The sequence below is a fragment of the Cupriavidus sp. 30B13 genome, assembly GCF_049059565.2.
Taxonomy (GTDB): Bacteria; Pseudomonadota; Gammaproteobacteria; order Burkholderiales; family Burkholderiaceae; genus Cupriavidus.
In genome coordinates this window covers 2,492,293-2,547,947 of record NZ_CP188224.1, presented here as the reverse complement: position 1 = coordinate 2,547,947, position 55,655 = coordinate 2,492,293, and the positions used below count along the sequence as shown (strand labels likewise).

Genomic DNA, 55,655 nt, shown 5'->3' with positions numbered 1-55,655 from the left:
CGCGCGCGCGGCGCTTACGGGCCCGATGCGGCCCGGCGGCGCGGCGTCTTGCGCCGCACCTCGCCGCGCAGCCAGCCCAGCCACGCTTCGATGGCTTTTTCCTTCGGATGGCCGGGCCGCCACACCACATAGTGCGCGTAGACGTCGGCGATGCTCACCCGGGATACGCGCACGAGTTCGCCCGCCGCGAGTTCCGGCGCGATCAGCGAGCGGCGCGCGAGCGCGACCCCGCGGCCTTGCAGCACCGCGTCGATCAGCGCCTGCGCATCGGTGAACTGCGGCGCGCGGCGCGGCTCGACGAGATCGAGCCGCGCTGCCTGCAGCCACGGTTCCCACGGCTGCGCGGGATGGCGCAGCAGGACCGAGCGCGCGAGGTCGGCGGCTTCGCGCGGCGCCACGCCGTCCCGGTTCCGGTAAGACGGGCTGACGACCGGAAACACGGTTTCGTTCATCAGCTTTTCCGCGCTTACGCCCGGCCACGTGCCGGGGCCGTAGCGCAGCGCGACGTCGATGCGGTCGCGCTTGCCGAGCGGCGCCAGTTGCACGCTCGGGTGGAGCTCGATCCGGATGTGCGGGTGCGCCGCGTGGAAGCGCGCCAGGCGGGGCGCCAGCCAGCGCTCGGCAAAGCTCGGCAGCACGCTGACGGCCAGCGTCACGGCGCGCTTGCCGCCGCCATCGGCGAGATGCCGTGCACTCGCCTTCTGCATGGGCTCGAAGGCGCGCTCGAGCACGCTCAGGCCTTGCCTGACCTGCAGCGCGAGCGCATGCGCCGCGGGGGTGGGCGTCGCGCCATTGCGCTCCCGCGTGAAAAGCGCCTGGCCGAGCCGGGCTTCGAGCGCGCGCACCTGCTGGCTTACCGCGCCTTGCGTGAGCGCCAGCTCGTCGGCGGCGCGGGTGAAGCTCTGCAGCCGCACCGCGGTTTCGAAGGCGCGCAGCGTCTGCAACGGAGGGATGCGGGAGCGGGTCATGGCGGTATTAGCCCGGCTAATGTCCGGGCACCAGAATTCGTCATTTGTCACGCAGGAGGCCGATTTCTACACTGAGCGCTTTCTCACCCGACGACCCCGACCATGCAGGCCTATCGTCTCTACTACTCTCCCGGCGCGTGTTCGCTGGCAGTCCATATCGCGCTGGAAGAAACCGGCGCGCCTTTCGAGCTGGAGCAGATTTCCGTGCGGCGCCAGGACAACCATGGCGCGCATTATCTCGCGATCAACCCGAAGGCGCGCGTGCCCGCGCTGGCCATTCCCGGCGAAGCGCGGGTGCTGACCGAAACGCCGGCGATCCTGACCTATCTCGCCCGGCGCCATCCGCAGGCCGGGCTGCTGCCGCCCGACGATCCGCTGCGCGAGGCGCGCTGCCAGGAATGGCTGGCGTGGCTGGTCGGCTGGGTGCATGGCGTCGGCTACGGCGAGTTCTGGCGGCCGGGGCGGTTTCTCGGCGATGCGTCGGTGCATGGCGCGATCACAGCGCACGGGCGCACCATCATCGAAGCCGCCAACGCCATCATCGAAGCCGCATTGGGCGACGGCAGGGCGTGGGCGGAGCCGCACGGCTATTCCGTGGTCGATCCTTTCCTGCTGGTGCTGTACCGCTGGGGGCATGCCATCGGGCTCGACATGGACCGGCATGCCGCCTGGGGCGCCCATGCCTCGCGCGTGCTGGCGCGGCAGGCGACCCGGCGGGCGCTGGAGAGCGAAAGCCGATAGGCGGCAGGCCGCGTGGCCGGCGGTGCCGGCGCTCTCGTGCTCTTCTCTCTTTTTTCTCTCCGCCAGCCCTTGGCCGGCCCGCGTCCGGCCCGCGGCGCCGGTCCGCATCGGCATCCCGCATTGCCTGCCATACCCCTCGTCAGACGCATTGTGCAAAGGCCGGATTCGTGCCGGCGGCGCGTTTTCCTGCCGATATCGCACCGACATTAAAGAACGGCGGCGGCCGGCCGATAACGGGGACTTGCAAGGCGCCCTGCAAGAGAAGGCGCCGGTTGAAAAACCGCCGCCGGCCCACCGGGCAGACGGTGCTCTGCGCACCGGCGCGCAGAGCGGATCCTTGATACGAGACCGACGACCATGAACCGAACCAACAGGCTGCTGCCTCCCACGATGCTGGCGGCGGCGCTGCTCGCTGCCGCCTGCAATTTCCCGGGACTCGACGGTGGCGGCGCCGCGCCGACGGTGGCGCAGGTGCAGGCCACCCTCGCCGAGAAGAACTTCGGCCAGGCCGCGGCGCTGGCGGACCAGCTGACGGCGGCGGATCCCAAGAACGCGGATGCGTGGATGGCGGCGGCCGAAGCCAAGGCGGCCGTCGGCAGCCGGCTGGGCGCGCTGGCCGCGCTGGAGACCGCGCTGAACAACGGCATGCGCGACTGGGCACGCATCGATGCCAGCACCTATCTCGCGCCGCTGCGCTCGTCCAGCGAGTACCAGCCGCTGCTGCAGCGCTTCAACGTGACCCGGCAGGCAGCGCAGGCCGGCGACACCGCCGTCGAACAGACCGTGTCCGGCATCGAGGCACGCGCGGGCGACGTGTCGGTCAAGCTTTCCAACTGATTTCAATCCCAGCGGCCCGCGGCCCGGATGCCTTGCGCATGCCGGGCCGTTTTTCTTCCGGGCGCATCAGCCGGCCGGCTTGCCGCCCAGGATGCCGATCAGTTCCGGCACCGTCGCCTGCGGCCGTTGCGCGTCGAGCGCCTGCTCGTAGGTGCCGAGCACCGCCTCGGCCGTGGCGCGCGCGGCGCCGAGTTCGCGCGCCATGGTGGTGTAGTAGCCCATGTCCTTGCGCGCGTTGGCCAGCGTGAAGCGGAAGCCCGAGCCGTCGCGCGATTCGATATAGGGGCGCAGGCGGTTAAGCACCACGCCGTCGCCGCCGCCCTTGGACAGCACTTCGAGCAGCACGGCCGGGTCCACGTCGGCGCGCTCGGCGCAGGCGGCGGCTTCGGCCAGCACCGCGGAGAAGCCCAGCGAGACGTAGTTGTGCAGCAGCTTGAGCCGGTGGCCGGAGCCGGCGGGCCCGGCGTAGACGATGTTCTCGGCGAAGCAGGCCAGCAGCGGGCGGTATTGCTCGAACAGTTCGCGCTCGCCGCCGACGATCAGGTTGAGGCGGCCTTCGGCGGCTTCCTTGGGCGTGCGCGTCATGGGCGCGTCGAGGAAGCGGCCGCCGGCGCGGGCCACGGCGTCGGCGATGCGCACGGTGGACGACGGGATGGCGGTCGAGCAGTCGATCACCACCGTGCCGGGGCGCAGGCCGGCCAGCACGCCGTCGGCGCGCAGCAGCGCGTCTTCCACTTCCGGGGTGCCGGTGACGCACAGGATCACCGCGTCGGCGGCGCGCGCGACCTCGGCCGGGGTGGCGGCGGTGGTGGCGCCCGCGGCCAGCAGGCGGTCCAGCGGCTGGTTGCCGGGATGGTCCAGCAGCACCAGCCGGTGGCCGTGCTTGGCGATATTGGTGGCGATGCCGTGGCCCATCATGCCGATGCCGATCATGCCGATTGTCTTCATGTTGTCTCCGTGGGGATGCCGGTTTGCGATGTCGGGTTGCCGTTGCGCGCGGCTCAGGCGCGCTTGCCGCCGAGGCCGCCGGCGCAGATGTACTTGATTTCCACGTAGTCCTCGATGCCGTACTTCGAGCCTTCGCGGCCCACGCCGGATTCCTTCACGCCGCCGAACGGCGCCACCTCGGTGGAGATGATGCCCTCGTTCAGGCCGACGATGCCGACGTCGAGCGCCTCGGCCACGCGCCAGGAACGCTCGTAGCTGCCGGTGTAGAAGTAGGCGGCCAGGCCGAACGGAGTGTCGTTGGCCATGGCGATGGCTTCTTCGTCGGTGGTGAAGCGGATCAGCGGTGCCACCGGGCCGAAGGTTTCCTCGTTCATCAGCCGGGCCTGGGGCGAGACTTCGGTGAGGATGGTCGGCGTGAAGAAGTGCCCGCCCAGCGGATGCGGCTGGCCGCCGGTCAGCACCTTGGCGCCCAGGCCGACGGCGTCCGCGATATGTTCCTTGACCTTGCGCACCGCGGCGTCGTCGATCAGCGGGCCGAGGTCCACGCCCTCGGCCAGGCCGTCGCCCACCACCTGCGCTTCCACCGTGGCGCGGAGCCTGGCGGCGAAGGCATCGTAGATGCGGTCCTGCACGAAGATGCGGTTGGCGCAGACGCAGGTCTGCCCGGCATTGCGGAACTTCGATGCCATCACGCCCTGCACCGCGGCGTCGAGGTCGGCGTCGTCGAAGACGATGAAGGGCGCATTGCCGCCGAGTTCCATCGAGACCTTCTTGACCGTGCCCGCGCACTGCGCCATCAGTTCCTTGCCCACCTCGGTGGAGCCGGTAAACGACAGCTTGCGCACCACCGGGCTGCCGGTCAGCTCGCGCCCGACCACGCTGGCCGAGCCGGTCACCACGTTGAACACGCCGTCCGGGATGCCGGCCTCGCTGGCCAGCTCGGCCAGCGCCAGCGCAGAGTAGGGCGTGGCCGAGGCGGGCTTGACCACGATGGTGCAGCCGGCCGCCAGCGCGGCGCCGGCCTTGCGCGTGATCATGGCGTTGGGGAAGTTCCACGGCGTGATGGCCGCCACCACGCCGATGGGCTGCTTGATCACCACGATGCGGCGGTCGCTGGCCGGCGCCGGGATGACGTCGCCGTAGATGCGCTTGGCCTCTTCGGAGAACCATTCGATGAAGCCCGCGCCGTAGGCGATCTCGCCGCGCGACTCGCGCATCGGCTTGCCCTGCTCGGTGGTGAGGATGATGGCGAGGTCTTCCTGGTGCTGCATGCACAGCTCGTACCAGCGGCGCAGCAGCCGGGCGCGCTCCTTGGCGCTGGTGGCGCGCCAGGCCGGCAAGGCCTGCCCGGCCGCGGCGATGGCGGCCTGCACGTCGGCGCCGGTCATGCGCGGCACGGTGCCGATCAGGGCGCCGGTGGCGGGGTTGGTGACCGGCAGGGTCTCGCCGCCGGTGGCGTCTGTCCAATGTCCGCCGACGCGGCATTGCTGGCGGAACAGCGAGGTACGGGTAAGGTTCATGGTCAAGGGCTCCGGGCGGACGTTGGCCGCATCGATGGGGAAGGGGATCAGCAGGGAGATCAGCAGGGAGATCAGCGGAGAGATCGGCGAGACAGGCCGGCGGCGCGCGGTGTCATGCCAGCAGGTTGCCCGGTGTCTCGCCGCGGCGCAGCGCGGCCAGGCCGTCGATCAGCAGCCAGCCCATCGCGTCGCGCGTCTCGTGCGTGGCGCTGCCGATGTGCGGGCTGAGGAAGACGTTGTCGAGCGCGCGATAGCGCGGGTCCACGCGCGGCTCGTTGGCGAACACGTCGAGCCCGGCGGCGAACACCTGGCCGCTTTGCAGGGCTTCGACCAGCGCGCCGTCGTCCACCAGGTCGCCGCGCGAGATGTTGACCACCACGGCGCCTTGCGGCAGCAAGGCGAGGCGGCGGCGGTCCAGCACGCCCTTGAGCTGCGGCGCGCCCGGCGCGGCGATCATCAGCATGTCGGCGCTGCCGAGCAGGCTTTCCAGGCTGTCGTGGTAGGTGGCGCCGGCCTCGTGCTCCGGCGCCAGGCGGCTGCGGTTGTGATAGTGGATGCGCAGGCCGAACGCGCGCGCCCGCGTGGCGATGGCGCGCCCGATGCGGCCCATGCCGAAGATGCCCAGGCGGCGGTCCACCAGCCCCTTGCCGAGCAGCTGCGTGGGCGCCCAGCCCGCCCACTGGCCGCCGCGCACCATGCGGTCGGCCTCGAAGCCGCGCCGGCAGGCGTTGAGCAGCAGCATCAGCGCGATTTCCGCGCAGGCATCGCTGAGCACGTCGGGCGTGTGCAGCACGCGGATGCCGAGCTCGCGCGCGCTGGCCAGGTCGATATGGTCATGGCCGACCGACAGCGTGGCGATGGTATGCAGCGCGGGCCGCAGCGCGCGCATCACGTCGGCGCCGATGGCTTCGGTCGCGGTGACGAACAGCACGCCGGCGCCCTGCGCGAGCCGGGCGATCTCGCCGGGCGGCAGGATCGTGTCGCCGGTGTTCAGGCGCAGGGCGTACCGCCTGCCCAGTTCGTCCTCCACCGCGGGCGTGAAGCGCCGGCACAGGAAGGCCTGTTCCCGGGGCGGCGTGATATCGCCGGCATTCTGGTCGGCATTCTTTTCGATAAGGGTCTGGCTGGTACTCGATGCGGCTGACAGCATGGCGTGGGCGTCTCCTTTGCCGTGGCTGGCCTTGGCCTCTGCGGGCGCTTGCCGGTGCTTGCGGGGTGCTTGCGGGTGCGAATGGCGCTGCCTTGCGGACCTGTTCGCATTGGCCGGTAATTTGTATTACAAATTTATACTATGAGTTTGTCAACCATTTTGTTCCCGGTGCTATCATCGGCAGACCCCCACCGACGACGATGCCTTGGGCAACAAAGACCAGAATGCCACCCGGAATGCAATCCCATCGCCGCACCCCGCCAGACCGAGACGGAGAGCCCGCATGCCCAGTGAAACCCTGACTGTCCCGGCCGCGCCGCGCCGGCCCGGCGGCGAGATGACCCTGGCCGACCGCATCACCGAACTGCTGGCCAGCCAGATCCGCAAGGGCACCTACCCGGTCAACGCGCGCCTGCCCACCGAGAAGTTCATGACCGAGGAATACGGCGTGAGCCGCACCGTGGTGCGCGAAGCCATTTCCCGGCTCAAGTCCGAAGGCCTGGTCGAGACCCGCCAGGGCAGCGGCACCGTGGTGCTGGACCCCAAGACCAGCGAAGCCTTCCGGCTCGGCCGCAACGACGAGAATCCCGCGCTCGGCGTGGTGCGCATCCTCGAGCTGCGCCGCGGCATCGAGGCCGAGATGGCGGCGCTGGCCGCCGAGCGCCGCAGCGAGGCCGAGATGACGCAGATCCGCCGCGCGCTCAAGGCCATCGACCGCGCGGTCGCGGACGGTGGCGACGGCGTGGAGGAAGACCTCGCCTTCCACATGGCCGTGTCGCGCGCCACCGGCAATCCGCACTACACGGAACTGCTCGGCCTGCTGACGCGCGCCTTGCAGGATGCCATCCGCCTCACGCGCGGCAACGAGGCGCAGCGCACCGATTTCGCCGCGCAGGTGCGGGCCGAGCACGAAGCCATGTGCGCCGCCATCCAGGCCCGCGATGCCGACGCCGCGCGCCGCGCCGCCTTCCAGCACATGAAGAACACCGCCGACCGCATTGCCCACGCCGACCAGAGCTACTGGACCGGCAACAGCCGCGAGGCCGCCCAGCGCCTGGCGCGCGCGGACCTGGGCGAGGTCTTGCGGCGGCCCTCGGCGCGGCGCTAGGCCGATGCCGGATCCATGCCAGGTCTAGTGGTCCGCACACGTCTGGAAGACTTGAATGTATTGAGCGATAACCCTAGCCGCATCAACAATTCCTTGCCTGTCTCCTTCAAAGTTGTATGATCTATTCATCAGACAACTATCAAGGTAGCGCAGCGTTGCACAGCGGCCGGAAGGCTTTCCGGCAGGGCGCGTAGCACAAGCATCCCGCCTTGCCGGTCCCGCTGTCTCGCAGGCTGCAGTTGCCGCAAGGAGACAGCATGCAGCCGGGTTGCCGTGCACGGGCCGTTGATCGCGGCCTCTTTCTTTCGCGCTTCCTTCCGCTTCTTTTTCCCCTCCGGTTGGCCGCTTGCCCCACGGCGCGGGTGCGCGCATGAGCGGCGCCGCGCCGGCGCGTGCGCGCGTCGTGCTGACCGATCCGCTGCATCCCGACGCGGACGCCGCGCTGCGCGCCGGTGCCGAGGTCCTCGAACTGCCGCGCGACCTCGCCGGCGCCGACGGCGACGCGGCGCTGCGCGAGCTGGTGCGCGAGGCCGACGGCCTGATCGTGCGGCGGCAGTTGCCCGCCGACCTGTTCGATGCGCCCGGGCGCCTGCGCGCCGTGGTGCGCCACGGCGTGGGCCTGGACTTCATCCCGGTCGAGCGCGCCACCGCGCGCGGGCTGCCGGTCGCCAACACGCCCGAAGTCAATGCCAATGCCGTGGCCGAATACGCCATCGCCGCCATGCTGGCCATGAGCCGCAAGCTGGCCGAATTCGATGCGCAGGTGCGCGCCGGCAACTGGCAGGCGCGCCGCCATGCCGGCGCCCGCACCTTCGACCTGCGGGGCCGCGTGCTCGGCATCGTCGGCTACGGCGCCATCGGCCGCCGCCTGGCCGGCATTGCCGCGCAGGGCTTCGGCATGCGCCTGATGGCCCATACCGCCACGCCGTCCCGCCTGCCCGCGCACGTGACGCCGGCCACGCTGGAAACGCTGTTCGCCGAGTGCGACTTCGTCGTGGTGGCGTGCCCGCTGACCCCGCACACGCGCGGCATGATCCACGCCGGCGTGCTGGCGCACGCGAACGCGCGCACCGTGCTGGTCAACGTGGGGCGCGGCCCGGTGCTGCGCGAGGCCGACGTGGCCGATGCGCTGGCGCAGGGCCGGCTCGGCGGCGCGGTGCTGGATGTCTTCGACGTGCAGCCGCTGCCGGCCGACAGCCCGCTGCGCACCCATCCGAACGTGCTGCTGACCCCGCACCTGGCCGGCATGACGCAGGACGCGGAGCGCGCCATGGGCCTGATGGCGGCGGATACCGTGCTGGCCCTGATCCGCGGCGAGCGCCCGGCCAATATCGTCAATCCGGAGTTCGCCGCGTTCGCCGGCCCCGGCTGATTCTCGGACGAACCCCGGCGGAACCCTGGCCGCGCCGCGCCCGCGGCTCGCCGGGCGCGGCTTCCCATCCATGTCGTACCGGCGCTGGCCGGCCCCCCTGTCCATCCCAAGGAGAAGCAGAAGTGCAAATCACCCGCATCACCGCAATCCCGCTGTCCTACCGCCTGCCCGAAGGCAAGACCGTCACCATGGGCGTGGGCAGCACGCTCAAGCGCGACGCCATCGTCATCCGCGTGGAAACCTCGGAAGGCATCACCGGCTATGGCGAGTCGCACCCGGGCCGCAGCCCCGGCGCCATCGCCAGCCTGATCCACAACACGCTGGCGCCGCTGCTGGTCGGCATGGACGCCACCGACGTGGTCGGCGCCTGGCAGCGCGTGCACCGCATGCAGTTCTCCAGCCACGGGCTGGGCGCCGGCGCGGCGCTGGCGCTGTCGGGCATCGACATGGCGTTGTGGGACATCCGCGGCAAGGCGGCCAACATGCCGCTGTACAAGCTGCTGGGCGGCTCGCGCCGGCGCATCCCGGCTTATGCCGGCGGCATCGCGCTGGGCTACCAGCCGGCCGCGTCGCTGGCCGAGGAAGCGCAGGGCTACGTGGAGCAGGGCTACAAGGCCGTGAAGCTGCGCATCGGCGACAGCGTGAAGGCCGACGTGGAGCGCGTGCGCCACGTACGCAAGGTGCTGGGCGGCGACATCGACATCCTCACCGACGCCAACACCGCCTACACCATCGCCGACGCGCGCCGCGTGCTGCCGGTGCTGGCCGAGATCCAGGCCGGCTGGCTGGAAGAGCCCTTCGCCTGCAACGACTTCGCCTCGTACCGCGAGGCCGCGCGCATCACGCCGCTGGTGCCGATCGCCGCCGGCGAGAACCACTTCATGCGCTTCGAATTCGCGCAGATGCTGGAAGCGCGCGCGGTGCAGGTGTGGCAGCCGGACCTGTCCAAGACCGGCGGCATCACCGAAGGCATCCGCATCGCCGCGATGGCCTCGGCGTTCCGCATCCCGGTCAACGCGCACAGCTCGGCCACCGGGCTCAACCACGCCGCCACCCTGCATTTCCTTGCCGCGACCGAGAACGCGGGCTACTTCGAAGCCTGCGTGTCGCAGTTCAACCCGTTCCGCGACATGTTCGGCAAGACCTTCGAGATCGGCAAGGACGGCTGCGTGCAGCCCGGCGACGCGCCTGGCCTGGGCGTGGAAGTGGACGAGGCCATCTTCAAGGACTTCCCGGTGATCGACGGGCCGGGCTATGTCGTGAAGTTCTGAAGGCGCCGGCAACGGCGCAGGTGGAAGGAGACAAAGACATGCAAGACATAAACAGATCGATCGACGTACCTGAAGCACGCGGCACGGCCAGGAAATGGGCCGCCGCGCTGTGCCTGGGCCTGGCGTGGGCCGCGGCGGCGCTGCCCGCCGGCGCCGCGGACACGGCCGACGACTATCCGGCCAAGCCGATCCGCCTGGTGGTGCCGTACACCCCGGGCGGGTTCAACGACACGCTGGCGCGCACCGTGGGCGAGCGCCTCACCCGGCGCTGGAAGCAGGCCGTGGTGGTGGACAACCGGCCCGGCGGCAATACCGTGATCGGCAACACCATGGTGGCCAAGTCGCCGGCCGACGGCTACACGCTGCTGATCACGCCGCTGCCGTTCGCGGCCCTGCCGGCGCTGTACGGCAGCAAGCTGCCCTACAACGCCACCAAGGATTTCGAGCCGATCGTGTGGGCGGCCAGCACGCAGAACGTGCTGGCCGTGCGCAACGACCTGGGCATCAACAACGTCAAGGAGCTGCTGGACTACGCCAGGAAGAACCCGGGCAAGCTGAACTACGGCTCGACCGGCTCGGGCTCGTCCAACCATCTCTCGATGGAGCTGTTCGAGAAGATGACCGGCACCCGGCTCACGCACGTGCCCTACAAAGGCAGCGCGCCGGCGGTGATGGCGCTGCTGGGCGGCGAGATCGACCTGCTGTTCGACAACGTGCCCAACGTGATGCAGCAGATCAAGGCCGGCAAGCTCAAGCCGATCGCGGTGACCGGCACCAGCCGCGCGCGCCTGCTGCCCGACGTGCCCACCGTCGCCGAATCCGGCGTGCCGGGCTACGAGGTCAACGTGTGGTTCGGCATCCAGGCGCCGGCCGGCACGCCGCCGGCCATCGTGCAGAAACTGAACCAGGAAGTGGTCCGGATACTGGGCGACCCGGACGTGGTGAAGCTGTTCCGCGAGCAGGGCGTCGAAGTGGTGGCCAGTTCGCCGGCGCGCTTCGCGCAACTGGTCGACGGCGAGATCGGCAAGTGGGGCACCGTGGTGAAGGACGCCAACGTGCAGATCGAGTAGCGCGCCGGCGGCGCGAAGGACCCGCGGCCTGCCTATGCCTTGGTGGCGACCATCATCGACTCCGCGCCGGCCAGCGGCTCCACGCGCGCCTGCGCGAAACCCGCCTGCCTGGCCCAGGCACAGCACTGCGCGCCGGTGTAGTCGAAGCCGCCGTGCGTCTCGATCAGCATGTTCAGGCTCATCATCAGGCCGAACGCGTGCTCGCGGCGCGCGTCGTCGATCATGGTGTCGTAGACGATCAGGCGCCCGCCCGCGGGCAGCGCCGCATGGCACTTTTCCAGCAGGAGCCGCTTCTGTTCCAGGTTCCAGTCGTGCAGGATGTGGCCCATCACCAGCACGTCCGCCTGCGGGCACGGGTCGCGGAAGAAGTCGCCGGGGTAGAAGCGCAGGCGGTCCTGCAGCCCGTGCTCGGCCACATAGGCCTCGAATACCGGGCCCACCACGGGCAGGTCGAAGCCGCCGCCACGCAGGTGCGGGTGGGCCAGCGCGAGCTGCACCGGCAGCACGCCCTGCGCGGTGCCGATGTCGATCACGCTCTCGCAGGTATGCCACGGGAAGCGCTGCGCCATCGCCTGCGCCGGACCCAGGCTCACGCCGGTCATCGCGCGCAGGAAGCCGCGCAGGCTGTCTTCGTCGCCGTAGGTCGCCTCGAACACGTCGGGCTTGCCGGGCCCCTCGTTGCCGGTGCGCAAGGCATCGGTGAGCGAACCCCAGGACGGATACAGGCGCACATTGGCCATCTCCAGCAGGCCGCCCACGTAGCTCGGCCTGGCCTTGTCCAGGAAGTGGGCCGTCTCGGGCAGGTTGCTGTATTTGCCGGTGCCGGCGGGCCCGCCGCCGTCGTCGCGGCCGAGCACGTGCAGGGCCACCAGCGCATCGAGGAAGTCGGCCGTGCCGCGCGGATGCAGGCCGAGCGCCGCGCCGATGGCGGCGGCGTCCAGCGGCCCGCGCGCCAGCAGCGTGAACAGGCCGAGCTCGACCGCGCTGAGCAGGACCTTGGCGGGCCAGAATCCCATGCCCAGTTGCAGCAGGCGCTGCGGCGACAGCGCGGCATCCACGCCCGCCGGCTCGCGGGCGGCATCGTTTTCGTCTTGCATGGGTCACCTCGCCGCGCTGGCGCCGCTGGGAAGGATGCTGCTAACTCTAGATGCCGGCCGGCGCGAAATCCACCCGCGGCCGGACGCCGGCGCGCGAGCGCGCAAGGGCGCCCATGGCGGGTGGCAATTACAAGTGCGGGTAAAAGACACACGCGAGGCACACGCGGGGCACACGCAGGAGCGCACGCCACCCGCCGCGGCGGGCCGGCCGGCGGGCGCGTGGCGCCCCGGTACGGAATTTGCGCCTTTCCAACCATGTTGGAGGGGCGCGTGGATTCCTCCGGAACACAGATGGGGACAGCAATGGCTACATGGACAGACGAATACGGCCGGGAGCGCTACACGCAAGGCTCCGCCGACGAATCCGGCGACGATTACCCCACGCGCGCGCAGCCGCGCGGGCAGCGCACCGCCTGGTATTCGGGCAACCGCGGCGACGATAGCTGGCGGCGCGGCGAGGAAGAGATCGCGCGCTACGAGTCGCGCTATCCGCAGGCCCGTTTCCGCAGTCCGGCCCCGGCCGGCGAACGCCGGCCCTGGGGCGAAAGCGGCTGGGCCCCGGGGCGCCGGGAGCCGGCAGGCGAAGGCTATGCCCGCCCCGATACTCTCCACCGGCGGGAGGCCAACGGGCAGGACAGCGCACCCGGCGGCCGCGGTTACGTCAGCGGCTACGCCAACGGCTATGCGGACGGCTACCGTGCCGGCCAGCAGGCCCGCGCGCGCGGAGCGGCCATGCCGCGCCCCGGCATGGCTGACGCGGCTGGCGCAGGCGGCACGGCCGACGGCGCCGGCTACGAGCGCGGCCGGCGCGTGGGGCCGAAGGGTTATCGCCGCTCCGACGAGCGCCTGCGCGAGGACGTGTGCGAACGGCTCGCGCGCAATCACGCGCTGGACGTGAGCGAAGTGGTGGTGTCGGTCAGCGGCGGCATCGTCACGCTGGATGGCACCGTGACCGAGCGGCATGTCAAGCACGAGATCGAAGAAGTGGCCGACGACGTATTCGGCGTCACCGAGGTGATCAACCAGATCCGCGTGCGCCCGTACGGCGTGCTGGCCTCGGAATAGACGCGGCAGGGCGGCGCCGGTTCACAGCGCCGGTCCACAGCGCCGGTTCAGGGCGCACTGCAGCGCGCCGGCGCTGGCGTGCAGCTCGCGCTGGATGGCCGGCAGCGCCACGTTGACGATGAAGAAGTCCATCACCACCATGAAGGTGCCGCACAGCATGACCGGCAGCGCCAGGCGTCCATGCGCGCCCGTGGCGGTTGCCGCGCCCGCGCGGGGAGGATGCGCGGCGCGCAGCCCCGCAGGCTGGGTTAGCGGAATCGGCGCAATCGGCGGAGTCAGCGGCACGGCTGGCTCGGGGCGGGTCGGGGGCATGGCGGGGCTCCGGTCGGATCCAACGGGCGGGCGGCGCGGGCAAGCCTCAGGCGAGCTCGCGCACGAAGCCGAGGAGGTCGGCGCACAGCCGCGCCCCGTGCGTGTACGGCAGGCCGTGCGGCGCGCCTTCGTAGACGCGCAGGCGCGCATCGGGCAGCAGCGCGGCGGTGCGCTGCGCGGTGAGCGGCAGCGGGCAGGACACGTCCTGGTCGCCGTGCACCAGCAGCGCCGGCACGCGGATGGCGGGCAGCTCCGCGCGGAAGTCGGCATGCGTGTTGGCGTGGCTGCAGCCGAGCAGCGCCTGCAGCGAAGTCTGCAGCGCCATGGCCCGCACCCATTCGAGCCGCGGCGCCGAGCACAGGCCGCCGCCGAAGGGCGCGAGATTATTTTCCACCCACCGCGGGAAGTCGTCGGCCAGTTCGCCCGCCACGTGGTCGAGGATGGCGGGATCGATGCCCTCCGGGTTGTCCGCGCTCCGTGCCAGGCAAGGCGTGGTGCAGCCCACCAGCACCATGCCGGCCACGCGCTGCGCGCCGTGGCGCGACAGGTAGCGCACGATCTCGCCGGCGGCCATCGAATGCCCCACCAGCGTGACGCGGCGCAGATCCAGCGCCTCGATCACCGCGGCGAGGTCGTCGGCCAGCGTATCGAAATCGTAGCCGCGGCCCGGATCGCCGGAACGCCCGTGGCCGCGCCGGTCATAGGCGATGCAGCGCAGCCCCGCGGCGCGCAGCGCCTGCATCTGGCAGCTCCAGGAATCCGAGGGCAAGGCCCAGCTGGAGACGAACAGCACCGTTGCGGCGGCGGGGCCGCCGTCATGCCAGTCGCGCACGAACAGCGAGACGCCGTCGCGGGTCTGTATGTAGCCGGTCGGCGGGACGGAAGAAAGCGCGGTTTCGCGGCGGGCAAGGCTGGCGGCAGGCATGGCGGTCGGCTCCGGTCGAGGTTGCCTGGCGGTTCCAGGCAAGCCCAGTGTCGGCGCTGGCGCGCGGTGCGCCAATTACCAGCCAGGTAATGGCCGGCCCGGCCGGCCGGGCCGGCCTGGCCGGCGCCGCGGGATTTCCCCCAGGAAGTGTTATTGCGGACGCCGCCGCCACCATGGAGACTGTCGGCACTTCACGGCGAGGGGGCGGGAATGATAGCCACACGGGAACAGGGCAGTGCAGCCACCGACGGTGCCAGGCGGGTCTCGAGCCTGCGCGGCCACGCGGCGCGGTTCAGGAAGTTTGTCAGCGCGTGCCTGGCCCACGACGGCTTCCTGCCCGACGTGATCGTGGCGTGCGCCGGGCTGCCCGGCGACGAGGAGGAAAGCTTCACGCTGCATACGGCCGTCGGCCGCCTCTACGCGCAGTTCGGCTTTGCGAAGTGGGACGGGCGCCTGGTGGCGCGGTACCTGTTTTCCCGCTTCACGCTCGGCGAAGACCTGAAGGCGCGGCTGGTGCCGTTCCACGCCATCCTGATCGAGGAAGAGGGCCGCGCGACCTTTGCGGAAGACGGCGTCTTCGAGTGGGAGATTCCCGACGCGTTCCAGTCCGGGCACCACTACGGCCCGGCGTTGACGCGCACGCTGCTGGATGCCTACCAGGAGTCGTTGCCGAAGTTCGACCGGCCGCGATAGCCGACGCGATCGCCGCGATCGCCCCGGCTCCGGTCTTTTCCCTGGCCCGCTCGATTGCCGCGCCGCCGCCCCCCTATTGCCTGCCAAATCCCCCTGCTGCGATACTGCCCGTCTCATGACCCCCGCCGGCAGGCACGGCGGCCCCGGGAGACAGCCATGGCGCCATTGCGGTTCCACGAACTGCCGGCGCAGGAACGCGACGATTTCGCGTCTGCCTGCGCGCTGCATGGATTCATCCAGGAAGACTTCGAGGTCGGCGCCGAGGTTGGCGCGCAGGCGGCCGGGGACGGCGCTGCCGGCCAGCCGTCGCGCCGGATCACCGTGGCGCGCGTGACGGGCGGCGAGGCGCGGGTGTATCGCGACGGCCCGCTCGCATGGACGGCGGCCTTCGAGCGCGACCTCGCGCAGGATGTGTTCGGTTTTCCGCTGGCCGACTAGCCGGCCCCGCTAGCGGGCCGGTGGCGCGGACATGGCGAGCCGCGCCCGGCTCGCGCCGCGCCTTCGCTGTCAGGAAGCCTTGCCGGCGGCCCGGCCGCGCGCGTATGCCGGTGTTCGCACCGCGCGGTGGATCGCCTCTTCCAGCGCGTCGGCCAGCGCGCGCGTGCGGCGCTCGGCGATCTGCTGGAGCGTGGGGTCGCCCGCGGGCGAGGGCACGGCGCGCTGCGTGGAGTTTTCCGCTGGCGCCGTGCCGGTCAGGGGTTTCGGGTTCTGGATCATATGGGTAAGGGACTCTGTCCAGTGACTGCCGTGGTTGCCGCTATCGCCGGGATGGCCGCAGCCGCCGCCATTGCCGGCCACCCTTCATGCTGGCCGCATTGTGCGCCCGTCCGGCATGGGCGCGCTGCCCTCTTGTCGGAGTAGGCGCGAAGGACTATTGACGCGGCCGGGTCCTTCTGGGTCCGCCGGCCCGGCGCCACCGCGGCCAAGGAAAAAAGCGGGGCCGCGGCACGTTGCCGCCGGCCCCCCGAAGCCCCAGCCATGAGGCGCAACCTCCCTCTTATGTGGTGCCTGCCGTCCATCTCCCGGGCCGCGGGCGATGTGGCGACCTGAAGGGGAGGGCAGGAACCATGCCATTCGCGTTGCCGGCGCCGCGCGGGGCCCGCCGGGATCGCGCGCGCCGGCCAACGCTGGCCGCGGGAGGCGCCATCCGGTCCGCCGCATGGCCCGGACAGCTGTCATTCCCTGTGCGCCGCCGCCGGCGGATGGACATCCCTAACTTTCCGGTTCGTGTAAAAAAGCGCATCGCACCGTGCACGGCCGGCGCGCCGGCAAAAAAAATGCCCGCAGGGGCCAGGCCCCGGGGGCATCGAAGAAGTGACATGGGCGGAAGGCTTTCCCGCCCGCGCACAGTGTCGCATCGCCCGCGCGGACTGACCGCCCCAACACCGGGGGGTTTGTGCTCCGTCACTCACTTGACTTGGATCAACAAGTGAAGCAGGAGGCTGTGCTCCGCGCGGGCAAAAGGCCGGCGTCGGTGCCGTGCGCGGCATGGGATTTGCGTGGGGGCGAGGCAAACGCCGGGCGGCCTGGCCCGCCGCGCAGCCAAGGAGATGCCATGCCGACAGCCCGAACCCCGACCGAAGATACCCGCAAGGATGCCGCGCACGGCGGCAGCCAGGACACCCCCGGCCGCATGCCGGCCCAGCACCAGCAACAACAGCCCGGCACGGAAGCGGGCATGGCGCCCAGGCCGCGCAGCGAGGACCCGGAGCACCGCGGCAGCGGCAAGCTCGACGGCAAGGTGGCGCTCATCACCGGCGGCGACAGCGGCATCGGGCGCGCCGTCGCGCTGGCCTTCGCCAAGGAGGGCGCCGACATCGCCATCGCCTACCTGGAAGAAGATCACGACGCCGGCGAGACCCGCGCGATGGTGGAGCAGGCCGGCGGGCGCTGCCTGCTGCTGCGCGGCGACCTGGGCGACTCCCGCCACGCGGCGGCCGTGGTGGACGACACCGTGGCCCATTACGGCAAGCTCGACGTGCTGGTCAACAACGCCGCCGAGCAGCATCCGCTCGACACGCTGGCCGAACTGGAAGACGCCCAGCTCGAAGCCACCTTCCGCACCAATGTGTTCGCGATGTTCTACGTCACGCGCGCCGCCATGCGGCACCTCGTGGCGGGCACCTGCATCATCAACACCACCTCGGTCACCGCTTACCGCGGCAGCCCGCACCTGCTCGACTACGCCGCCACCAAGGGCGCCATCGTGGCGTTCACGCGCTCGCTGGCGGGGCAGGTGGTGGAAAAGGGCATCCGCGTCAACGGCGTGGCGCCGGGACCGATCTGGACGCCGCTGATCCCGTCCACGTTCAGCGCCGAGGAGGTGGCCAGGTTCGGCACCCAGACGCCGATGGGGCGGCCGGGTCAGCCCGACGAAGTGGCCGGCGCCTACGTCTTCCTGGCGTCGCGCGCGGCCAGCTACATCACCGGGCAGGTGGTGCACGTCAACGGCGGCGAGATCGTCAACGGCTGAGCGCGGCGCGCCGGGGCGGCGCCAGCGCGGCGGTAAGAATTGCCGGCGCGGTCCATGACCTACACGCCGGCCAGTTCGCGCACCACTCTCACCAGTTCGTCGGGGTCGCAGGGCTTGGGGCAGTAGCGCACGGTGGGATTGGCGATGACAGGCAGCGGCCGCGTGCTGGTCGAGATCACCACCGGCGTGTTGCACAGCGCGCTGTCGCGCAGCAGCAGGCCGCACAACAGCGCGCCGTCGCCATGCGGCATCATCCAGTCGGTCACCACCACGCGCGGCTGCACGCGCTGCGCCGCGCCGAACGCGCTCATGCCGTCGGCGGCGCGTTCCACGATGTAACCGGCGCGCTCCAGCGCGCAGGCCAGCGCATCGGCCACGCCGGGTTCGTCGTCGACCACGAGAATGGTTGGGAAAGGACGTTGCACGAATTCTGCCTATGATGAAAGCTTGCCGCCGAGGCCCATGCCTGACGCAAGGGCCGGGCCAGATGCCAGCCAGCCGGCTGCTTGCCGCCCGCCTGCGGCCGGCCGCCGCAGACACCGGAGCCTGTCCATGCCGCTTGCGCAGACCACGCCGGACGTGCCGGTAATTCCCGCCGTGCAGAGCGACATCCCCGCGCGGCTCGACCGGCTGCCGTGGTCGCGCTGGCACTGGCGCGTGGTCATCGCGCTGGGAGTGGCGTGGGTGCTCGACGGGCTGGAGGTCACGCTGGTGGGCTCGCTCGGTGGCGTGCTCGAGCGGCCCGAGGGGCTGGGCCTCGATGCGGCGCAGGTCGGCTGGCTCGGCTCCCTCTACGTGGCCGGCGCGGTGGCCGGCGCGCTGGTGTTCGGCCGCTTGGCCGACCGCCTCGGCCGCAAGACCTTGTTCCTGGTCACGCTGGCGGTGTACGCCGTGGCCACGTTCGCCACCGCCTTTTCCACCGGCTTCGTGTTCTTCGCGGTGTGCCGCTTCCTGACGGGGCTCGGCATCGGCGGTGAATACGCGGCCATCAACTCGGCCATCGACGAACTGATCCCGGCGCGCGTGCGCGGGCGCGTGAACCTCGCCATCAACGGCAGCTTCTGGCTGGGCGCGGCGCTCGGCGCGGGGCTGAGCCTGCTGCTGCTGGAGCCGCGCCTGCTGGGCCCGGCGCTGGGCTGGCGCGCCGCCTTCGCGCTCGGCGCGCTGCTCGCGGTGGCCATCCTGCTGGTGCGGCGCGACGTGCCCGAGAGCCCGCGCTGGCTGCTCTCGCACGGGCGCGGGGAAGAGGCCGCGCGCATCGTGGCCGTCATCGAGGCGCAGGTGGCGGCGCAGTTCGGCGCGCTGCCGCCCGTGGCCGGCAGCGTCACCTTCACGCGCCGCGGCGCGGCCACGCTGCGCGAGGTGGCCGCCGTGCTGCTGCGCCGCTACCCGCTGCGCAGCGCGGTCGCGCTGGCGCTGATGGTCTCGCAGGCGTTTTTCTACAACGCGATCTTCTTCACCTACGCGCTGGTGCTGACGCGTTTCTACAGCGTGCCGGACAGCCGCGTGGGGCTGTATATCTTCCCGTTCGCGCTGGGCAACGTGCTGGGCCCGCTGCTGCTCGGGCCGCTGTTCGACCAGGTGGGCCGGCGCCGCATGATCGGGCTGACCTATGTGCTGTCCGGCGTGGGGCTGGCGCTGACCGGCTGGGCCTTCATGGCCGGCTGGCTCGACGCGCGCAGCCAGGCGCTGTGCTGGTCCGCCGTGTTCTTCCTGGCGTCGGCCGCGGCCAGCTCGGCCTATCTCACGGTCAGCGAGGTCTTTCCGCTGGAAACGCGCGCGCTGGCGATCTCCGTGTTCTACGCCGTGGGCACGGGCAGCGGCGGCTTTGCCGGGCCGCTGCTGTTCGGCGCGCTGATCGAGAGCGGCAGCCGCGCCGCGGTGGCGGCCGGCTACGGCATCGGCGCGGCGCTGGTGATTGCCGCCGGCCTGTTCGCCATGCGCTACGCGGTCAATGCCGAGCGCCGCGCGCTGGAAGACATCGCGCCGCCGCTGTCCGCGCGCGGCGGGCACGAATAGCCGCACGCCGCCGCCGGGCGTGCGGCTGCCGTTGCCGGTACACGGTGCGCACGGCAACGGCGGCGCGGCCGCGGCCAGGGCGGGTAATCGTCGGGTAATCGGCGCGTAATCGGCGGGTAATCATTACCAGCGGCGCGTCCTTTTTGCCGGTGCCCGCGCGCGCGGTCCCGTCATCGCGCGCCCGGCACCGCCCCTGCCCGCGTGCCGCCACGCGAGCGCTGCCAACGCCCGCCGCCGGCAAGTGCGCGCGGCGCTGCCCGCGCGTTTGTGGGACATAGCCCGACTGGCACGTGTCTGGCTTGGAAAGGACTACGCACCGCGCCCGGCGCGGTGGGCATTCCCCGGTTCTCTTCCACGTTTTCCTCTCCAAGGAGGCACCATGACACATCGACTTGCCAAGGCCCTGTTGCTGGCCGGCACCGCACTCGCCTCGTTTTCCGCGCTCGCCCAGGGCGTGCAGGAACCGCGCAGCCCGTATTCGCAAGGGGCCATGAGCGACAGCGGCAGCGGCCTGACCGATCCCTACGCCGGCGCGCGCAAGCCGGACAAGTTCGACCCGTACACCCAGGGCGCCAACCAGTCCGTGCGCACCGACCTCGCGCCCACGCAGGACTCCTACATCGTGCAGGGCGAGCCGCCGGCGGGGTCGCGCCAGGCGTACATGGACCGCTCGCGCTGGCTGGGCCCGACGCTGGGCACCCGCCTGGGCATGCGCAGCCGTTTCCTCGACGGCGGGGCCTGATAACCCGCGGCCGCTTCCCGCATCGTGCTCCGCCCGGCGTGGCGCCATTGCCCGCCGGGCTTTTTTCGTTCGCGCGCGGGGAAGCGGTTCTCAGCTCAGGTTGAGCACGGTGTCGGGCGACGTGCCCTGGCCGCCGTGCCGCGCCACGCGGATATTGTTCTGAACTTCCGCTACGCCGAACACGCCGTCGGCGATGTCCTCGATGGCGTACTTCTGCGCGCGCGTGCTAACCGTGCCGCCCAGCGTGACGACGCCCGCGGCGACGTCCACGGTGACCTCGCTCACGTCCAGGCGATGGTCGTGGGCAAGCTGCTCGCACAGGTCTTCGCAGATGCGCGCGTCGGTGCGCTGGTAGTTCTTCGGGCCGGCGCGGCGGGGTGGCCGGGCTGGCCCGCGCGTGTCGCCGCGGTAGCCGGGGTCGCCCGGATAGAGGCGCTGCGCGCCGTTGTACGATTGCCCGCCCCGCCCGCTGTCGCCGTAGTAGCCGCCGCCGTAGCCGGGCTCGCCGCCGCGCCGCGCGCCCTCGCGCGCTTCCTGCTCGCGCCAGGTGCCGCCGGTGCCGCTGCCGGTGGGATCGTAGCCGCCGTAGCCGCTGTCGTACGGCTGGCTGCCGCGCCGGCCGCCGGCCCACTCCTGGCTCCGCTCCTGGCCCCATTCCTGGCCCCACTCGCCGGGCCGTTCGAACGCGTCGTCCATATGCCCCGCGGCCGAAGTGCCGCGGTGCGGTCCGCCTTCGTCGAGTGGCCGGTGGTCGCGGTGGTTGCGGTTGTCGCGGTCTTCGCGGTCTTCGCGGTCGTCCCGGTTGTACTGGTCTCGCATCTCTCGCATGACTCGCTCCATGAAGGTGGCCGGCTGGAACCCGGCCTGCAGGAGACGCCGCCGCAAGAAGCGTACCGCCGCGCTGGCGGCGTGCCGGGGACGGTACGCTTCTTGCGGCGGCTCGCGGGTACGCCCGCGGCAATGTCGAAGAAACAAAGAGACCAAGAGAGAAAGAGGAGAGCTGGCATGGACTGGATCGATGCCCTGCAGTGGCCGGCGATGGTCATCACGGTCGCCGCGACCTGGCTGGTGGGCTCGCGCGCGGCGGGCCGGCGCAAGGCGGGCTTTCGCGTGTTCCTGGCGAGCAACGCGATGTGGGCGGCGTGGGGGCTGCATACCAGCGCCTACGCGCTGGTGGTGCTCCAGCTGGCGCTGGCGGTGCTCAACCTGCGCGGCATGGTCAAGGCGCGGCGCGCGCGCGGCGCCGAAGCCGGCGGCCTCGACGCCAGCTCAGGCTGACGGCGCCGGATCCTTGCGGCGGAACGCCGCCTGCGCGGTGGCGATCACGCGGCCCTGGCTGTCGGTGACTTCGGCGCTGGAAAAGAACACGCGGCGCCCGCCGCCCACGCGCCGGCCCACCACCGTCAGCGGTTCGAGCTGGCCGGACGAGACATAGTTGACGTTGAGCGAGATGGTGGTGGCCGCGCGCCGCACGCCGCCCTCGGGGAACAACCCGGCATAGCCGCCCGCCGCGTCCAGCAGGGTCGCCAGGATGCCGCCCTGGACCACGCCGGTGTTGTTCAGGTGCGCCGGCTGCGGCGTCAGCGACATGCGCACCAGGTCCGGCTCCCATGCCACGATGGTCACATTGAGGGATTCGAGAAACGGGTTCTCCAGCGCCCACGCGGGGTTGGCGGCGGGCTGGGCGGGGGTCTTGTCGGGCATGGCTTGCAGCAGCGGGCATTCGGTTGGAATGGCCGACATGATAGCCGGCGGCGCTCGCTGGCGGCGGCGGGCGGACCTTCATATCACCGGTAGACAGGGTTTGCCTGCGAAGAGCGCGCCGCGGCTGCCGCGCTTGCCCTTGCCTCCAGGGAGACCGCCACGCCCCGGCATCCGCCGGGTTCGTCCGCCGCGGCCGGCCCGGCCAAGCCGGGCTACCCGGACCTCGGGATCCGCGGCCCGGGCAACGGCTTCCCGGCCGGGCGCCGGAACGGCGCGCAGTACGCGCTGTTCCGGCAATGCGCGAAGCAGGCGGGCGGCCTCAGGGCAGCGCGCGCAGCGCCAGCAGCCCGCAGCCGCCCAGCACCCCGCTCCAGCGGGCCGCGCGCAGCGCCAGCGCGGGCGCGTAGGACAGCAGCAGCACCAGCGGCAGCGCGCCGAGCGTGAGCATGCCGATCCACGACACGGTGCCCACCGGCCAGCCCTGCTGCGCCACGCAGGCCAGCAGCGCCAGCGCCAGCGCGGACCAGCCCAGCGCGTGCAGGCGCATGCGCTCGGCGGCGCCGGGCGCGCTGCCGCGGCCGTGGCGCTCGGCATAGTGCCGGTCCAGCGTCTGGCTGAGCGCGGCGAAGCCGCTGAACGCCAGGGCCAGCGCGGTCAGGAAACCGATGCCGTTCATGTCGCCCCCTTGGCGTCCTGCGCGCGAGGTGCCTGGCGCGCGGCTTTTCCGGCCGGCGCGTGGCCCGCGGGCGCCATCCCGCGCGCCGCCTTGCGGCGGCCGAGCACCCAGGCCGCGGCGCCCAGCGCGACACCCAGCGCCAGCGTCGTCAGGTCGAAGCCGGCCACCGCGGCCGGCCCCTGTCCCTGCAGCAGCGTGACGCCCAGGTGCGTCTCCGTGGTGAACGCATTGAGCACGGGAATGCCGGCCAGCATCAGCGCGCCGGCCCACAGCTGCGCGCGCCACATGCCGCGCGTGGGGCGCAACTGGGCCAGCACTGCGGCCGTGGCCCAGGCCATGAAGAACCAGCGAATCTCCGCGTCGGGGCGCTGCGCCATCGCCACCGGCAGCAGCCGGTTGGCCCAGAAGTAGGCCGCGAAGGCGATCGGCAGCCCGGCGATGGCGCCGATGTTGAGCGCGTCCACCAGCCGCAGGCCGAAGCTCGGCCGCGCGCCGGCCGCCAGCGCGCGGGCCTGCTGCTGGCGCGTCTTCGCGCCCCACAGCAGCGCGCCGGTGGCCACCATCACGCAGCCCGCCAGCCCGCTGACGAAGAACAGCGCGCGCAGCAGCGGGCCGGCGAAGTGCGCCTCGTGCAGGCCCACCATCACGCCGCGCGTCTGGCTGGCGGGCGCCGGCGCGTCGCCGCTGGTGGCGGCCAGCCTGCCGGTGGCGCCGTCGAAGCGCATCGACGGCTCGTCGACGGACATCGACCGGCTGCTGCCGCGCGAGATGGTGATGGTGGCGTTGGCGTCGCCGGCCAGCGTGATCGCCACGCGGCTCGGCTCGGCGCCGTGCCAGTGGCGCATGGCCTGCTCGACCAGCGGCGCCACCGGCACCAGCGGCGCGGCCTGCCCGCTGGGCTTGCCCTGCGGCGCGCGGCCGAAGGCTTCGTTGTTGAACGCCTGCAGGTTGCCCTGGTAGGCCGTCTGCACGCCCCACGGCATGTACATGAACATCAGCGTCACCAGCCCGGTGTACGTGATCATCAGGTGAAAGGGCAGGGCCAGCACGGCGGTGGCGTTGTGCGCGTCGAGCCAGGAGCGCTGGCCCTTGCGCGGGCGGAACGTGAAGAAGTCCTGGAAGATGCGCCGGTGCGTGACGATGCCGCTGAGGATGGCCACCAGCATGAACATCGCGCACACGCCGATGATCCAGCGCGCCCACAGCGGCTGCATGTAGTACAGGTCGAAGTGCAGGCGGTAGAGGAACTCGCCGCCGCGCGTGTCGCGCACGGTATCGAGGAAGCGGCCGGTGGCGGGATCCAGCGTGCGGCTCTCGAAGCGGCCCCGGCTGCCGCCGATGCCGGAGCCCGGCTCGCCCGCGGCGCGTATCCACAGCACGTGCACCACCGGGTTGCGCTCGTCGGGCAGGTTGATGAACCAGCGCGGCGAACCGGGCGCGTTGCGCTGCAGGAAGGCCACCGCGCGGGTGGCCGCCTCGGCGCTGGTGACCGGCGTGGCCGCGGCGCGGTGCATCTCCGGCTTCATCCACAGCGTGATCTCGTCCTTGAAGTAGCTGGCGGTGCCGGCGCAGAACACCAGCAGCAGCACCCAGCACACCAGCAGGCCCGACCAGCTGTGCAGCCACGCCATCGACTGGCGCAGGCCGGCCCTCATGCGGCGCTCCGCACCGCGGCCAGCACGGCCGCGAGGATGGCGCCCAGGATGGCGGCGGCCACCGCCAGCCCGGTCCATGCGCGCCATGCGCTGCCCACGGCGAACACCCACAGCACCGCGCACGCATACAGCGAGAACGACAGCAGCGTGGCGGTCATCACCGCCTCGGCCGGCGGCATCGGCAGCACCACCGCCAGCAGGCCGGTGGCCAGCGCCGCCAGCACGTAGCCGCCGCCGACGGCGGCCACCACGCGCGAGGCCACGCCCAGGCGGTAGCGGCCGGCGCGGCTCAGGCGCATGTGCGCGCCTCCCCGGCGGCCCTGCCGGGCACGACAGTCCTTCGCAAGGCGGTGGAAATGAGGCGATGCATTGGCTATATGTCCTATGGAAGAGGCTGCGTTGCGCAGCGGCGGCCTCGATGGCCGGCGACGGCCACCCGGGCAGGCGCGGGAAACGGCGCGCCGCCGCGTGCAAGCCTCATATGATAATCGTTCTCATTTGAGTTGTGTGGCTTCGGGCGGCTGCGCGCCTGATCGCTGCCCGCTCGCCGCCCGCATCGCAGGCCCGCTTGCACGCGTCTTGCGGTAGCCATTTGTGCTGTCCGAGGGGGCTGCTGCCGCGCTCAGCTATCATGTGCGAGCTTCAGGGTCAGGGGTGTGCGCAGAGCGCCGCATGATGAGCCGTCTACCCGCATCTTCTATTGGTTTTTTATCGTGTCTACCGTTATCGCCCCCGCCGTTCCCCCCGCTGTCACGCCCGACGTCAAACGGGTAGCCGCCATCGTCTGGATCCGGGTCCAGATGGAGCGGCTGGGCATTACCGTCGAGGAGATCGAGGCGGCGCTGGCGGCCGCGGCGCCGGTGGCCGGATCCGTGTCCGAGGCGACAGCGGTGGAAGCAGAAGCCGGGCCGGCGCCGGCAGCGGAGCCGGTATTGAAGCCGCCGGTGGAGCGCGTGGAGCGAGCCGCCGGGCCGGCGGCCGCCAGACCGGCGACAACCCTGGTGGTGGAACCCATCGGCCCGGCCCCCGGCCTGCTGCCGGCGGCTCCGGTCACGGCGCCGCCGATGGCCACGCCGCGGCAGCAGCGCAAGAAAAGGCTGGGCCAGCATGCGGCCAATGCCCAGGCGGCGCTGGCGGGACCGGCGGCGGCCCGGCAGTCCGCGGCGGCCACGGCGGCTTCAGCGCAGCCGGAGGCCGGGCAGCCGACCGAACGGCCGACCGAACGGCCGGATGAGCGAAATGGCGAGCAGAAGGGCGAGCAGAAGGGTGAGCAACAGGGCGAACAGAAAGCCGAAGCGAAAGGCGATCCGGCGCCGGCCGCTCCCGCTGGCGCCGCGCGCCGCTACCGCAACGCCGAGGGCCAGGTCTGGGACGGCGAGGGCGCGATGCCCTCGTGGCTGGTGCGCGCGGTCAATGCCGGCCAGTCGGTCGAGCATTTCCGCGTGAGCTGACGGCGCTGACGGCGCTGATGGTGCGGATGGCGCTGACGGCGGGCCGCCGGCCCGCCGCGTCCGGCGTCGCGCTCAGGCCTGCTCGTTGAGCAGCACGCGGCAGCGGATGAACGCGCTTTCCTGGTCCAGCGCGGCCACCAGTCCGGCCGAGGGTGCCTTGTCCAGGTCGGTCACCACATAGCCCATTTCCCCGCGCGTCTGCAGGTGCTGCGCCACGATGTTGACGCCGTCGCGCGCCAGCAGCGTGTTGAGCGCGGCCAGCGCGCCCGGCGCGTTGCCGTGCACGTTGAGCAGCCGCGCCGGCGAGGTCAGCGGGCCCGGGCTCACCTCGGGGAAGTTGACCGCGCCGATGGTGTCGCCGGTGCGCAGGAAGGCGATCAGCTTGGTGGCCACCTCGGTGCCGATGTTCTCCTGCGCTTCCTCCGTGCTGCCGCCGATATGCGGCGTCAGGATGGCGTTGGGCACGCCTTGCAGCGGGCTGTCGAAGCGATCCGCGTTGGTCTTGGGTTCTTGCGGGAACACGTCGATGGCCAGGCCGGCGATGTGGTTGTCGTCGCAGGCCGCGCGCAGCGCCTCGATGTCCACCACGCTGCCGCGCGAGGCATTGATCAGGATCGCGCCGCGCTTGAACTGGCGCAGCACGCCGGCGTCGATCATCTTCTTGGTCTGCGGGGTGGCCGGCACGTGCAGCGTGACGATATCCGCGTGCGACACCGCATCGGCCAGCGAGCGCGCCGCGCGCGCCGAGCCCAGCGACAGCCGGGCCTGCACGTCGTAGTACACCACGCGCATGCCCATGGCCTCGGCCAGCACGCCGACCTGCGAACCGATATTGCCGTAGCCGACGATGGCGATGGTCTTGCCGCGCGCCTCGAACGAGCCGGCGGCGCCCTTGGCCCACTTGCCGGCATGCGCCAGCGTGTTCTTCTCCGGCACCCGGCGCAGCAGCAGGATGGCCTCGGCGATCACCAGCTCGGCCACCGAGCGCGTGTTGGAGAACGGCGCGTTGAACACCGGCATGCCCGCGCGCGCGGCGGCCTCCAGGTCGACCTGCGAGGTGCCGATGCAGAAGCAGCCGATGGCCAGCAGGTGCCGGGCCGCCTCGATCTCCGGCGCGCCCAGGTGCGTGGCCGAGCGGATGCCCAGGATCTGGTGCGCCTGCGGCGCACGGTGCAGTTCTTCACCGGCGAGCGCGCCGCTGCGGCGCTCCACGGTGACTAGCGCTTCCTTGAAGCGTTCTACGGCGGTGTCGTGGATGTTTTCGAGCAGAAGGGCAGAGGTCATGGCTAAGGCAGCAATAGCAGCAATGGCAAGGCAAGCGCGGCGGCGGGCGCGGCGCGAAGGCGCGCACCTGGCGCGCGGGCAAGGTGCGCGCCATGGTGGCGATGGCGGGCGCGGGAAAAACCGGACTGCCATGGTAACGCAGGCAGCGCCGGCGCACAGAAACCCACGTTGGCGCCAATGACAAAGGCGATGTGCCCTGAGCGGCACGAAGTCCGCGGGGCGGGGCCGCGCGGAAAGCGGGGCGAGGCGCCCCGGGGCGCCTTACTTCGGCAGCAGGTCCTGCAGGTCTTGCAGCGTCGCGCCGCCGGGCCCGCCGGGCATGGGTGCGCCGGCGTGGGCTGCCTGGGTGCCAGCCGGCGCCGGTGCGGGCGCCGCGCCGCCCGCGGCCGCGGGACGGATCGGGGCGCCGTGCGCGATCGCCGGCACCGACGCCGGGTCCAGCCGCCCGTTCTGGCCCAGCGCGATCGGCGCGCAGCCGCTCAGGAAGCCGTCGTGCTTGAGGCTGTTGGTGATGTCGATGGCGAACACCGCCGCGCGCTCCTCGAGCGGGATCGCCGTGGCGCCGCGGCTGAAGTTGTACTGGCCCTTCCAGACCGGGCGCCGCAGCCGGACGTCGGTCAGCGTGCTGGCGTAGCGGATCGACAGGCGCTGGCCGTAGGCGCTGACCACGCCGCCGCCGTTGGAGATGGTGAGCAGGGTGTCGGCCTGGAAGGCGCGCATGCGGGCGGTGATGGCGTTCGGGTCCAGCTCCAGCCCGGACAGTTCGTCGTAGGTCGACTCCACCCCGCACTGCTTGGCCACCTCGTGGAACTTGGCGGCGAAGGCCAGCGAGAAATCGTTGTCCCAGCCCATGCCGGTCAGGCCCACCACGTACATGCGGGCGGGCTTGCCGGTGTAGTCGGTGGCGCGCGCGCAGCCGCCCAGGAACAGCAGGGCGGCGGCTGCGGCGGCGCCGGTGCGATAGGAGAGGTTCATGCTTGTTGCCGGAGAGAAGAGGTAAAGATGTAAAGATGTAAAGATGTAAAGATGTAAAGATGTAAAGATGTAAAGATGTAAAGATGTAAAGATGTAAAGATGTAAAGATGTAAAGATGTAAAGAGGTGAAGAAGTGGAGATGCGCGCGCGGGCGGGCCGGGGCGCCGGGCTACTTCGCGTAGGAAAAGTAATAGGGGCTGGAGACGGAGCGCATCACGTAGCGCCCGCCGGCTTCGCTCAGCCGGTAGCACGTCTGCATGCTTTTGAACTTCGGGTTGTCCATGTCGAAGCAGACCTGGCCGCTCTCCTGCTCGATCCGGTAGCGGCCCGGCGAATAGCCGCGGCTGACGGAATTGGTCACATCCAGGCTGCCGCCTTCGCGGATATCCAGCCACAGCGTGATGCCCGATGGCGCGGTGGCGTCGATGCGTCCCAGGTGCGTGAAATGCGCGGCCAGTTCGGCGCCGGTGAGCTGCCGGTCCTGCGCGCCCTGCATCTGCGCCGGCTGCGGCTGCGGCTGCGCCGGCGGCGGCACGGCTGCCGCGGCCGCCGTCTCGCTGCGGAAACGCTGCAGCGCCAGCGCGGAGCGCGCCGGCACCTCGGCGATCCACTGCGCGGGCACGGCGAAATTGAGGTTCTGCGCGTCGGCGCGCATCAGGTAGGTGATGCCGATCAGCTGGCCGTCGGTATCGAACAGGCCGCCGCCGCTGGAGCCCGGCGAGATCGGCGCGGTGGTCTGCAGGCGCACCACGCGGCCGGCGGCGTCCTTGTTCAGGGAGGAGAGCAGGCCGTCGCTGAGCGTCAGCTCGTAGCCGCGCGGCGCGCCGATGGCGTACACCTTCTGGCCCACCCTGAGCGAGGCGAGCGGGGCGATCTTCACGGCCGGCGCGGCCAGGCCCCGGGCCTGCAGGATGCACAGGTCGCGCTCCACGTCGGCATGCAGCAGCCGCGCGCTGTGCGCGGTGTTCTCGCGCCGGATGGCGATGGCCTTGCCGTTCCTGAGCACGTGGCAGTTGGTGACCAGTGCTTCCGGCCCGATCACCACCGAGCTGCCCAGGCCGATCCGCCCGCCCTGCGCGTCGAACACGGTGACCACCCAGATGCTGGGCGACTCCCGCTCGTACAGTTGCGCCGAGTCCAGCGCCAGGCCGGGCAGGGAAATGCCGGCAGTCAAACACGAAATTGCGATGTGACCCGCTATTTTTTTCGCCCGACCCATGATTGTCTTCTTGGTGACTGGTCCCGCCGGAATGCCATCCGAAAGCCGCCGGATTCGGCCGCCACACTGGCGATCCGGCCTTTCCCCGCCCGCTGTTCCGGACCCTGCGGACGCGCACGGGGCTGCCTATCATAAACGTTCCGGCCGCCGCGCTAAAGCTTTGCCGCGCCGGGCCGACAACAAACTGGCAGGAGCCCCCCTCGCGCGTGGCGCCGCGGCTTTCCCGGCCGGCCTGCCGGCATCCCGGCCACCCGTACCCCCAACCGCAAGCTGAAAACAGGACGATTCACTCATGGATACAGCCATCGTCAGCGCGGCAAGCAACGCCGGTTCCGACCCGGTGCCCTTGCTGATGCTGCGCAAATCGCTGGACCTGCAGGCCGAGGGCGTGGCCGCGCTGCTGGCGTCGGTGACGACGGCCAGCGTGCCGGCGAGCAACCCGCCGCACCTGGGCCAGAACATCGACATCAAGGTGTAGCAAGGCGTAGCAACATGTAGCAACGGCAAGCCCGGCGCCCGGGAGACACGCCGGGCGCCGGGCCCCATTTTCCATTCCGCCACCGCCGCCGCCGCCACCCCCGCCGCCGTGGGCTCAGAGCGATGGCCGCTCGCCGGTGGCAAGCTGCAGCGCCACCGTGGCGCCCGCCAGGTCGGCGCGCGACTGGAGGTAGTCCAGGTAGGTCTCGTCGGCGGTGCGCTGCGCGTCGAGCAGCGCCAGCAGCGACGCCGCGCCGTGGCGGTACGACCGGCGCATGCCGTCCAGCACGCGGTCGGCGTCGGCGCTCACCGCGTCCCGGTAGCGCTCGAAGTTCTCGCGCGCGGCCTGGAATGCCAGCAGCGCGCGGCGTACCTCGGTACCAGTCTTCAGCTCGGCCTCGCGCACGGCCAGCATGGCCTGGGTGACGTCCGCCTCGGCCTGCACCAGCTCGCCGCGCTGCAGGCGCGACAGCGGCAGCGGGACCGACACCGATACGCCCAGCATGCGCGAGCGCGGCGTGCCGTCGCCGCCGCCGCTGCCGGGCGTGCCCGGCGCCAGCGTCAGGCCCAGGCTCACGCTCGGGTCCACCCAGCGGTTGGCGCGCGCCAGCGCCGCGTTGTCGCGCAGGTGGTCCAGCGCGGCGCGCGCGATGCGCACCTCGTCGCGCGCCTGCAGCGCCCGCGCGACCAGCGCGCCGGCATCGCCGCCGGGGTCATAGGCGCGGACATCGCAGGCCAGCGGCGCATTGCCGAAGGCATCCTCCACGCGCACGCCCAGCCGCACCGACAGCGCCTGCATGGCCGCCTGCGCCGCCGCGCGCGCGGCGGTAACGCCGGCGGCAAAGCGGTCGCGCTCCACGCGCGACTGTGCCAGCTCCAGCCCGCCGACGTCGCCCGCCGCGCGCCGGGCCTCGTTGGCGCGCACCACCTGGCCCAGCGCCGCCAGCGCGGATTCCTGCCGCACCAGCGCCTCGCGGCTGCGGCACGCCTCGGCGAAGTCGGCCGCGGATTCCGCATACAGCGCGTTGCGCCATCCCTGCACGCTGGCCTGGACCAGCCGCAGGTTGCTGCCGGCGGCGCGCACGCGCGCCGCGCGCTTGCCGCCCAGCTCCAGCGGGATCTCCACGCCCAGCTCATGCGTGCGCGCCGGCCGGGGCGCCACCGCGCGGCTGAGCTCGATATTGCCGCGGCCGTAGGTGAGCACCGGGTCCGGCCGCACGCCGGCGATGCCGATGCCGGCCTGCGCGCCGCGGACGGCCTCCTGCTGCGCGGCCAGCCCGAGATTCTGGCGCTCGACCAGGTCGAGAAACTCCGCAAAGCGGACCGGCTCCGCCCCCGCCGCGCCGGCGGCCGGCATCAGCAGCGCGCACGCCAGCAGGGCGGGCAGGGCGAAGGGTTTGCGCTTGTTCTTGTGTTTGTGCCTGTTCTTGTCGTTCATCCGGATTCTCCTCAGGCCGCGCGCCGCGCGGCGCGGGCTTCCACGAGGTAATAGAGCGCGGGCAGCAGCAACAGCGTCAGCAGCGTGGCGCTGGCCAGCCCGCCCACCACCACGGTGGCCAGCGGGCGCTGCACGTCGCTGCCCAGGCCCGTCGCCAGCATTGCCGGCGCGAGGCCGATGGCGGCCACGGTGGCGGTCATCAGCACCGGGCGCATGCGGCTGGCGGCGCCTTCGATCACCGCCGCGCGCAGGGCCATGCCGTCCTGCGCGCGCAGCCGGTTGATCTGCGCGACCATCAGCACGCCGTTGAGCACCGCCACGCCGAACAGCGCGATGAAGCCCACCGCGCTGGACACGTTGAGCGTCATGCCGCGCAGGTGCAGCGCGGCCAGCCCGCCGATGGTGGCCAGCGGCACCGCCAGCAGCACCAGCGCCGGCTGGCGCAGGTTGCGGAACTCGGCGAACAGCAGCACGAACATCAGCGCCAGCGTCATCGGCAGGATCACCGCCAGGCGCGCCTGCGCGCGCTCCAGGTTCTCGAACTGGCCGCCCCACTCGACCTGGATGCGCCTGGGGTCGTAGCGCAGCGCGGCGTCCAGCGCCGGGCGCGCCTGCGCCAGGAAGCCGGACAGGTCGCGCCCGCGCACGTTGAGCCGCACGATCAGGTGGCGGCGCGCCATCTCGCGCACGATCACGCTTTCGCCCGCGGCGGTGCGGATGTCCGCCACCTGCGCCAGCGGCACCTTGGCGCCGTTGGCGGCGGCCAGCATCAGGCCGCCGATGCCGTCGGCGCTGGCGCGCGCCTCGGGCGGGAAGCGCACGGTCATGTCGTAGCGCCGCTCGCCCACGTAGACCTGGCCCACCGGCGCGCCGCCGATGCCGGTGGCGACCAGTTCGGCCACGTCGGCCGCGTTGATGCCGTAGCGCGCGGCGGCGGCGCGGTCCAGGTCGATGCGCAGGTTGGGCAGCGGCGGCTCCACGTCCACCGCCACGTCCGCCGCGCCGGGCACGGCGCGCAGGGTGTCCGCCACCTGGGCGGCAATGCCGCGCACCTCGGCGAGGTCGTCGCCGAAGATCTTGACCACGAGGTCGCTGTGCGCGCCGGACAACTTGTCCTGCACGCCGTCGATCATCGGCTGCATGAAGCCCACCGTGAAGCCGGGCATCCGCGCGTAGCGCGCCGCCAGCTTGCCGATCAGTTGCTGCTTGCTCATGCCGGAGGCCCAGGTCCGGTACGGGTGCAGGCCCACGCTGGCCTCGATGTGCGAAGGCGTCCAGTAGTCGGTGCCGTCGTCGTTGCGGCCGGTCTGCGTGACCACGTAGGACACCTCGGGAAACTCGCGCGTGGCGCGGCGCAGCTCGCCGGCCATGTCCGCCGCGCGCCCGAGCGTGATGCCGGGCGGCAGCTGCACCTGCAGCCACAGCGAGCCCTCGTCCAGGTAGGGCAGGAAATCGCGCCCGATGGCCGCGCCCAGCGCCAGCACGCCGGCCAGCGCCAGCGCGCAGGCCGCCGCCACCCAGCGCGTCCGGCCGATGCCGCGCTCCAGCACGGCGCGGTAGCGCGCGCCCAGCCACGCCAGCGCCGGGTTGTGGAACACGCGGCGCGGGCGGCGCATGGCGATCCACGCCAGCCCCGGCACCAGCGCCAGCGCCACGATCAGCGCGCCGGCCAGCGCCGCGCCCACCGCGAAGGCCATCGGCGAGAACAGCTTGTACTCGATGCGCTCGAACGAGAACAGCGGCAGGTAGGCGGCCACGATCACCAGCATGCCGAAGCCCATCGGCCGCGCCACCTGCAGGGCCGCGGCCAGCGCGTCGCGCGGCGCGAGCACGCGGCCCGCCTCCTGCTCGCGCCGGCGCAGGATGTTCTCCACCAGCACCACCGCCCCGTCCACCAGGATGCCGAAGTCGATCGCGCCCAGGCTCAGCAGGTTGGCCGGGATGCGCAGGTGGTGCATGAAGACGAAGGCGATCAGCAGCGACAGCGGAATCGTCAGCGCCACGATCAGCGCCGCGCGCGGGCTGCCCAGGAACAGCAGCAGCACCACCGCCACCAGCAGCATGCCTTCGGCCAGCGTCATGCCCACGGTGCGCATGGTGGCGTCGATCAGCGTGGCGCGGTCTAGGTAGGGCACCACCTTCACGTCCGCCGGCAGCAGCTTGTCGTTGAGGTCGCGCACGGCCGCGTGCACGCCGTCGAGCGCCTGCGCGGCGTTGAAGTCCTTGAGCAGCAGCGCGATGCCCGAGACCGCGTCCGGGTCGTCGTCCTTGCCCAGGATGCCGCGCCGCTCCACGTTGCCGTAGCGCAGCGCGCCGAGGTCCTTGACCAGCACCGGCGTGCCGTCCTTCACGGTCACCACCACGTTGCCCATGTCGTCGAGCGAGCGCAGCAGGCCGGTGCCGCGCACCACGTAGGACTGCTCGCCGCGGTCGATCACGCTGCCGCCGCTGCTGGCGTTGTTGGCATTCAGCGCGGCGCTGACCTGCGCCAGCGTCAGCTTGTACTGCGTGAGCCGCGCCGGATCGAGCTCGAGCATGAACTGCGTGGTCAGGCCGCCGAAGGTGGTCACGTCCACCACGCCGCGCACCTTCTTCAGGCGCGGCACCACGGTCCACGCCTGCAGCTCGGACAGCTCGCGCAGGCTGCGCGTGGCGGATGCCAGCGTGTAGCGGTAGAACTCGCCGGTGGGCGAGGTGTAGGGGTCGAGCCCCGGCCTGGCGCCGTAGGGCAGCTCGACCTCGTCGAGCCGCTCCCGCAGCCGCTGGCGCGCCCAGTAGCCATCGGTGCCGTCCTCGAACACCACCGTGACCAGCGACAGCGCGAACAGGCTGCGCGTGCGCAGCACGTGCATGCCGGGCGTGGCCAGCAGCGCGCGCTCCAGCGGGACGGTGATCTGCTGCTCGATCTCTTCGGCGCCCAGCCCGGGCACCTGCGTGACGATCTGCGAGGTGACATCGGCAATGTCGGGATACGCCTCGACCGGCAGTTGCTTCCAGCTATAGGCGCCGTACAGCGCCACCAGCACGAACACCAGCCAGACCACGGCGCGCCGGTCGAAACACAGGGTGACGAAGCGGTCAATCATGGAGCAGCACCCCGTTCTTCACCACGATGCGCTCGCCGGCCGCGAGGCCCGAGCGGATTTCCACCATGCCGCCCGCCTGCGCGCCGGTGGCGACCACGCGCGGCACGAAGCGGTACGGCGCGGTCTCCACCAGCACGCGCGTCTCCAGCCCGCCCTGCAGCAGCGCCGAGGGCGGCACCAGCAGGGCCGGCTGCGCCTGGCCGGCGAGAGTGACCTTGGCGTACAGGCCCGGGCGATAGCGTCCGTCGCGGTTGTCGATGGCCACGCGCACCTTCACCGTGCGCGTGTCCGCGTCGAGGATCTCGCCCACGTAGCGCACTTGTCCCGTGACCGGCGCATCCGGATACGCATTGAGTTCGATGCGCGCGGGCTGGCCGACGAAGACCGCGCCGATGTCTTTCTCGGACACGTTGGCGGCAAGATAGACGGTGGACAGGTCGGCCACCGTCATCGCCGGCGCGGCGGTGTCGTTCCAGTAGCCGCCCGGCGCGGCCTCCAGCGCGATCACGCGCCCGGCCAGCGGCGCGCGCATGGTGTACTGCCGCTGCGACGGCGCGCCGCCGCCCGCGCCCAGCTGCGCCAGCCGCGCGGCGGCGGTCTCGGCGTCGCTGCTGGCCTGCGCGTAGGCCAGCCGGGCCTGTTCGAAGTCCTTGCGCGCGGCGATCTCCGCGTCCAGCAAGGTGCGCTGGCGCTCCAGCTCCAGCCGCGCCTGCTGCTGCGCGGCGCGCGCCTTGCCGGCCTCGCCGCGCGCGGCGCTCAGCTCGGCGGAGTCCAGCGTCAGCAGCGCGTCGCCGGGGCGCACCGCATCGCCCAGCGCCACGTGCAGGCGCGCGACGCGTCCCGGCAGCGGCGGCACGATGCGCACCAGCCGCGCCGGATCGGCCTCGATCTCGCCGGGGATCGAGATGGGGCGCTGCAACGGCGTCTCGGCGATGGCGCGGATCTCCAGGCGCGCGCGCAGCGGCGAGGCGGCGGGCACGAAGATGGCACCGCCGGCGCGCACGAGGTCGGTGGAAGCCGCGGACGGCGCCGGGGCGCCGGCATGCGCGCCGCCGTCGCAGCCGCTCAGGGCAACGCAGGCGGCAAGCGCGCAGGCGCCCGCCTGCAGGGAAGGGGTATTCAGGAACATGGTGTCTGGCTCTCGGAACGGAGTCGAACGGCATCGACAGGCGTGACGCATCCCCGGCGCTGCGCGGCGCGAACGCGCGCAGGTAACCGGCGACGGGCGCAGGCCCGGCGAACTACGGGATGAAGGACGGCGCGGAGAGCGGGGCGGGAAAGACCGGGCGGACGCGTGCGGCACGCTCAACGGCGGCGCGCGCGGCGCGGGTCAGGCAGTCAGCCGCGCCCCCGGCGCGTCGGACTACAGGAAGGGTCGGGATCCATGTCTGGCCTCTTGTCGGTTCTGGGTGGATCGGCGGGGGGCGGGCCGCGCGCCGGCGCACGGGCGCGCCTGGCGAGAGACGCACGCAAGCACCGGCGCGCTGCCGCGCAGGCGCGCTCGGAAGAAGCAAACCGGAATCAGGAAGGCAGGCGGGACAGAACGTCCGGCCTCAAAGCACCGTGCCGCAGGCGGGCACGGACAAGCAATACCGTGGCCCGATCAGGCGGCGATGCCGATCCTGGATCGGCTACTGTCGTCGGAACAATTGCCCACTGGGTATGCCCTGTCGTTGAGAATGCGCGTACTCTAGCGGCGGGTGTGGCATGGGTCAAGCAAAAAAGCCGTGCTTCATCGCGATCCGTGCCGGTGCCGCCGCGCGGCAAAATTCCGGGGCACCGCGGCGCCGCGAATCAAGCGGATTTTTCCGCAACGGTATTCTGGCAATTCGCAAAACGCGGCACCGCCGCCTTTCACCGAACGGGAAGCGTATCCATGAACGTACTGATATTCGGCGCCACCGGCATGGTCGGCCTGGGCGTGCTGCGCGAATGCCTGCTGGCCCACGACGTGGCGCGCGTGCTGACCGTGGGCCGCACGCCCACCGGCCAGCAGCATCCCAAGCTGACCGAGCTCGCACATGCCGACCTGTTGCGCTACGACGGCATCGAGCCGGCACTCACGGGCTTCGACGCCTGCTTCTTCTGCCTGGGCGTGTCCTCGGCCGGCATGTCCGAAGCCGAGTACACCCGCGTCACCTACGACATCACGCTGGCCGCCGCCCAGGTGCTGGCCCGGCTCAACCCGCAGATGACCTTCGTCTACGTCTCCGGCGCGGGCACCGACAGCACCGAACAAGGGCGCTCGATGTGGGCGCGGGTGAAAGGACGCACCGAGAACGCACTGCTGAAACTGCCGTTCAAGGCCGCGTATATGTTCCGCCCGGGCGGCATCCAGCCATTGCACGGCATCCGGTCCAAGACCGCGGCCTACCGGATTCCCTACATGATTGCGGCGCCGGTGCTGCCGCTGCTGCGGCGGTTGTTTCCGGCTTATCTCACTACGACTGAGCAGGTGGGACGGGCTATGTTGATTGTGGTGCGGAGGGGGTTTGCCCGGGCGGTGGTGGAGGCTCGGGATATTGATGGTATGCGGTAGGGGGATTTTTTGGGGATTTTTTGCGGCCCAGGTGGCTTGGGCTTGGTCGTTTCAGCTCATGCTGAGTCTGCTTGGGTCTGTGGGCCTAACGGCCCGAGCTTGATAGCCCATTCGCACACATGTAAGTGTCACTTTTCTTTTCTCGAAAAGAAAAGTAACCAAAAGAAAGCGATTCTTGCAGAAGGCTGGGCGCTCAGACTTTAAATCTGATGGTGGTTTCGTGGTGGGCGCGGTGGCCCCGACTTGAGAGTAGCCCCATACACTCGCGCCCCGGTCCACCACGCCCACCACGAAACCATGAGGGTGCTACGTCGTGGCCGCCAAAACCGGTAGCGGCAGATGGCAGAACAAGCAGTGCGCCCGCCATCATAGGTCTGACCCCGAGACCACTGCCGCCAGCAGGATCGTGGTGAGTGGAACCGGTACCGGCAGGATACCAGCAGAACCGCAGTCCCCACCACGAAACCACCAACAATCAGCAATCCCAACGTTTCTGCCCCTGCCGGCCAGGCAGTCCGCTTTCTTTGCCTACTTTCTTTTCGGAAAAAAGAAAGTAGGTCGCTCCGGGGGAGCGAAAGCCTTTGACTTTGAATTTGAAGTTGACTTTGAAGTGGAACTTGATTTTGATTAAATAATTGAATTTGAATTATTCTTTAAATTTGCATTTGACAACAAGACGTAGACTTTAAAATCAAGCAGTGGATATTGAGCCAACCTATGACGTCAACTCTCCTTCCCATAACCCCCCCCCTCGGCAAAAATCCCCACTTCTTGACCCCCTTGAAGAGGGGCGCGGCAACACCCCGACATCCAACTAAAATCCCCGATCCTGGTCGCCCGGCGTGCGTTTGCTGCGGTCTCATCGCAAGACAGCGCGGACTCCGGCGATCGAGTAGAACAGCCAGTGGTCGCGGCAGGAGCCAATCGATGTTGTTAGCGCAGTATCTTGCGAATTGTGGCGTGACGGGAATCACGTCCAAGGCGATTTTCTTCAAGCCGGACATTCCGGCCGAGAAGTTGTCGAATGCGGTCAAGGCGTACGGCGGGCGGGCCGACGAGGACGATGTCCTGGTCCTGGTCGACGACACCTTCTGGGGTAGCGCAAAGGAAGGCATCCTGATCACCGGCGATGCGCTGTTGTACAAGGTGGCGGGTCATGGCGCCGGGCGCCACGAGATCGGTGCGCTGCGCAGCGTGGCATCCACCAAGAGCGGTATCGCGCTCGATGGCAAGGTGGTGGCGAAGCTGACCAAGGCCGGCGAGTACGAGCTCGGTTATCTGTTTGCCGTGCTCCAGGACTTCGTGGCAAAACGCGCCGCTTCCGCCAGCGCCGGCGATACCGCCGCGGCATCGGCCGTGCTTGACGTCGCCGCGCTGGCCGGGATCTGCGCAGCCTATTCCACGCCGGTCTGCTTCACGGCCGAGGAACTGCAATCCCAGGGGACGCACCTCTCGGCCCTTGAGCGCAAGCCCGCCAGGACACCGTCCTACTACGTGCTGGACGACATTCCCGCGCGCCTGGCCGAGATGGCACGGTTCAGCCTTGGCATTCCCGCGCGGGACACCCTTGTCGCGCTGTCGGACCTGACCATCAACGGCGGCAATGCGGCCGAGGCGTTCGCGGTGACGGAGCGTGGCTTGTATTCGCGGGCCGGCAGCGGCAAGGACACGGTTTTCATCCCCTGGGACACGCTCAAGCGGCGCTCCGTGGCGGCCGAGACGACACCCGGGCGGCATTGCGGCGTGGCGTTCGACGACGGCACCGCGCTGACGGTGTCGAACCGCAACAGCATCGTCAAGCCCTACGGCGCGGCGCTGATCCGGGGGTTGATTGCCCTGGCGGCCGGCGCGGAGGGCACGGTGCGGGCGCCGCTCCAGCCTGCATCGGATTCCGCTCCCGCGTCCGCGTCTGCGGAACCGGAGGCCCCCGCCACGGAGGCACTGGCGGATACCCCGCTTGCCCTGGCCGTGGTGGAGGAAGTCGAAGCCTTGGCGAAGGCCGGCGCCGGCGATGCCGGCAAGTCGGCCGGCGTAAAGGAAAAGCTCACCGCGCTGGTGCTGTCCGCCGTGGAGCAGAACAAGGGGCGGATCGTTCCGTTGCTCAAGGAAAAAGCGGGCGAAGCATCGATCGCCGCGTTGCGCCGCGACGAGAACGTCGTCAAGGTCGCGACGCTGCTGTACGCCAGGTTGCCCGGCATCGTCCGGCTCGCGCTCAAGGAACAGGCCTTCATCGACTTTTTCCTGGAGAACCGGGACAAGCTGCTCGAACAGATCCTGGCCGGCGAGCCGGCGCGGCCCGCGGGCGAGACCGTTGCCGGCGCCGCCCCCGTGCGCGAAGCCGTCGAGCCGGCCAGGAAACGGCTCTCCGCGCTCAAGTCGCCCGCGGCCGGCGAAGACGCCGCCGGCATCGGGCGGTTCTCGTCCACCTACTTCCCGGAACTGAAGTCCGAGCTGGCGAGCATGGCGCGGGAGTTCGATCAGGCCGCCCGCGCCCTCAGCCCCGCCGAACGGCGCAGCGAGGCGTTCCAGGAGGCGGCCCTGCACCGCCACATGGCCGTGCTGATGATCGGCCTGACGGACCTGTCGCTTGCTTTCCCGCGCGAACTCGCGGCGCGCGACCCGCAGTGGGAGGGCCAGAACCAGGCCATCATGCGCAGCGACCGCGCCATTGCCGAGGTCATGGTCTACTGCCTCGCTTCGGTCTCGAACCTGCTGCGCAAGGAAGCGGATTTCTCCGATGAAGATGCCGCCGATTTCGTCGGGGAACTGGCATCGAAGATATTCTTCGGCTACTTCGTGCAGGAAGCCAGCCCTGGCGAGAAGCGCATGCTGCGCAATGGCCGCCCGCCGCAGCAGGCCGAGCAGACCGAGGCCATGCGGCGCTTCCGGGAGAGCTTGCGCAGGCTGCGCGCCAACAAGTACAACGACGATACCCACGACCTGCTCGGCAACTTCGCCAACAACGTGTCGTTCTCGCTGGAAGAACTATTCGATACGCCTGCGGGCAACCTGAAGCACTACAGATTGCTCCACGACTCGAAGGAGCACATCCACGCGGTGTTCGACAAGATGGATATCCGGATCGAAACGCTGCTGGTGGATTTTCTGGAGCAGAACCAGTAGGGGCTTGGCGGCAAGGGCTTCGACGGCGCGATGCGCCGGCCCCTCGGCGGCCATCGATGGCCGCCTTTTTTTCACCAGGCGTTGTTGCGGATGCGCTGACCGGCCTGCATCCGGCGCGGCCGGCCCGCGCCTAGCCTGCCGCGCGCGCCCGCGCCGCCAGCACCTGGCTCAACCCCAGCCCCGCCACGGCCGACAAAGCCGAGAACAGGAACACCGAGTCGTAGCCCGCATGGTTGGCGATCACCCCCGCCACCGGCCCGGTCACCCCCAGCGATAAATCCAGGAACAGCGCATAGGCACCCAGCGCCGAACCGCGGTTGCTGGCCGGCACCAGCTTGACCGCTTCCATGCCCAGCGACGGAAACACCAGCGCAAAGCCGAATCCGGTCACCGCCGCGCCGGCCAGCGCCATGGCTGGCGAGTCCGCCATCCAGATCAGCGCCAGCCCGAGCGCTTCCACGGCGAACGAGCACAGCGCCACGCGGTAGCCGCCGAAGCGGCCGATGCTGTCGGCCAGCAACAGCCGCGCCACGATAAAGCTCACGCCCAGGCTGGTCAGCGCCAGCGCGGCGTGGTCCCAGCCGCGGCTGCCGTAGTACAGCGTGACGAAGGCCGTGATGGTGCCGAAGCCCACCGAGCCCAGCGCCAGGCACAGGCCGAACGGCGTCATGTGGCGGAACACGGTGCGAAACGGCATGCGCGCGCCCTTGACGGTGGGCACCGCTGCCTTGCGCCGCGCCAGCGCGAACGCGGCCGCGGCCAGCGCGGTGGTGGCCAGGCCGAGCGCGGCAAAGCCCAGGTGCTTGTCGAGCAGCACGCCCAGCGGCGCGCCCAGCCCCAGCGCGCCGTAGGTGGTCATGCCGTTCCACGAGATCACCTTGCCGGTGAAGCGCGGGCCCACGTCGCCGATGCCCCAGGCGATGGTGCCGGTGGTGACCAGGCTTTCGCCCGCGCCCAGCACCAGCCGCCCGGCGAACAGCCACGCCAGGCTCAGCCACGCGGTGCCGGCGAAGGCGCTGGACAGCATGACCAGCAGGCCGCTGCCGGCGCACAGCGCCAGCCCGAGCGTGACGGATTTCTTCGGCCCTTGCAGGTCGCACAGGTTGCCGGCCCAGGCGCGGCTGAGCAGCGTGGCCAGGTACTGGATGCTGACCGCCAGGCCGGCGATGACGGTGCCGTAGCCCAGGTCGCCGTGCACGAAGCCCGGCACCACGGCCAGCGGCAGGCCCACGGTCAGGTAGGCGATGAAATTGAAGAAGACGATGGCGGCGATGCGCCGGCCGATGCTGCCCTGCTGGTCCCCGGAATCGGGAGCGGCGAGGGTCGAACTGTTTGCGGACATGCTGGGGCGAGGACGGAAAATCGGTACGGCTGGAATAAAACAGGCAAAGCCATCGGGCGGCGGCGGCCGGCGACAGGCTGTGACGGATAAGGTGGGTTGCCGGCGCGGCTCGCGTGGCTATTCGCGCCGCGGCACGGGCAAGGGCGGGGAACAGGTCAGGGCAACGCGGAGGCGGCAGGACGGCAGGGCTGGCAAGGACATGGCAGGGCGGGCGGTTGGCCGGTGCGTGTCCCCAGATGCAGTCCGGTAAAAAGAATCCGCCCGGTCGTGTGCGATCCCGCCGGGCTGGTGCCGCTATTTTAAGCGTGCGTTTAGGAACGTGCAAACGGCGCGGAATTTAACGTGGCTGCGGCGCTCGAACCAGAGCCGGCGCCTCGCGGCGTGTGATTCGTGAGCATCTTTTTCTGGCGCCCCGGCGCATCTCGCGGCGACCCGTGCATGCGCGCGCCGGGAGGCGGACAATGGTCCGCTGGTTTCCTAGCTGTTGTCACCCCCTGACTCAATCAAAGGACCTCATCATGCAACTCGGAATCGTAGGGCTTGGGCGCATGGGCGCGAACATCGCCAGGCGGCTGCTGCGCGGGCAGCACGAAGTCGTGGTGTACAACCGTAGCCCCGACAAGGTGCAGGAACTGGTGAGCGAAGGCGCGCAGGGCGTGGCCAGCGTCGAAGACATGGTCGGCAAGCTCAAGGCCCCGCGCGCCATCTGGGTCATGCTGCCGGCGGGCGAGACCACCGAGCAGATGATCGGCACGCTGGCCGGGCTGCTGCCGCCGGGCGACGTCGTCATCGACGGCGGCAACACCTTCTACAAGGACGACATCCGCCGCGCCGGCGAACTGGCCCGGCGCCAGCTCCACTATATGGATGTGGGCACCTCGGGCGGCGTGTGGGGGCTGGAGCGCGGCTACTGCCTGATGATCGGCGGCCCGGCCGAGGTGGTGGACCGGCTCGATCCGCTGTTCGACACGCTGGCCCCCGGCTACGGCACCATCCCCCGCACGCCCGGGCGCGATCCCGCCAGGAGCCGCGCCGAGCGCGGCTACATCCATGCCGGCCCGGCCGGCGCCGGGCACTTCGTCAAGATGGTCCACAACGGCATCGAATACGGCCTGATGCAGGCCTACGCCGAAGGCTTCGACATCCTCAAGACCAAATCGTCCGACAGCCTGCCCGAGGCCGAGCGCTTCGACATCGACCTTGCCGACGTGGCCGAGGTCTGGCGGCGCGGCAGCGTGGTGTCCTCGTGGCTGCTCGACCTGACCGCCCAGGCGCTGGCCGGCGACGTGGCGCTGTCGCGCTTTCCCGGCGAGGTGGCCGACAGCGGCGAGGGCCGCTGGACCATCGATGCCGCCGTCGAGCAGGCGGTGCCGGTGCCGGTGCTGTCCAGCGCGCTGTTCGCGCGCTTCCGCTCGCGGCAGGACCATACCTATGGCGAGAAACTGCTCTCGGCCATGCGCTTCGGCTTTGGCGGGCACGTGGAATACGTGACCGGCGGCGGGGAGAAGCAATAATGGCCGCCGCCGAGAAAGAGGCCGGGAAGGACGCCACGAAGGGGGCGACGAAGGGGGTAACCAAGGGCGCAACCAAGGAGGCAGCCAGGGCATCCGCCAAAGCGCCCGCGAAAGGCGGCGCCGCCAAGGCCGCCGGCAACCACCGCCCCGTCATGACCAAGGCCCCCAAGCCGCCGCCGGCCACGGTGTTCCTGTTCGGCGCGCACGGCGACCTGGTCTCGCGCCTGCTGGTGCCCGCGCTCTACAACCTGCGCCGCGACGGCCTGCTGTGCGAGGGCCTGCACCTGGTCGGCGTGGACCACAACGCCATGACCGACGCCGCCTTCCGCGAGCGGCTGGCGCAGGGCATCCGCGCCCGCGCGCGCCCCGGCGCCGAAGGTGGCGTGGAAGGCAAGCGCCGCGCCAAGGTCTTCGACGCCAAGATGTGGAACCCGCAGGCGCGCCGCATCAGCTACCTGCAAGGCGACTTCCTCGACGACCGCACCTATGCCGACATCGCCGCGCGCATCAAGGCCGCGCCCACCGGCAACGCCGTGTTCTACCTCGCCACCTCGCCGCGCTTCTTCGGCGAAGTGGTGGACCGGCTCGCCGCCGCCGGGCTGCTGACCGAGTCGCCCGGCGTGTTCCGCCGCGTGGTGATCGAGAAACCGTTCGGCTCCGATCTCAAGTCCGCCCAGGCGCTCAACGCCCGCGTGCTGCGCGCCATGTGCGAGGAGCAGGTCTACCGCATCGACCACTACCTCGGCAAGGAAACGGTGCAGAACATCCTGGTCAGCCGCTTCGCCAACGGCCTGTTCGAGGCGTTCTGGAACAACCACTACGTGGACCACGTGCAGATCACCGCCGCCGAAACCGTGGGCGTGGAGCAGCGCGGGGACTTCTACGAGCACACCGGCGCGCTGCGCGACATGGTGCCCAACCACCTGTTCCAGCTCATGGGCCTGGTCGCCATGGAGCCGCCCGCGGCCTTCGGCGCCGACGCCGTGCGCGCCGAGAAAGCCAAGCTGATCGGCGCCATCCGCCCGCAGACGCGCGAGGAAGCGCTGGCCAACTCCGTGCGCGGCCAGTACCGCGCCGGCACGATGGCCGGGCAGAAGGTGCCCGGCTACCGCAGCGAGCCCAAGGTCGCGCGCAACAGCCGCACCGAGACCTACGTGGCGCTCAAGCTGATGGTGGACAACTGGCGCTGGGACGGCGTGCCGTTCTACCTGCGCACCGGCAAGCGCATGGCCGTGCGCGACACCGAGATCGCCATCTGCTTCAAGCAGGCACCGTCCTCGCTGTTCCGCGACACCCGCGTGGACCGCCTCAAGCCCAACTACCTCACCATCCAGATCCAGCCGGACGAAGGCATGTGGTTCGACTTCCAGGCCAAGCGCCCCGGCCCCGCCGTGGAGATCGACAACGTGCAGATGGGCTTTGCCTACTCCACCTTCTTCCACATGCGGCCCTCCACCGGCTACGAGACGCTGATCTACGACTGCCTGATGGGCGACCAGACCCTGTTCCAGCGCGCCGACAACATCGAGAACGGCTGGCGCGCCGTGCAGCCCTTCCTCGACGCCTGGCGCGAGGACGACACCGCCGACGTGCAAGGCTACAAGGCCGGCAGCGACGGCCCGCGCTGCGCCGACGAACTGCTCGCGCGCGACGGCCGCCGCTGGCACAAGCGGGACTGACGCCATGACCGCGCAAACGCCTCCGCTGCCCCCGATGTCCCCCACGTCCCCGCTGCCTCCCATGTCCCCGGTCGACCTGCTGGTCTCCGACGTGGACGGCACCCTGCTGCGCCCCGACAAGACCCTGGCGCCCGCCACCGAAGCCGCCGTCGCGCGCCTGCGCGCCGCCGGCATCCGCTTCACCCTGGTCAGCAGCCGCCCGCCGCGCGGCATGCGGCGGCTGGTGGAGCAGCTTGGCATCGACCTGCCCACCGCCGCCTTCAACGGCGGCGCCATCGTCGCGCCCGACGGCAGCATCAGCGAGGCCCTGCACCTGTCCCGCCAGGCCGCCGCCCACACGCTGGCCCTGTTCGCCGGCACCGGCGTGGATACCTGGGTCTTCGCCGACGGCCAATGGCTGCTGCGCCGCACCGACGGCCCCTACGTGCCGCGCGAGCTGCACACGCTCGGCTACGGGCCGCTGGTGGTGGACAGCTTCGACGGCTACCTCGGCCGCGTCGACAAGATCGTCGCCGCCGACGCCGACCCCGGCCTGCTGGCGCGGCTCGAAGCCCAGCTCCATGCCCAGCTCGGCGCCGACGTGGGCGCGCTGCGCTCCCAGACCTACTACCTCGACGTCACCCACCCCGACGCCAACAAAGGCAATGCGGTGGCCGCGCTCGCCGCCCGCATCGGCGTGCCGCTCGCGCGCACCGCCGTGATCGGCGACGGCGCCAACGACGTGCCCATGTTCGGCCGCGCCGGCCTCTCCATTGCCATGGGCCAGGCCGAGCCCGACGTGCGCCGGCACGCCGGCCACGTCACCGCCAGCAACGCCGACGACGGCGTGGCCCAGGCCATCGCGCGCCTGCTGCTGCCCGCCGGCGCCTGAGCGGCGCGCCCGCGGCGGCCCCGCGCACGCCTTTGCCCTCAATTTTCCGGCCATCCGGCCGTTAGCCAAGACAGTGGCCCGTCATTGCAGCACCGGTCCTCCGCGCCAGCGCCAAAAGCGCCGCCGGAGCCGCATGGCAGCGCGGGTCCAGGGACACGATCAACTCCGCGCGGCACGACCCGCGCCTTGGCTGGACAAAGGAAGCGTATGAGCAGCAGCAGCGCGATGAGAGACATCGACGAACGGACCAACCTCACCAACAACAACCAGTTCGAGTTGCTGTTGTTCCGCCTCGGCGAATCCGACCAGTCCACGCACAGCGAACTGTTCGGCATCAACGTCTTCAAGGTCCGCGAAATCCTGGTCATGCCCAAGGTCACCACCGTGGTCGGCGGCGGCCCCGCCATGCTCGGCATGGCCGACATCCGCGGCCAGGTCATCCCCGTCATCGACCTGCCCAAGCTGGTCGGCTGCACCCCCAGGAGCGGCCTCAACATCCTGCTGGTGACCGAATACGCCCGCTCCACCCAAGGCTTCGCCGTCGAAGCCGTGGAAGAAATCGTGCGCCTGGAATGGAACCAGGTCGTCTCGGCCGAGACCAGCGTCAAGGGCGACCTCGTCACCAGCATCGCCAAGCTCGAAGCCGACAGCGACAACCCGCGCCTGGTCCAGGTGCTCGACGTCGAACAGATCCTGCGCGACGTGCTGCCCACCCGCCAGCCCGAAGTCGACCCCAAGACCGTCGGCCCCCAGCTCAACCTGCGCCCCGGCGCCAAGATCCTCGCCGCCGACGACTCCGCCTTCGCCCGCAGCCTGATCGAGCAAGGCCTCAAGGCCATGGGCGTGCCCGTGCTGATGACCAAGACCGGCGAAGAAGCCTGGCAGCAGTTGGGCGAGATCGCCGAACACGCCGCCGCCGCCGGCCGCACCGTGCAGGACGAAATCGCCCTGGTGCTGACCGATCTCGAAATGCCCGAGATGGACGGCTTCACCCTCACCCGCAAGATCAAGGGCGACGCGCGCTTCAAGTCGATCCCGGTGGTGATCCATTCCTCGCTGTCCGGGACGGCGAGCGAGGATCATGTGCGCAAGGTGGGGGCGGATGCTTATGTGTCCAAGTTTTTGGCCAAGGATCTGGCCGAGACGATTCGGGGGGTGTTGGCGAAGTGAGGGGTTGGGGTTTGGCCGGCGCCGGGTTGTGGGCTGGCTAACCCTATGTCCTGAATTCTCAAAAGCTAGTAGAGTCGTGCCGGCGTGACTCCGCCGAAGGTATACTTCCTCTCGTCGCCGCGCTCGCGGTGACCGGGTTTAGCAGCCTGTTTATGAGGGACGGACAGCCGCCTTCGGGCGGTTTTGTTCGTCATGCCTTCGCACGCCCATACGGGCGGGCCTGGGTGGGGGAGCCTTCGGGCTCGCCGGTCCTCTACCGGTCTGCTAACCCTGCCTTGCGCCCGCCCACCCCGAATAGCAGCGGGAAGCGGGATCGAAATCGCTTTAGAGGAGGCAAGCCAATGCTTCAGTCTTCGTTCGCCCATCCCGGGCAATCGGCGTTTCTCGGCACTTCCATCGTCAATACGCACAAGCGCGCTCATCAGCGGAGGGCGTCCCATGCGTAAACACACTGCCTACGGCATCACTGCCGAACATACCGGCGCGGACATGTTTGTCACCGCGCATGCGCCTTCCGAAAATCCCTTGAGTCTGGCCGCGGAGAAAGCGGCGCAGTTGAATGCGTTGTTGATGGCGGCCAGCGAGCAGGTTGACGGCTCAACTTGCGCCAGTCATGTCGCGAGGGAAGGGCAGAGTCGTCTCCTGGCGCTGGCCGCAGGGCTTGCGCATGAGACGGCGATGTTGAGTGAGCTTGCTGCGCTGGGTGGTGAAGGGGGGATGTGACAGCATGACAATCAGTCGATGGTGTTAATCAATTTGTAGGGGAGGCGCCGCAAGGTCGATTACCTTGCGGCGATTGTATTTGAGTATTTGATTGGCTGATAAAATAGCTAATGGCATATAGCCTGAACTGGCAGTGCTCAGCAATATGCCCATCGATATCCCTACATTGCAGAGATGAGACGCATGTATCATCACTACAAGCCGCTCCGTAACTATCTTCGGAAATTCGGTGTTGGAAAAAGCTTTGAGGAGCTATGGGGTTTCTTCCAGTATCTAAGCCATGATGGCCGCGCAATTCCCGTTTCCTCGCAATGGCAACAGTTGAATTTCCGACGAGATATTTTTCCTTGGGAACTTGGGATTCTCACGCGGGAGATTATATTGAATGCACAGAATGTCGGTTCGGCTTCGCTTCACATCTATGATGATTTCGCTGGTGCCATAAACCGAATTCGAAATCTGGATGAGAGGATTTCAGGCGAACATGTGAGTCAAGATAATATTCTCGAGCATCTCCACCGAATTGCTCATCAGCAGTTTCCATGGCAGCGTCGGAATGCTGAGGCTGAGCTACTTCGCTATCTGAAAATCTTCGGCGAAAATCACGTCGAGCAGGTGATAAGGAATAGCACCGGTCTGTCAATGCGTGATCTGTACGTGATGGGATTGGCTATCGGTGGCTCGCTGCTCCGTCAAGCAGGCATTAACGCGAACCAAGATTTCACCCGATTTGGTATCCCATTGAGTCGCACGCGAGATTTCCTATCAAGGATGAGAATTAGTCTAAGTGACCTAAAGAGTAAACTGAAAGAACTTCAGCGATTCGATGACTCGTGGGCCTACACATGGAATCCGCTCGAAGCAACGCCTCTCGTCTCGGTGGATCCAAATAATCCACATCTGCTCCATTGTCCCATTCCCCCATTTATGATGCGCCGATTTTCCGCGGGTATTTATTATGAGGTGGTCAATGCGGTGGATTTTGACAATGCCTTTGGTTCCTCCTTCGAAAAATATGTCGGCGACGTGCTGCGGGAAATATTTCTCGCTCGGCGGTTCGAGGTGGTTAGGCCAGACTCCTATTTGGTAGGGAAGGACGTTCATCATGGAGCAGATTGGATCCTCAGCGATAAAACTGCGGTGCTATTTATAGAGTGTAAGACGAAACGATTACCTGTTGCTGGAAAATATTCGATCAACCTTGATGAGTTGGGTGGGCAGCTTGCATATCTTGCGGCTGCGATCGTTCAATCGTATAAGAACATTAATGATGTGATTGAAGGGTATTCGAGTTGGAAGCCAAGTGGTTTGCCGATTTACCCTTTGATCGTCACACTTGAGGACTGGTATCTATTCAGCCCGACTGTCCACTCTAAGCTTAGGGAACAGGTGGAACAGAGACTCAAACAAGCGGGCTTGTCCGAGTCGCTTGTTTTCACTATGCCTTACTCCGTTACCTCGATCGATGAGTTCGAGAGGGTAGGGAAAATCATTGCGCGAACAGATATCGATAAGCTCTTCAGCCTAAAAACGCAGGAAAAGTATCAGAGTTGGCACTTCTCTGGATTTACATCGGAGTTTTTCACTAGCGAACATGGTAGCTATAAGCATCTTTTCCGCAATGAATGGGATGCGCTTCTGGCTGATTTTGAAGCAAACGTATTCTCCGACGTCAGTGCGAGAGGGAGCGCATTGCGGGCGCAACGGCGCCGCGCTGAGTGATTCCATGAAATGTCTCCCCGACGAGGTTCAGCCCCCAAAAAGTTGGGGCCGAATGGCTGAACCTCACTTTCTCTCGCGTAGCGCTTCGACTCAAAACGACGTATTTCTATAGTCGCGATACCGCGGGTACTGTTTTTCGGATCAGGTGCCGTACCTCTTGGCCGCAGTCAGGACCTTGCAGTCGACTAGCAGGCTAGTAAGCGTAAGTTCAAAAAACAGGACAAAACCTGTCAATCTGGTCGTCAACTGACGGGATTGGGCGCCTCGATTTCTTCCCTTACACTAGGCTACCCCCACGGTGGGGTGCGGAGAGCACTGCTCCAAACCGATATTTCAGGCTTTGGTAGCCATATTAATTGGCAACTCGGTGCAAAGACTACTCCGTATCTACCGGTCATAAGAATGAAATCCCTGTCTATGAGCAGGATTCTGTGTGTCCTTGCCTCCTGTCAGAGTGCGATGCTTGCTCTGTCGGGGGCGTGCCGCCTGTGCCGTATAGGAGGTTGTCACGCGCACGGCGACAATGCCAACAGGAAGAAAAAAGGAGCTTAATGGCGAGTCACAGAAAGTCCCCGCAGCAACAATCGCAGCCCTCCCTCCAGGCGTTGCTAGGCGAACCCAAGGACCTGTTCTTAAGCGCGCTTCCGCCGCTTATAGGAGCGGCCAAAGTGCTTATGTCCCCCGACCCGCTCAAGGCTGCAGGACAAGAAAATCATACATGGTATAGCATTTTTGCTGCGCTTGGCTTGACCATGACGTTCGCCATGCTGGTGATATTGTCCAGCGATGGCGCACCTTTTGCAGACCCATGGACGTCGCTTTGGATAAACAAACTCAAGTTCAATGTCCAGCCTTCGTACAATTGGGAGGTTCTGCTCCGCTGTGCGGCGTGGGTGATCGGTGCATGTACCATCGGCTATCTGGTTAGCTTGTTCGCGGGGATGCAACTAAAAGACGAACCCCGCGAGACGCGGGAGCGAGCAGTGAAACTGGCTGGCTACGCGGCACTTTGCACCGCCTACACGTATGCGGTCACGTTGTTATTGATTTGCGCATTGGGATGGCTCTTATATGCACTTAAGATACCCATTTTCATTTTCGAGTGGATGATAGCGTCGACGATTATTGTCATCCCTTTCACTACTTGGCAAATGGCGAAGATTCTCCAGCGTACTTCATTACGCCGAAAATCGCGCATTCTGTTTTCACTGTTGATAAGCACGACTACCATTACGAGTTGTTTGGTCGGTGTGATTCTCGTTATGGACAGCCTGGACGCAGGACTACTTAAATACGGTCGCGCGGTAAACGCTGTCCGCAGTACTCCCGTCGCGGTGGTTGTTCAAGCCTGTGCAAAAGCGTCAACGGATGTGGTATGTGCCGTCACGTTGTTTCCGGGAAAGTGGCAGGACTATGAGCTCATTGGTGACTGGAAGCTGGAAGATGTCCCCAAGCCGAACGATGGTCACCCAGTCCGTCTCAATTGGCATCCGGGCAAGGAATCGGATCGCCAATTTGCACTTGTCACCCTAGCGGCGCGTAAGGATGTCACTATCGAGATCCGCATCGCAGCCTCATTAGTCTGCAAACCGGATGGTACGTTCATCGCCAAATATGATCGTTTCTTCGCGGCTCAAGGACGAGTGCTTGGTGAGCAACACGACGTACCCCAACAGATGCGCCTGCGGATCGACAATAGGGAGTTGGGTTTTGTTGAAATGATGGAACAGGCCTGCCTTTCGGAGGACTCCGCATAGCGACTGCCGGCAGGGCGGAAGGTCATCTGGTTTAGTGCAAGAGGCAATTTCCGAGTCGACTCGGGCACTTCTCACGCGGGCGTAGACGCAAATTATGCTAAACGTTCGCATGGCACTTGCCTATGGGCTCTGCGCAATCTATGAGCTTACAGCACCGGGTATCTCTACTTTGCGGGAAGGCGGTGGTTTTTGGGAGTTCGCAAGAATAGCAAACCACTAGATCGAGAGCTACGACCTAAGGGCATAAGGATCGACCTCTATCGCGATTGAACGGCTGGAATTCCTCCCGACGAGGACATTTGGCCCGGCATGTCCAGATGACCGAGAAGGGTCCACAAGCACTCTAGCCCCCCCCCCCGCAATCCCGCGAAGAGCCCATTAAGCTCTTCGCCGATTTGCCTAGTAGCCGTCCAACTATCGAAGCCCACTCCCATGCATAATTCCCCACGCGATGTCATTCGCGCAGGGCAGGCGGGAACCGGCGCGCGGCGCCTGCCTGCCGCGGGTTACCGCTTCGCGCTGGTCTTCTCGATTGCCGCGCGCAGAATCGCCAGCGCTTCCTCGGCCGTCTCCGCTGGGGTATTCAGCGGCGCAAGCAGCCGCAGGTTGTTCCGATGCACGCCGCACCTGATCACCAGCAGGCCGCCTTCCCGGCAACGGTCGATCACAGCCTGGGCGAACTCCGCATCCGGCTGCAGCGGATCACCATTTCGCACGAACTCCAGCGCCAGCATCGCGCCCACGCCGCGCACCGTGCCGACCCCGGGAATTCGGCTGCCAGGCGCTCCAGTCCGGCCCGCAGCGTTTCGCCCAGCGCGCGCTCCGGACAGGATCTGCTCTTCCTCGAATACGTCGAACACGGCAAGCGCTGCCGCGCAGGCGAGCGGGTTGCCCGCATACGTGCCGCCAAGCCCGCCCGTTGCTCCAGGTCCTCCCGGTTCACGTGGCCCCTTCTTCGTTTCTGTCGCCCAGAATGACCCCGTTCTTTAGTGCCTGTATTTGGGCAAGTACATTGTGTCGGACCTCTTCAGGCAGTATGGTCGGCAGCGGTGACGCCTGGCGAAGTTCCTGGGCACGCCTCGTCCGGCCAAGAACCTTGCGCCATGAGCGCCGGGTGAGAAGTGTCTCCCACTCGTCCCAGAGGGATTGGGAGCGAGCGTCTCCCTTGGAGCGCCATTGCCGCAATGTATCCCTGGCGCGTTCGAGCAGCGCAGGATCTTCCTGAATCAGCCGGATTGCTTCTTTGTGAAGCGCCATGCTTTGAAGATCTTGTGCCTGATGCCGCTGGGAATCCGTGGTGACCAGCACCTGCACCAGGGGGCGCGCGCGTCTTGACGTTGCTGCCGCGGAGGTCGCCGGGGGCGGCTGGAAGGTATCACCAGCCAGCAGGGCCAGGTCACCAGCAACGCCGAGGGCCGACATGACCCGGAGGTACGTGCCGATGGTCGGCGCGGGGTCTCCGGCCTCGACCGAGCCAAGTGTGGTCCTGGAAATGCCGACTCGCCGGGCCATCTCGACCGTGTTGATGCCCTGCGCCTTCCTGAGGCGCTTAAGGCGGTCGCCCAGTTGGAGCAACAACTGGCGTTCAAGGACAGAAGAGGTATCGGCGAATGCAGACATATGTTCATCATATTAGACAGGATGAATTTTCTTGTCCAATATAATGAACATTTGATGGTGGTTTCCAGTACAGTGAGTCTGGATGTGGGGGCACCCCGGAACCGTCTTGCGCATGGCGCACTCCTGCGGCCTAGCAATTTGCGGTACTGGCCCCGCTCAGCCAGCCGCCCCCCGCCGGCATTGCCTCGATTCCGGCTATACCGCGATCCAGCCAGCCAACCTGCCGCCCACTCTCAGCCAGCCGCCATAGCCAATCAGATATTGCATCGGCGGCACGCCGACCGTTCGTGCAAAGCGCTGGGGTCGAGCGGGGCCGGCCGGCCCCGTGGGTCAGTGTGGAGCAGGAGGGGGCTGGGCACGTTTGGAAATACGACTTTTCCCTCGGCCGGCCGAGGCAACCGACCCCGGCCGACCAGTCTTGTGCCAGTCCTAGGCTCGGGCCAGTTCGGTGTACCCCTGCGCACCGCCCCCGAAGAAGGTGGCCGCCGGTGCCTCATACAGCGGCACGTCCGACCGCAGCCGCTCAACGAGGTCGGGATTTCCAATGAAGGGCTTGCCGAAGGCGATCATGTCCGCGTGACCGGCAGCGGTGGCGTTCAGGGCGCGGTCCCGGTCGTATCCATTGTTGGCAATGTAGGCGCCGCCGAAGGCTGCGCGCAGGGCTTGCACGTCGAACGCTGCGGCGCCGTTGCCGCCGTGTAACTGCCCCTCGACGGCATGGAGGTATGCCAGGCCCATCTCGCCGAGCCGGCGAGCCAGGTAGCCGTGCGTTTCCATCGGCGTGCTGTCCAGCGGCGTGTCCCCTATCGCGGTCGAGAGCGGGGAAAGGCGAAGCCCGACGCGATCGGCGCCCCAAACCCCGGCGACAGCTTCCACCACTTCCAGCGGCAAGCGTGCGCGGTTTTCAATGGAGCCGCCGTAGCGGTCTTCGCGGTGGTTTGTGCTGTCGCGCAGAAATTGCTCCAGCAGGTAGCCGTTGGCTGCGTGTACTTCCACGCCGTCGAACCCGGCTTCCTTCGCGCGGCTCGCGGCCCTTCGGTAGTCTTCGACGATGCCGGCGATCTCCTCGGTGGCCAGTGCCCGCGGCATCGACGGCGGCAGGTGTCCGGCTTCGGTAAAGACGTTGCCGCCAGCCTGGATGGCGGACGGCGCTACCGGCGCGGCGCCGTCTTCCTGCAAGCTGACGTGCGACATGCGGCCCACGTGCCACAACTGCATCACGATGCGGCCACCCGCCGCATGGACGGCGTCGGTCACGGGTGCCCAGGCATCCACATGCGCATCGGTGTAGATCCCGGGCGTGTAAGCGTAGCCCCGGCCCTGGCGAGAGATGTTGGTCGCCTCGGTGATGATCAGGCCCGCCGACGCCCGCTGTCCGTAGTAGTCGACGGCCAGCTGCGTCTGGACACCGTCCATGCCTGCGCGCGACCGGGTCAGCGGCGCCATGGCGATGCGGTTGCGGACGTCGATGGCGCCCAGGCGGAAGGGGGAAAAAAGAGATTCGGAAGACATGGCGACTCCAATGGCTGTGTGCGGATGCGGTGTGGAAAGAGTGTTGCCGCCTGTCTGCCAGGCAGGGGAGGCAACCTCTCGGTGCAATGGAGTATGTGCACTGCCTGTTCATTCATCCAATTTATTTATTGGATTCCAGTTATTTCCCTGACAATATATCTGGATGCGCTACGACCTGAATCTCTTGCCCGTATTCCTGACGCTCATGGAGGAGCGAAGCGTCACGCGTGCCGCCGAGCGGCTGGGGATGACGCAGCCGGCGCTGTCCAACGCCCTGGCGAGACTGCGGGACTTGCTGCAGGACCCCTTGTTCATTCGCGAGCGCTACGGCATGCAGCCAACGGAGAAGGCCGAATCGCTGGCGCCCGGCATTGCCGCCGCGATCGGCCAGCTGGACGAGCTGGTACTGGGCCAACAGGGCTTCGACCCGAAGAAGGCGGAACGGCTGTTCATACTGGCGCCGAGCAGCTACGTCGAGTTCGTGCTGTTGCCCGGAATCGTCGCGCGATTGAGCGAACGGGCACCGGGAATTCGGCTGCGGCTGGTGCCGTTTGGTACGGACCTGGCCGAGACCGGCGTGGGCTCCGGCGCTACGGCCATGGTGCTTGGCCGCATTGTCGACCCGCCTGACAACCTCGTGGTGCAGCCCCTGATGGAAGACGGCATTGCCTGCGTGGTGCGCGCTGACCATCCGCATGTGCACAAGCGAATGTCCAGGCAACAGTACGAGCAACTCAAGCACGTCAATGTGTTGCCACCGGGCCGCCTGCGCGCGGGCCTGTTCCAGACGCTTCAGCGCCAGGGCCTTCGCCGCGAGGTGGCGATATCGGTCACGCACTTCCTGGCCGTTCCGGAACTTGTTGCCGCCACGGACTATTGCGCGACGCTACCTGCGCTGATCTGTCGCCATCTCGCAAGCGATGCCCGGCTGAAGATACTGGCCGCGCCAGTGGACCTGGGGACCTTTCCGGTGGATATGGCCTGGCATGTCCGCTACCGCCATGATGCCGCGCACCAGTGGTTGCGTGAGCTGGTCACCGAAGCCGCTCGCGAAATCATGCTTCGCAAGACGGCAAAGTGAGCCGCAACGGAGGGAATGCATCGATTCGATGCTCCGTAACGGAGGCGGACGCGCGTCATCGCCACAGTGGTAGTCTGCCTGCTTGGCCAACTACGCGGGCGAATGCCATCATGAGCGGAATCTGGAGCCTGTCTGATGTCCCGTCGCAGGACGGCAAGCGAATTCTGATCACCGGGGCCAATAGCGGCATCGGTTTTCACGCGGCGCGGGTGCTGGCGCAGAAGGGGGCGAACGTGATCCTGGCATGCCGCGACGTGCGTCGCGGCGAAGCGGCGCTGTCGCGCCTGACGGCCAGCGATCCCGCGGTTCGCGCCGAGCTGGCCATCCTCGACCTGGCGTCTCTGGCATCGGTCCGTGCGTTTGCGCAGCGCGAGCTTGCGGAACTGCGTCCGCTCCACTTGCTCATCAACAACGCCGGCGTGATGGCGCCACCGAGGCGACTGGAAACCGCGGATGGTTTCGAGCTTCAGTTCGGCACCAATGTGCTTGGCCATTTCGCGCTGACGGCGCTGCTGATGCCGGCGCTGGAACTGGCGGCGGCATCGGGGCATGCGCGCGTCGTGACGATTGCGTCGATCGCCCACAAGCGGGGGCGCCTGGACTTCGGCGACCTGCAATCCGAACGGCGCTACTCGCCGATGCAGTCGTATCAGCAATCGAAGCTCGCCGACTTGATGTTCGCGTTTGAGCTCGACCGGCGTTTGCGCGCGGCGGGTTCGCGGGTGA

The 55,655-nt window shown here is 68.8% G+C and carries 49 protein-coding genes and 2 pseudogenes (1 of these 51 running past the window's edge); 27 read left to right on the top strand and 24 right to left on the bottom strand.

All coding sequences use genetic code 11. The features are described from left to right. Positions 1–14: 14 nt before the first annotated feature. Positions 15–968 carry a LysR substrate-binding domain-containing protein gene (locus ACKI2N_RS30465; protein ID WP_420992321.1) on the bottom strand — a complete coding sequence of 318 codons (954 nt, stop codon included), beginning with the start codon at positions 966–968 and terminating at the stop codon, positions 15–17. A 102-nt stretch (positions 969–1,070) separates the two neighbouring features. On the opposite strand from ACKI2N_RS30465, the gene ACKI2N_RS30460 reads away from it, so the two are divergent. Both ACKI2N_RS30460 and ACKI2N_RS30455 read left to right on the top strand, forming a co-directional pair. After that, positions 1,071–1,709, top strand: a complete 639-nt coding sequence (locus tag ACKI2N_RS30460) for a glutathione S-transferase family protein (protein WP_420992323.1) — start codon at positions 1,071–1,073, stop codon at positions 1,707–1,709. A 357-nt stretch (positions 1,710–2,066) separates the two neighbouring features. Continuing rightward, positions 2,067–2,546: a hypothetical protein gene (locus ACKI2N_RS30455; RefSeq protein WP_420992324.1), complete on the top strand. Its 480-nt coding sequence runs from the start codon at positions 2,067–2,069 to the stop codon at positions 2,544–2,546. A 66-nt stretch (positions 2,547–2,612) separates the two neighbouring features. Here ACKI2N_RS30455 and ACKI2N_RS30450 read toward each other — a convergent pair whose 3' ends face one another. From ACKI2N_RS30450 to ACKI2N_RS30440, 3 genes are all read right to left on the bottom strand, one after another. Then, complete coding sequence (locus ACKI2N_RS30450; protein WP_426990955.1) at positions 2,613–3,524, bottom strand: NAD(P)-dependent oxidoreductase; 912 nt, start codon at positions 3,522–3,524, stop codon at positions 2,613–2,615. Between the two features lie 23 nt (positions 3,525–3,547). Then, positions 3,548–5,014, bottom strand: a complete 1,467-nt coding sequence (locus ACKI2N_RS30445) for an NAD-dependent succinate-semialdehyde dehydrogenase (RefSeq protein ID WP_420992326.1) — start codon at positions 5,012–5,014, stop codon at positions 3,548–3,550. Positions 5,015–5,126: 112 nt separating this feature from the next. Then, positions 5,127–6,164: a 2-hydroxyacid dehydrogenase gene (locus ACKI2N_RS30440; protein ID WP_420992328.1), complete on the bottom strand. Its 1,038-nt coding sequence runs from the start codon at positions 6,162–6,164 to the stop codon at positions 5,127–5,129. A 283-nt stretch (positions 6,165–6,447) separates the two neighbouring features. Here ACKI2N_RS30440 and ACKI2N_RS30435 point away from each other — a divergent pair, with 283 nt between their 5' ends. The 4 genes from ACKI2N_RS30435 to ACKI2N_RS30420 all read left to right on the top strand — a co-directional run bounded on the left by ACKI2N_RS30435 (position 6,448) and on the right by ACKI2N_RS30420 (position 10,985). Continuing rightward, positions 6,448–7,272 (top strand): FadR/GntR family transcriptional regulator, encoded by an 825-nt coding sequence (locus ACKI2N_RS30435; protein WP_420992329.1) that lies wholly within the window; start codon positions 6,448–6,450, stop codon positions 7,270–7,272. A 370-nt stretch (positions 7,273–7,642) separates the two neighbouring features. Then, positions 7,643–8,644: a hydroxyacid dehydrogenase gene (locus ACKI2N_RS30430; protein WP_420992330.1), complete on the top strand. Its 1,002-nt coding sequence runs from the start codon at positions 7,643–7,645 to the stop codon at positions 8,642–8,644. Between the two features lie 122 nt (positions 8,645–8,766). Then, a complete protein-coding gene (locus tag ACKI2N_RS30425; RefSeq protein WP_420992332.1) occupies positions 8,767–9,915 on the top strand; it encodes a mandelate racemase/muconate lactonizing enzyme family protein in 1,149 nt (382 codons plus the stop codon). 38 nt (positions 9,916–9,953) lie between these two features. Continuing rightward, the gene (locus ACKI2N_RS30420) at positions 9,954–10,985 is read left to right on the top strand and encodes a tripartite tricarboxylate transporter substrate binding protein (protein WP_420992334.1); all 1,032 of its coding nucleotides are present in this window, start codon (positions 9,954–9,956) and stop codon (positions 10,983–10,985) included. Positions 10,986–11,017: 32 nt separating this feature from the next. Here the strand turns inward: ACKI2N_RS30420 and ACKI2N_RS30415 are convergent, their stop codons facing one another. After that, on the bottom strand, positions 11,018–12,082 hold the full coding sequence (locus ACKI2N_RS30415) for a methyltransferase (RefSeq protein WP_420992335.1): 1,065 nt from the start codon (positions 12,080–12,082) through the stop codon (positions 11,018–11,020). Between the two features lie 303 nt (positions 12,083–12,385). Here ACKI2N_RS30415 and ACKI2N_RS30410 point away from each other — a divergent pair, with 303 nt between their 5' ends. Further along, positions 12,386–13,147 (top strand): BON domain-containing protein, encoded by a 762-nt coding sequence (locus tag ACKI2N_RS30410; RefSeq protein ID WP_420992337.1) that lies wholly within the window; start codon positions 12,386–12,388, stop codon positions 13,145–13,147. A 21-nt stretch (positions 13,148–13,168) separates the two neighbouring features. On the opposite strand, the gene ACKI2N_RS30405 is transcribed toward ACKI2N_RS30410, so the two are convergent. After that, entirely contained in the window at positions 13,169–13,459 is a 291-nt protein-coding gene (locus ACKI2N_RS30405; RefSeq protein ID WP_420992339.1) for a hypothetical protein, read from the bottom strand. A gap of 46 nt (positions 13,460–13,505) precedes the next feature. Beyond that, the gene (locus tag ACKI2N_RS30400) at positions 13,506–14,384 is read right to left on the bottom strand and encodes an alpha/beta fold hydrolase (protein ID WP_420992340.1); all 879 of its coding nucleotides are present in this window, start codon (positions 14,382–14,384) and stop codon (positions 13,506–13,508) included. Between the two features lie 210 nt (positions 14,385–14,594). Between ACKI2N_RS30400 and ACKI2N_RS30395 the strand changes: the two genes are divergently transcribed. Together ACKI2N_RS30395 and ACKI2N_RS30390 are read left to right on the top strand one after the other, a co-directional pair. After that, on the top strand, positions 14,595–15,077 hold the full coding sequence (locus ACKI2N_RS30395; protein ID WP_420992342.1) for a hypothetical protein: 483 nt from the start codon (positions 14,595–14,597) through the stop codon (positions 15,075–15,077). Positions 15,078–15,233: 156 nt separating this feature from the next. Further along, positions 15,234–15,515, top strand: a complete 282-nt coding sequence (locus tag ACKI2N_RS30390; RefSeq protein ID WP_420992344.1) for a hypothetical protein — start codon at positions 15,234–15,236, stop codon at positions 15,513–15,515. A gap of 69 nt (positions 15,516–15,584) precedes the next feature. On the opposite strand, the gene ACKI2N_RS30385 is transcribed toward ACKI2N_RS30390, so the two are convergent. Beyond that, positions 15,585–15,794, bottom strand: a complete 210-nt coding sequence (locus ACKI2N_RS30385; RefSeq protein WP_420992346.1) for a hypothetical protein — start codon at positions 15,792–15,794, stop codon at positions 15,585–15,587. A 916-nt stretch (positions 15,795–16,710) separates the two neighbouring features. On the opposite strand from ACKI2N_RS30385, the gene ACKI2N_RS30380 reads away from it, so the two are divergent. After that, positions 16,711–17,550, top strand: coding sequence for an SDR family oxidoreductase (locus ACKI2N_RS30380; RefSeq protein WP_426990954.1), 840 nt, complete (start codon positions 16,711–16,713; stop codon positions 17,548–17,550). A 59-nt stretch (positions 17,551–17,609) separates the two neighbouring features. Here ACKI2N_RS30380 and ACKI2N_RS30375 read toward each other — a convergent pair whose 3' ends face one another. Further along, positions 17,610–17,975 carry a response regulator gene (locus ACKI2N_RS30375; RefSeq protein ID WP_420992350.1) on the bottom strand — a complete coding sequence of 122 codons (366 nt, stop codon included), beginning with the start codon at positions 17,973–17,975 and terminating at the stop codon, positions 17,610–17,612. A gap of 127 nt (positions 17,976–18,102) precedes the next feature. Here ACKI2N_RS30375 and ACKI2N_RS30370 point away from each other — a divergent pair, with 127 nt between their 5' ends. Continuing rightward, a complete protein-coding gene (locus ACKI2N_RS30370; RefSeq protein WP_420992352.1) occupies positions 18,103–19,569 on the top strand; it encodes an MFS transporter in 1,467 nt (488 codons plus the stop codon). 379 nt (positions 19,570–19,948) lie between these two features. After that, positions 19,949–20,311 (top strand): endonuclease, encoded by a 363-nt coding sequence (locus ACKI2N_RS30365; RefSeq protein WP_420992354.1) that lies wholly within the window; start codon positions 19,949–19,951, stop codon positions 20,309–20,311. A 90-nt stretch (positions 20,312–20,401) separates the two neighbouring features. Here the strand turns inward: ACKI2N_RS30365 and ACKI2N_RS30360 are convergent, their stop codons facing one another. Further along, positions 20,402–21,139 carry a BON domain-containing protein gene (locus ACKI2N_RS30360; protein ID WP_420992356.1) on the bottom strand — a complete coding sequence of 246 codons (738 nt, stop codon included), beginning with the start codon at positions 21,137–21,139 and terminating at the stop codon, positions 20,402–20,404. A gap of 177 nt (positions 21,140–21,316) precedes the next feature. Here ACKI2N_RS30360 and ACKI2N_RS30355 point away from each other — a divergent pair, with 177 nt between their 5' ends. After that, on the top strand, positions 21,317–21,589 hold the full coding sequence (locus ACKI2N_RS30355) for a hypothetical protein (protein WP_420992358.1): 273 nt from the start codon (positions 21,317–21,319) through the stop codon (positions 21,587–21,589). Here the strand turns inward: ACKI2N_RS30355 and ACKI2N_RS30350 are convergent. From ACKI2N_RS30350 to ACKI2N_RS30335, 4 genes are all read right to left on the bottom strand, one after another. Next, positions 21,581–22,054 carry a PaaI family thioesterase gene (locus ACKI2N_RS30350; protein WP_420992359.1) on the bottom strand — a complete coding sequence of 158 codons (474 nt, stop codon included), beginning with the start codon at positions 22,052–22,054 and terminating at the stop codon, positions 21,581–21,583. The genes ACKI2N_RS30355 and ACKI2N_RS30350 overlap by 9 nt on opposite strands. A 280-nt stretch (positions 22,055–22,334) precedes the next feature. Next, on the bottom strand, positions 22,335–22,691 hold the full coding sequence (locus tag ACKI2N_RS30345) for a DUF3325 domain-containing protein (RefSeq protein ID WP_420992360.1): 357 nt from the start codon (positions 22,689–22,691) through the stop codon (positions 22,335–22,337). Beyond that, complete coding sequence (locus tag ACKI2N_RS30340) at positions 22,688–24,346, bottom strand: PepSY-associated TM helix domain-containing protein (RefSeq protein ID WP_420992361.1); 1,659 nt, start codon at positions 24,344–24,346, stop codon at positions 22,688–22,690. Before ACKI2N_RS30340 ends, ACKI2N_RS30345 begins: the two co-directional genes overlap by 4 nt. Beyond that, a complete protein-coding gene (locus ACKI2N_RS30335; protein ID WP_420992362.1) occupies positions 24,343–24,645 on the bottom strand; it encodes a DUF3649 domain-containing protein in 303 nt (100 codons plus the stop codon). The genes ACKI2N_RS30340 and ACKI2N_RS30335 overlap by 4 nt, the downstream gene beginning before the upstream one ends. 1,008 nt (positions 24,646–25,653) lie before the next feature. Between ACKI2N_RS30335 and ACKI2N_RS30330 the strand changes: the two are divergent. Then, positions 25,654–25,797, top strand: a pseudogene (locus ACKI2N_RS30330) (H-NS family nucleoid-associated regulatory protein); the annotation flags it as partial. Between the two features lie 72 nt (positions 25,798–25,869). Here the strand turns inward: ACKI2N_RS30330 and serA are convergent. The 3 genes from serA to ACKI2N_RS30315 form a co-directional block, all read right to left on the bottom strand. Beyond that, complete coding sequence (serA, locus tag ACKI2N_RS30325; protein WP_420992363.1) at positions 25,870–27,081, bottom strand: phosphoglycerate dehydrogenase; 1,212 nt, start codon at positions 27,079–27,081, stop codon at positions 25,870–25,872. Between the two features lie 261 nt (positions 27,082–27,342). Continuing rightward, the gene (locus tag ACKI2N_RS30320; RefSeq protein WP_420992364.1) at positions 27,343–28,056 is read right to left on the bottom strand and encodes a hypothetical protein; all 714 of its coding nucleotides are present in this window, start codon (positions 28,054–28,056) and stop codon (positions 27,343–27,345) included. Between the two features lie 169 nt (positions 28,057–28,225). Further along, the gene (locus ACKI2N_RS30315; RefSeq protein WP_420992365.1) at positions 28,226–29,230 is read right to left on the bottom strand and encodes a S1C family serine protease; all 1,005 of its coding nucleotides are present in this window, start codon (positions 29,228–29,230) and stop codon (positions 28,226–28,228) included. Positions 29,231–29,567: 337 nt separating this feature from the next. Between ACKI2N_RS30315 and ACKI2N_RS30310 the strand changes: the two genes are divergently transcribed. Continuing rightward, the gene (locus tag ACKI2N_RS30310; protein WP_420992366.1) at positions 29,568–29,753 is read left to right on the top strand and encodes a YjfB family protein; all 186 of its coding nucleotides are present in this window, start codon (positions 29,568–29,570) and stop codon (positions 29,751–29,753) included. Between the two features lie 114 nt (positions 29,754–29,867). Here ACKI2N_RS30310 and ACKI2N_RS30305 read toward each other — a convergent pair whose 3' ends face one another. Genes ACKI2N_RS30305 through ACKI2N_RS30295 form a run of 3 tightly spaced genes read right to left on the bottom strand, consistent with a single transcriptional unit; the run spans position 29,868 to position 35,405 of the window. Beyond that, on the bottom strand, positions 29,868–31,190 hold the full coding sequence (locus tag ACKI2N_RS30305) for a TolC family protein (protein ID WP_420992367.1): 1,323 nt from the start codon (positions 31,188–31,190) through the stop codon (positions 29,868–29,870). 11 nt (positions 31,191–31,201) lie between these two features. Beyond that, positions 31,202–34,276: an efflux RND transporter permease subunit gene (locus ACKI2N_RS30300; RefSeq protein WP_420992368.1), complete on the bottom strand. Its 3,075-nt coding sequence runs from the start codon at positions 34,274–34,276 to the stop codon at positions 31,202–31,204. Beyond that, positions 34,269–35,405 (bottom strand): efflux RND transporter periplasmic adaptor subunit, encoded by a 1,137-nt coding sequence (locus ACKI2N_RS30295; protein WP_420992369.1) that lies wholly within the window; start codon positions 35,403–35,405, stop codon positions 34,269–34,271. Before ACKI2N_RS30295 ends, ACKI2N_RS30300 begins: the two co-directional genes overlap by 8 nt. A gap of 747 nt (positions 35,406–36,152) precedes the next feature. Here ACKI2N_RS30295 and ACKI2N_RS30290 point away from each other — a divergent pair. The 3 genes from ACKI2N_RS30290 to ACKI2N_RS30280 all read left to right on the top strand — a co-directional run bounded on the left by ACKI2N_RS30290 (position 36,153) and on the right by ACKI2N_RS30280 (position 39,938). Beyond that, entirely contained in the window at positions 36,153–36,815 is a 663-nt protein-coding gene (locus ACKI2N_RS30290) for an NAD-dependent epimerase/dehydratase family protein (protein ID WP_420992370.1), read from the top strand. Between the two features lie 313 nt (positions 36,816–37,128). After that, on the top strand, positions 37,129–37,446 hold the full coding sequence (locus ACKI2N_RS30285; RefSeq protein WP_420992371.1) for a hypothetical protein: 318 nt from the start codon (positions 37,129–37,131) through the stop codon (positions 37,444–37,446). A 140-nt stretch (positions 37,447–37,586) separates the two neighbouring features. After that, positions 37,587–39,938, top strand: coding sequence for a hypothetical protein (locus tag ACKI2N_RS30280; protein ID WP_420992372.1), 2,352 nt, complete (start codon positions 37,587–37,589; stop codon positions 39,936–39,938). 130 nt (positions 39,939–40,068) lie between these two features. On the opposite strand, the gene ACKI2N_RS30275 is transcribed toward ACKI2N_RS30280, so the two are convergent. Continuing rightward, positions 40,069–41,280 carry an MFS transporter gene (locus ACKI2N_RS30275; protein ID WP_420992373.1) on the bottom strand — a complete coding sequence of 404 codons (1,212 nt, stop codon included), beginning with the start codon at positions 41,278–41,280 and terminating at the stop codon, positions 40,069–40,071. Between the two features lie 518 nt (positions 41,281–41,798). On the opposite strand from ACKI2N_RS30275, the gene gnd reads away from it, so the two are divergent. The 7 genes from gnd to ACKI2N_RS30240 all read left to right on the top strand — a co-directional run bounded on the left by gnd (position 41,799) and on the right by ACKI2N_RS30240 (position 50,716). Further along, positions 41,799–42,794, top strand: a complete 996-nt coding sequence (gene gnd, locus ACKI2N_RS30270; protein ID WP_420992374.1) for a phosphogluconate dehydrogenase (NAD(+)-dependent, decarboxylating) — start codon at positions 41,799–41,801, stop codon at positions 42,792–42,794. Positions 42,795–42,946: 152 nt separating this feature from the next. Next, complete coding sequence (gene zwf / locus ACKI2N_RS30265; protein ID WP_420992375.1) at positions 42,947–44,473, top strand: glucose-6-phosphate dehydrogenase; 1,527 nt, start codon at positions 42,947–42,949, stop codon at positions 44,471–44,473. Positions 44,474–44,534: 61 nt separating this feature from the next. After that, the gene (locus ACKI2N_RS30260) at positions 44,535–45,344 is read left to right on the top strand and encodes a Cof-type HAD-IIB family hydrolase (protein WP_420992376.1); all 810 of its coding nucleotides are present in this window, start codon (positions 44,535–44,537) and stop codon (positions 45,342–45,344) included. Positions 45,345–45,551: 207 nt separating this feature from the next. Continuing rightward, the gene (locus ACKI2N_RS30255) at positions 45,552–46,514 is read left to right on the top strand and encodes a chemotaxis protein (RefSeq protein ID WP_420992377.1); all 963 of its coding nucleotides are present in this window, start codon (positions 45,552–45,554) and stop codon (positions 46,512–46,514) included. A 438-nt stretch (positions 46,515–46,952) separates the two neighbouring features. Beyond that, the gene (locus ACKI2N_RS30250) at positions 46,953–47,237 is read left to right on the top strand and encodes a hypothetical protein (protein ID WP_420992378.1); all 285 of its coding nucleotides are present in this window, start codon (positions 46,953–46,955) and stop codon (positions 47,235–47,237) included. A 183-nt stretch (positions 47,238–47,420) separates the two neighbouring features. Beyond that, positions 47,421–48,959, top strand: coding sequence for a hypothetical protein (locus ACKI2N_RS30245; RefSeq protein ID WP_420992379.1), 1,539 nt, complete (start codon positions 47,421–47,423; stop codon positions 48,957–48,959). A gap of 674 nt (positions 48,960–49,633) precedes the next feature. Continuing rightward, positions 49,634–50,716 (top strand): hypothetical protein, encoded by a 1,083-nt coding sequence (locus ACKI2N_RS30240; RefSeq protein WP_426990869.1) that lies wholly within the window; start codon positions 49,634–49,636, stop codon positions 50,714–50,716. A 506-nt stretch (positions 50,717–51,222) separates the two neighbouring features. On the opposite strand, the pseudogene ACKI2N_RS30235 reads toward ACKI2N_RS30240, so the two are convergent. From ACKI2N_RS30235 to ACKI2N_RS30225, 3 genes and pseudogenes are all read right to left on the bottom strand, one after another. Further along, positions 51,223–51,582, bottom strand: a pseudogene (locus tag ACKI2N_RS30235) (aminotransferase class III-fold pyridoxal phosphate-dependent enzyme); the annotation flags it as partial. Positions 51,583–51,655: 73 nt separating this feature from the next. Then, the gene (locus ACKI2N_RS30230) at positions 51,656–52,336 is read right to left on the bottom strand and encodes a helix-turn-helix transcriptional regulator (RefSeq protein WP_420992381.1); all 681 of its coding nucleotides are present in this window, start codon (positions 52,334–52,336) and stop codon (positions 51,656–51,658) included. A 429-nt stretch (positions 52,337–52,765) separates the two neighbouring features. Beyond that, positions 52,766–53,848: an alkene reductase gene (locus ACKI2N_RS30225; protein WP_420992382.1), complete on the bottom strand. Its 1,083-nt coding sequence runs from the start codon at positions 53,846–53,848 to the stop codon at positions 52,766–52,768. A 163-nt stretch (positions 53,849–54,011) separates the two neighbouring features. On the opposite strand from ACKI2N_RS30225, the gene ACKI2N_RS30220 reads away from it, so the two are divergent. Continuing rightward, positions 54,012–54,929, top strand: coding sequence for a LysR family transcriptional regulator (locus tag ACKI2N_RS30220; protein WP_420992383.1), 918 nt, complete (start codon positions 54,012–54,014; stop codon positions 54,927–54,929). A 110-nt stretch (positions 54,930–55,039) separates the two neighbouring features. After that, positions 55,040–55,655: the 5' portion of an oxidoreductase gene (locus ACKI2N_RS30215; RefSeq protein ID WP_420992384.1), read on the top strand. Its footprint extends 329 nt past the window's final position; 616 of the gene's 945 nt are visible here — the first part of the coding sequence; its start codon is at positions 55,040–55,042; its stop codon lies off the right edge, out of view.

Excerpts from the sequence above, each read along its gene's own strand:
- ACKI2N_RS30250 (WP_420992378.1), top strand. The coding sequence starts at position 46,953 with ATGCGTAAACACACTGCCTACGGCATCACTGCCGAACATACCGGCGCG.
- ACKI2N_RS30400 (WP_420992340.1), bottom strand. The coding sequence starts at position 14,384 with ATGCCTGCCGCCAGCCTTGCCCGCCGCGAAACCGCGCTTTCTTCCGTC.
- ACKI2N_RS30455 (WP_420992324.1), top strand. The coding sequence starts at position 2,067 with ATGAACCGAACCAACAGGCTGCTGCCTCCCACGATGCTGGCGGCGGCG.
- zwf (WP_420992375.1), top strand. The coding sequence starts at position 42,947 with ATGACCAAGGCCCCCAAGCCGCCGCCGGCCACGGTGTTCCTGTTCGGC.
- ACKI2N_RS30310 (WP_420992366.1), top strand. The coding sequence starts at position 29,568 with ATGGATACAGCCATCGTCAGCGCGGCAAGCAACGCCGGTTCCGACCCG.
- ACKI2N_RS30240 (WP_426990869.1), top strand. The coding sequence starts at position 49,634 with ATGTCCCCCGACCCGCTCAAGGCTGCAGGACAAGAAAATCATACATGG.
- ACKI2N_RS30335 (WP_420992362.1), bottom strand. The coding sequence starts at position 24,645 with ATGCGCCTGAGCCGCGCCGGCCGCTACCGCCTGGGCGTGGCCTCGCGC.
- ACKI2N_RS30460 (WP_420992323.1), top strand. The coding sequence starts at position 1,071 with ATGCAGGCCTATCGTCTCTACTACTCTCCCGGCGCGTGTTCGCTGGCA.
- ACKI2N_RS30350 (WP_420992359.1), bottom strand. The coding sequence starts at position 22,054 with ATGTCGGCCATTCCAACCGAATGCCCGCTGCTGCAAGCCATGCCCGAC.
- ACKI2N_RS30260 (WP_420992376.1), top strand. The coding sequence starts at position 44,535 with ATGTCCCCGGTCGACCTGCTGGTCTCCGACGTGGACGGCACCCTGCTG.
- ACKI2N_RS30415 (WP_420992335.1), bottom strand. The coding sequence starts at position 12,082 with ATGCAAGACGAAAACGATGCCGCCCGCGAGCCGGCGGGCGTGGATGCC.
- ACKI2N_RS30360 (WP_420992356.1), bottom strand. The coding sequence starts at position 21,139 with ATGCGAGAGATGCGAGACCAGTACAACCGGGACGACCGCGAAGACCGC.
- ACKI2N_RS30440 (WP_420992328.1), bottom strand. The coding sequence starts at position 6,164 with ATGCTGTCAGCCGCATCGAGTACCAGCCAGACCCTTATCGAAAAGAAT.
- ACKI2N_RS30435 (WP_420992329.1), top strand. The coding sequence starts at position 6,448 with ATGCCCAGTGAAACCCTGACTGTCCCGGCCGCGCCGCGCCGGCCCGGC.
- ACKI2N_RS30305 (WP_420992367.1), bottom strand. The coding sequence starts at position 31,190 with ATGAACGACAAGAACAGGCACAAACACAAGAACAAGCGCAAACCCTTC.
- ACKI2N_RS30445 (WP_420992326.1), bottom strand. The coding sequence starts at position 5,014 with ATGAACCTTACCCGTACCTCGCTGTTCCGCCAGCAATGCCGCGTCGGC.
- ACKI2N_RS30230 (WP_420992381.1), bottom strand. The coding sequence starts at position 52,336 with ATGTCTGCATTCGCCGATACCTCTTCTGTCCTTGAACGCCAGTTGTTG.
- ACKI2N_RS30430 (WP_420992330.1), top strand. The coding sequence starts at position 7,643 with ATGAGCGGCGCCGCGCCGGCGCGTGCGCGCGTCGTGCTGACCGATCCG.
- ACKI2N_RS30220 (WP_420992383.1), top strand. The coding sequence starts at position 54,012 with ATGCGCTACGACCTGAATCTCTTGCCCGTATTCCTGACGCTCATGGAG.
- ACKI2N_RS30405 (WP_420992339.1), bottom strand. The coding sequence starts at position 13,459 with ATGCCCCCGACCCGCCCCGAGCCAGCCGTGCCGCTGACTCCGCCGATT.
- ACKI2N_RS30410 (WP_420992337.1), top strand. The coding sequence starts at position 12,386 with ATGGCTACATGGACAGACGAATACGGCCGGGAGCGCTACACGCAAGGC.
- ACKI2N_RS30395 (WP_420992342.1), top strand. The coding sequence starts at position 14,595 with ATGATAGCCACACGGGAACAGGGCAGTGCAGCCACCGACGGTGCCAGG.
- ACKI2N_RS30290 (WP_420992370.1), top strand. The coding sequence starts at position 36,153 with ATGAACGTACTGATATTCGGCGCCACCGGCATGGTCGGCCTGGGCGTG.
- ACKI2N_RS30355 (WP_420992358.1), top strand. The coding sequence starts at position 21,317 with ATGGACTGGATCGATGCCCTGCAGTGGCCGGCGATGGTCATCACGGTC.
- gnd (WP_420992374.1), top strand. The coding sequence starts at position 41,799 with ATGCAACTCGGAATCGTAGGGCTTGGGCGCATGGGCGCGAACATCGCC.
- ACKI2N_RS30370 (WP_420992352.1), top strand. The coding sequence starts at position 18,103 with ATGCCGCTTGCGCAGACCACGCCGGACGTGCCGGTAATTCCCGCCGTG.
- ACKI2N_RS30300 (WP_420992368.1), bottom strand. The coding sequence starts at position 34,276 with ATGATTGACCGCTTCGTCACCCTGTGTTTCGACCGGCGCGCCGTGGTC.
- ACKI2N_RS30255 (WP_420992377.1), top strand. The coding sequence starts at position 45,552 with ATGAGCAGCAGCAGCGCGATGAGAGACATCGACGAACGGACCAACCTC.
- ACKI2N_RS30295 (WP_420992369.1), bottom strand. The coding sequence starts at position 35,405 with ATGTTCCTGAATACCCCTTCCCTGCAGGCGGGCGCCTGCGCGCTTGCC.
- ACKI2N_RS30275 (WP_420992373.1), bottom strand. The coding sequence starts at position 41,280 with ATGTCCGCAAACAGTTCGACCCTCGCCGCTCCCGATTCCGGGGACCAG.
- ACKI2N_RS30365 (WP_420992354.1), top strand. The coding sequence starts at position 19,949 with ATGACACATCGACTTGCCAAGGCCCTGTTGCTGGCCGGCACCGCACTC.
- serA (WP_420992363.1), bottom strand. The coding sequence starts at position 27,081 with ATGACCTCTGCCCTTCTGCTCGAAAACATCCACGACACCGCCGTAGAA.
- ACKI2N_RS30245 (WP_420992379.1), top strand. The coding sequence starts at position 47,421 with ATGTATCATCACTACAAGCCGCTCCGTAACTATCTTCGGAAATTCGGT.
- ACKI2N_RS30340 (WP_420992361.1), bottom strand. The coding sequence starts at position 24,346 with ATGAGGGCCGGCCTGCGCCAGTCGATGGCGTGGCTGCACAGCTGGTCG.
- ACKI2N_RS30465 (WP_420992321.1), bottom strand. The coding sequence starts at position 968 with ATGACCCGCTCCCGCATCCCTCCGTTGCAGACGCTGCGCGCCTTCGAA.
- ACKI2N_RS30320 (WP_420992364.1), bottom strand. The coding sequence starts at position 28,056 with ATGAACCTCTCCTATCGCACCGGCGCCGCCGCAGCCGCCGCCCTGCTG.
- ACKI2N_RS30380 (WP_426990954.1), top strand. The coding sequence starts at position 16,711 with ATGCCGGCCCAGCACCAGCAACAACAGCCCGGCACGGAAGCGGGCATG.
- ACKI2N_RS30420 (WP_420992334.1), top strand. The coding sequence starts at position 9,954 with ATGCAAGACATAAACAGATCGATCGACGTACCTGAAGCACGCGGCACG.
- ACKI2N_RS30345 (WP_420992360.1), bottom strand. The coding sequence starts at position 22,691 with ATGAACGGCATCGGTTTCCTGACCGCGCTGGCCCTGGCGTTCAGCGGC.
- ACKI2N_RS30225 (WP_420992382.1), bottom strand. The coding sequence starts at position 53,848 with ATGTCTTCCGAATCTCTTTTTTCCCCCTTCCGCCTGGGCGCCATCGAC.
- ACKI2N_RS30385 (WP_420992346.1), bottom strand. The coding sequence starts at position 15,794 with ATGATCCAGAACCCGAAACCCCTGACCGGCACGGCGCCAGCGGAAAAC.
- ACKI2N_RS30390 (WP_420992344.1), top strand. The coding sequence starts at position 15,234 with ATGGCGCCATTGCGGTTCCACGAACTGCCGGCGCAGGAACGCGACGAT.